This window comes from Algibacillus agarilyticus (assembly GCF_003286125.1).
Taxonomy (GTDB): domain Bacteria; phylum Pseudomonadota; class Gammaproteobacteria; order Enterobacterales; family Alteromonadaceae; genus Algibacillus; species Algibacillus agarilyticus.
Genome location: NZ_QMED01000028.1, coordinates 1 through 57,671, shown reverse-complemented (window position 1 = coordinate 57,671; position 57,671 = coordinate 1). Strand labels below are relative to the sequence as shown.

Genomic DNA, 57,671 nt, shown 5'->3' with positions numbered 1-57,671 from the left:
TCAATGGAAAGGGTTACAAACTTGAACACAACACAAAGACTCCAAAATTAAATGATAAATATCATTAATTTTTTCGCTGCTATACTCGTATACTCGACTCTAAGCTATTACGTCTAAATTATAGAAGCAATAAAACCCGATAACTTTAACAATATAATATTGATAACCTAATATTGATAACGCCTTTTAAACATAACCATATGGAGTCACACAATGAATGAACTGAATCAGCGATTACAGGAACAGTTTGGTTTTCCTGAGTTCAGGCTTGGTCAAGAGCCCGTTGTACGGCAATTATTGGCAGGGCAATCAACGCTTGCGATTTTTCCTACAGGCTCTGGTAAATCATTATGTTATCAATTTACTGCCTTGCAATTACCGCATTTAACGTTAGTCGTTTCACCTTTATTAGCATTAATGAAAGATCAAATTGATTTTTTACAGCAAAAAGGGATTGCCGCTGCTAGCATTGATTCAACCTTGTCTTCGGCGGAACACCAACAAGTGGTGGCAGATGTCAGGTCTGGTCAAACAAAAATTCTGATGGTGTCGGTTGAACGCTTTAAAAATGAAAGATTCAGACAATTAATTTCAAGTGTTCCGATCTCGATGTTAGTCGTTGATGAAGCGCATTGTATTTCTGAGTGGGGACACAACTTCAGACCCGATTACTTAAAACTGCCAAGCTACCAACGTGAACTTAAAATACCTTTAGTTTTACTGTTAACAGCAACCGCAACCCATGCCGTAAAATTGGATATGGCTAAACGATTTTCGATCGAAAGCACACATATTGTACAAACGGGTTTTTATCGCGCAAACCTTGATTTAAATGTCCAAGCAGTTGCAATGAATAATAAACCTCATGCGCTACAACAATTTATCTTACAGCAATCGGGTGATGGCATCGTTTATGTTACATTGCAGCAGCAAGCTGAACAGGTTGCTAACACATTAAAAAATCAAGGTATTAATGCGGTTGCATATCATGCGGGCTTAAAAGATGACTTACGGCAAGATATTCAGCAGCGCTTTATGGCAGGTCAAATCAGCGTTGTCGTTGCCACAATCGCATTTGGTATGGGCGTTGATAAATCAGATATACGTTTTGTTGTGCATTACGAATTACCTAAATCTATCGAGAATTACAGCCAAGAAATCGGCCGTGCTGGCCGAGACGGACAGCAAGCTCATTGTTTATTATTAGCTGACCTATCAGGCCTCAACACACTTGAAAATTTTGTTTATGGGGATACCCCCGAACAAGACAGTATTCAGATCGTTTTAAGTGATATTCAAAAAAATAGCAATCATAATTTATGGGAATGTCAGCTACATAGTTTATCGAATCAAAGCAACATCAAACAATTACCACTCAAAACATTGCTCGTACAACTTGAACTACTCGGTATATTAGACGCTAAATACAGCTATTTTGCTGAACTGAAAGTTAAATATATTATCGAACCTCAAACCATTTTATCGAATTTTGAAGCCGAGCGAGTCACTTTTTTGCAAGCGGTTTTTGCCCATATAGAAATGAAAAAAACGTGGGGTGTGTTAAACATGGAGAGCTTATTAAACACTTATCCATGTGATAGAAAGCGCGTTATAACCGCGCTTGACTACCTACATGAACAAGGAATGTTAGTTGTTCAAACCAGCGGTGTTACTGATGTTTATCAAATCAATCAACAATTTGATGTACAAGCGTTGAGTGCAAAGCTCGCGCACTACTTTTTAGATAAAGAACAAAAAGAAATCGAACGCATCGCTCAACTGGTTGCATTTTTTCAAACTAATAACTGCTTAAGTTATGCGCTGGCGTCTTACTTTGATGATCATAAAGCACCTCAGCAATGTGGTCATTGTGCTGTATGTCGAGGTTTACCCGTCACACTAACATTACCTGCTCAACCCACTATCGCAACCAAACAAATACAACAGGCCATGCAAGCTTTACAACAACACATGCAAACGAAACAAAACCTAAACATAAACACGACCACCTATTGTCGGTTTTTAGCCGGAATGAGCGAGCCATTGTTAGCAAAATCACGAGTTAAGAATGTGCAAGGTTATGCCCTATGTGAAAACGTGCGCTATGCCGACATAAAACAACAAGTCATGGCCATAAGCAGGGCTTATTAATTATGCATCACCCGTGTTGTTTGGCTTATCTACGGGTTTTAGCTCGATCTCCGGTTTAGGGTTAGTTAGCTCTCTAAATGAGCTAGGTAAAACGTCAATGCCAAGCTTTTGTCCCAGCTTAACAATCAGTGGGATCGTAATGGGAGCAAAAGGCAAAATAGCGACAACGCCGATCCCCATGCCTTTTAATAAATCAACAAACTGCTCATTAGCGTGTTTCATCTCTTCTTTACTGGCTTGCTTTCGGGTATAACGCTTATATATTTCAAGCATTTGCTTAGTTTCGTCACTCTCTTGCGCTAAGCCTTTTTTAACAATAATTAAGTCATGTTTGATCCGCTGCTTAAGGTGTTTCGTTTTAAGCTTCACCTTTAATACGGCATTGCTTGAAATTTTGACGGTTTTTTTTAACATGATCCACTAATATGAGTTGCTATTAAACACAAACAAGGTTGTATTTCTGCTCGGTGTTGCATACATTTAAAATGATTGTAACAGCTCAACGTAAAGATTCTATAATACAAATTTCGTTAATCAACATACTAAGATTCGCGGGTACAATTTCAGTTTTACAATTTGTATGAAAGATCGTATCTAAGTATATGACTTATATTTTCAAATCGTGTTCGCCATAACTTGAAAATAAGACGCAAGCACAATAAAAAACAATAACCTTTAAATAAGCTGACTAAATTAAATTAGCTTAAAAAAGTGATGAGTAAGTAGGAAATGATGCATTCGATATTATTGATCGATGATGAAAGCGACAATTTAAAGATATTAACGCAATTATTCAAAAGTGATTATCGTGTTTTTGTCGCTAAATCAGGCCAGGAAGGCTTAAATTTAATTAATACCGTTCATCCCGATGTTATTTTATTAGACATTATCATGCCTGACATTAACGGTTTTGAAGTGCTTAAAGCGATTAAAAGTCAGCCTGAAACACAACATATACCGGTTATTTTTATAACCGGCTTGCAAGATCCCGACGATGAAGAAAAAGGCCTTAAACTAGGCGCGAGTGATTACATTCAAAAACCCTTTCATACAGGCATTGTTAAAGCACGCGTCAACAATACGATCACCCTTGTTCATCAAAAAGCATTGCTTGAAGAACTCGCTCTTATTGACCCATTAACTGAACTTTCAAATCGACGTAAATGGGAAATGGAAAGTCAATTCATTTGGCAACGTGCGCTCACCAAATCACAGACCTTAGTCATTGGTGTTATCGACATTGATTGCTTTAAATTATACAACGACACCTATGGGCATGCCGCCGGAGATCGCGCTTTAACCTGTGTCGCTAAATATTTAAATACCGAGATTCAAACGTTAGATGGTTCTTTGTATCGTTACGGTGGTGAAGAATTTGTCTTTATTATACAAGCCAGCGATTTAGACACCGTGCAACATAAGCTAATACAATTACCCAATGGCTTAATAAGCAAAAAAATAGACCACCAGGCTTCAACCGTTCAACCTTATATAACCGTAAGTATTGGCGCTTGCATCATTGAACCCTCACCGATAATAGATATTGATAGCGTATTTGAGCAAGCCGATAAATTAATGTACCAAGCCAAATACAATGGCGGGAATAACACCTTAGTTGAAGAGCTAGATTAAATGATCATTTCTAATGTGTATTCAATCCTCATTATTGATGATGAAACGGCCAATTTAAAAGTACTGTCCTCCTTACTTAAAGATGACTACCGAGTCATTGCGGTTAAATCGGGTGCGATCGGTATTGAAAAAGCTCAAGCATTACAACCTGATTTAATTTTATTAGACGTAGTCATGCCAGCGCTAAATGGCTTTGAAGTTATTCAACGATTAAAACAGATATCAACAACCTCCCATATTCCTGTCGTATTTATTACGGGTTTAAACTCACCAGAAGATGAAGAAACCGGCTTAACATTAGGGGCGGTTGATTACATCTATAAACCTTTTTCACCTTCAGTGGTCAGAGCCAGGGTCGCAACACAAATTAAGATAATTCAGCAAAAAAGAGAACTCACCGGGTTATCTGACGAGCTAAAAATAGCGGCCGACATTAAAGCGCGCTTTTTAGCTAATATGAGCCATGAAATTCGCACACCGCTGACCACCATAATAGGTTATACCGACAGCCTATTAAAAGGTGAAGTGCCAGAAAATCAACGTTTAAACGCAATTGAAGCGGTTGCTAATTCAGGTCAGCATTTGTTAGGTGTGGTTAACGATATTTTAGATTTTTCAAAAATAGAAGCAAACCAATTAGAGATTGAGCACATCACCGTTAATTTATTTGAATTATTGCATCATGTATATCAAATGGGATTAGCATTGGCGCAAAATAAGCCTTTAAAAATAGCGTTTGTTTTAGCCACTAAACTCCCTTGCTTAATCAAAACCGATCCGACTCGTTTAAAACAAATACTCTTTAACTTGTTATCCAATGCAATTAAATTTACAGAAAGCGGAGAAGTCAGCTTAATTATTCGTCGCGAGGCCTCTCAACTTGTTTTTGCCGTTAAAGATACAGGCATTGGTATCGCGCCAGATAAAATAGGCTCATTGTTTGGTGCTTTTCATCAAGTTGAAACATCAACAACACGAAAATATGGAGGATCGGGCTTAGGCTTAAGCATTTCAAAAAATTTAAGTGAAAAACTCGGTGGCGATATAACCGTGCAAAGCGAGCTCAACCAAGGTAGCTGCTTTACATTATCGATTGCATTAGACATTGCCCCCAATAGTCGCTGGACAACCCAATATGATTTCAACCAAGTAACCGAAATTGATATTAATAAAGAGGAATATGAAAAAAATCCCATTCTAGGACGTGTACTACTAGCAGAAGATCATGATGAAAACCGACAACTCTTTTGTCTAATACTTGAGAGCCTTGGTTTGCAGGTGGATGCTGTCTGCAATGGCGAAGAAGCAGTCGAATCATGTTTATTAAATGATTACCAATTAGTATTAATGGATATTCAAATGCCAATTTTAGATGGCTTATCTGCTTTTGAACTATTAAAACAATCTGGATTTGAAACACCGGTTATCGCTTTAACCGCCAATGTAATGGCAGAAGATATAGAAAACTACAAAGCATTAGGCTTTGCTGATCATTGTGCTAAACCGATTAATCGTCGTGAATTAATAGACAAAATTCGTTATTATATGGAAACAACGCAATCGTCAAACCACGAACAGCAAGCACATATTAATTCAGATGCCTACACAGCCTTACAAGCTGAATTTAAAAACAAATTAATAGATCATGCTGATGTGTTGATCACGCTATTGTCGGTTAATAACCAAGCTGAAATCGCTAAATTAGCTCATCAAATACATGGCGCTGCGGCTTCATTTGGTTTCACCGAAATAGGTTATAAAGCAGCTGAAATCGAGCAACTATTCATGCAAAAAAACAGAAATGAATCCTTCGCCAATACCGTGCTAGATTTAGTTAAAATGCTTAAAGCGACCGTTTAAAATGATAAAAAAAAACGTTCTGCTTTTATGCTTACTCGCCTGCTCAATAACCCAAGCAGCGGCCTTTGGTAAAAAATATTATGTCCAGCTAGGTGCCTGCTACTTACAAAAATGTGTCGCTGATAAAGTAGCAAAGGCTCAAGCACAAGGCTGGCCTATCACCATACACAGAGCATCTAATACAACCAATTTGTATCAAGTGATCAGTGCATTAGCGCACGACGAAACTGATGTCGATATCTACTTAACCGAACTGCAAAAACATAAAAAACTCGCAGAAATAGCCGGGCTGGAAGGTGACTTATTAGGCTACCGCATTCAATTAGGCTATTACGAAAACGTTGCCGAAGCTTATCAAATAAAAGATCTAGCCGAACAGGTACTAACCGGTGAAAAAATCACGTTTTTAATGCACCGGAAAGTAAAGAAGAACGAAGCCAGTAAAATTTTAGTCGGCCCTTACTCTTCTGAAAAATCGGCTCGGGCACAGCGAAAAAAAATACGCGCCACCGATGATTTCCCACATGCATTTTTAATTATAAAAGAGTAAATACCCTCAACTATTACAATTAAATCACAACAAGATTTACCTCAACTTCAGCCCTAAAAAGCGGTATAAAATGAGAGAGGGTTAATCCAAAAACGGCACAGCAGACTATTTGACATAATTAATTCCTAAATGGTCGTTAAAATTGCGCAATATACAAGGTAAAGCTCTACTCTCAACATCCAGAGTGCGTTAGAATTCTCGGCATTTAACGCTCAACGTATAAATGAGTGTTTGCATAGCGCAAGTATAAATTAAATTGCTAAGTTTCCGGGTTAAACACCCTGCAACAAAATTTAAGCTTTAAACGCATATTTGTAACGATCACTTAATAGAAGAATATCCTATTTATGGAAAAGTACGACGTAAAAACCTTTCAAGGTTTAATATTGGCATTGCAAGATTATTGGGCTCAACAGGGCTGCACGATTGTTCAACCTTTGGATATGGAAGTCGGCGCAGGCACATTCCATCCGATGACTTTTTTGCGCTCAATTGGACCCGAGCCACATAATTGTGCTTATGTACAACCTTGTCGTCGTCCTACCGATGGTCGTTATGGTGAAAACCCAAATCGCTTACAACACTACTATCAATTTCAAGTGATATTAAAACCATCACCCAAGAATATCCAAGAACTGTATTTAGGCTCTTTAGAATTGCTTGGTTTTGATACCGAAACACATGATATTCGTTTTGTAGAAGATAACTGGGAATCACCGACTTTAGGTGCCTGGGGTTTAGGTTGGGAAATTTGGCTTAATGGTATGGAAGTAACCCAATTTACCTATTTCCAACAAGTGGGTGGTTTAGAATGCCGCCCGGTATCTGGCGAAATCACATATGGCTTAGAGCGCTTAGCCATGTATGTACAAGGCGTTGATAGCATTTATGATTTAGTTTGGGCTGATGGTCCGCTGGGTAAAGTGACTTACGGTGATGTTTTTCATCAAAATGAAGTTGAGCAATCAACTTATAATTTTGAATTTGCCGATGTAGACGCATTATTTAGACAATTTGATCAATGTGAAAAAGACAGCCAACTATTAATCGAAAAAGGCTTACCCCTTCCAGCTTACGAGCAAGTTATGAAAGCATCACATGCTTTTAATTTATTAGATGCTCGCCATGCAATCTCGGTTACCGAACGTCAGCGTTACATTTTACGTGTACGTACGTTAGCAAAAGCCTGCGCAGAAGCATATTACGCAGCACGAGAAGCATTAGGATTTCCGATGTTAAAAACAGCAAAAAGCGAAGGTGACAAGTAATGGCTGAAAATCTATTAATCGAAATTGGTACTGAAGAATTACCACCAAAAGCATTACGTAAATTAGCCCAAGCTTTTGCAGATAATATTGAAGCGGGTATCAAGCAAGCAGAGCTCTCATTTTCAAGCGTACGCTGGTTAGCATCGCCTCGTCGTTTAGCCGTTGTGGTTAACGAGTTAAGTGAACAACAAGCCGATAAAATTGTTGAAAAACGCGGCCCAGCTGTACAAGCCGCATTTGATGCCGATGGCAATCCAACTAAAGCAGCACTTGGCTGGGCTCGTGGTAACGGTATAAGCATTGAACAAGCAGAACGCTTAGAAACAAACAAAGGCGCTTGGTTACTGCATAAAGCCGAAGTTAAAGGCAAAACGGTCATTGATTTATTCCCTTCTATTGCAGAACAAGCTTTAGCTAAATTACCGATCCCGAAAGCCATGAGATGGGGCGCATCAGACACTCAGTTTATCCGTCCAGTCCACACAGCGACTATTTTATATGGCGCAAAATCAATTGATTGTGAATTATTAGGCGTTAAAACCGGTCTAGTGTTACAAGGCCATCGCTTTCATCATAAAGGCATGGTGCAAATTAACCATGCAGATGAATACGAAAACGTATTAAAAGAAGCCAAAGTTGTTGCCGATTTCAATCAACGTAAATCAGCGATAAAAGCCCAAGCAGAAGCCAAAGCCGCCGAGCTCAATGGCACCGCTGATATCGATGATGCTTTACTGGATGAAGTAACCGGGTTAGTCGAATGGCCAGTGGTATTGGTTGCATCATTTGAAAATGCGTTTTTAGCGGTTCCCGACGAAGCATTAATTTATACCATGAAAGGCGATCAAAAATACTTCCCTGTTTTAGACAAATCAGGTGCATTGATGAATAAATTCATCTTTGTTTCTAATATTGAAAGTAAAGATCCAGCTCAAGTTATTGCAGGTAACGAAAAAGTTATTCGCCCACGTTTAAAGGATGCTGAATTTTTCTTTGAAACGGATAAAAAGCACACGCTTGAAAGTCGCTTAGCCAGTTTAAAAACCGTATTATTCCAAAAACAATTGGGTACGGTATACGAAAAGTCGGAGCGCATCTCTGAACTAGCCGGCTTTATTGCCTCTAAAATTGGCGCTGACGAAACTAACGCCAAACGAGCAGGCTTATTAAGTAAAACCGATTTAATGACTGAAATGGTGATGGAGTTTACCGATGTGCAAGGCGTAATGGGTATGCATTACGCACGTATCGATGGTGAGCATGAAGAAGTCGCCGTTGCACAAAACGAACAGTATATGCCACGCTTTGCAGGTGACAACTTACCGCAAGGTCTGGTTTCATGTGCGGTCGCTTTAGCAGATAAATTTGATACATTAGCCGGTATTTTTGGTATTGGCATGTTGCCAAAAGGCGATAAAGACCCTTTTGCATTACGTAGAGCCGCAATTGGCTCATTGCGCATTATTGTAGAACGTGAGTTAAACTTAGATTTAGCTGAAATTACGGCTAAAGCGGTTAGCTTATTTGGCGATAAATTGTCTAACGCGTCGGTGGAAACAGATGTAGTTGAGTTTATTTTTGGCCGCTTCCGCACTTGGTATCAAGATCAAGGTTTTGCACCTGAGTTGATCCAAGCCGTATTAGAACAGCGCCCAACAGAACCATTAGATTTCGACCAGCGTGTAAAAGCCGTTGCAGAATTTAAACAGTTAGAGGCTTCAACATCATTAGCGGCTGCAAATAAACGTGTTGGCAATATATTAGCTAAATATGACGGTGAATTAACAAACAATGTCGATTCAGCCCTATTAACAGAAGATGCCGAAAAAGCATTAGCGGCTGCCGTAGCCGATTTAACAACACGCTTAGAACCGGTTTTTGCTGAACGCCAATATACACAAGCGTTAAAGGAATTAGCCACATTACGTGAAACAGTGGATAATTTCTTTGATAACGTTATGGTTATGGCGGATGATGAAGCGATTAAACAAAATCGTTTAGTTTTATTAAGTCAGTTACGTGGATTGTTTTTACGCATCGCGGATATTTCTGTTTTACAGAATTAATCAAGCGAGTTAATTAACAAATTGAGAGTTAACATGAAAATTAAATCGTTAATCTCTTTTGCTTTAGTGGCGGCACTCGGTTTGACCGGTTGTGCTAGCCAACCAAACGTTGCAAAAGAAGAAGACCGTTCAGAATATTTGTATCTACGCGGCAGTTTTACTTGGTTTGATGCCGAAGAAAGCTATAAAGTACAGCGAGAAACGGGACAGATTTATAAAACAGTCGTCGAATTAGTCGCTGATGGTCAAGCTTATGAATTTAAGTTTGCCGACGAAAGTTGGTCAAAGGGTAAAAACTGCGGTTACCAAGATAAGGCTCAAGATGAAGTGGTTACCATCGGTAATAAAGTCACCGCTAATTGCTCGGCTAAGTTTGAGTTTTTTCGCTTTACACCGGCCAACTCTGGAAAATATAATTTTTTTGTTGATTTCAGCACCAGCGATAAAGCCCCTCAAATTTGGATCACAGAATACCAACCTGATTTGATTGACCATATTGTTGATCCATTACAAAAAGCGATGCCAGATTTGTAAGCGTACACTATATTATTCCAATCGTCGTTAATAACGGGGCACGTTAGCGAGTTGAAAACGCTGTAACCGCGTTTAAAAATTAACACTGATTGTTATTAAACCCGTAAAAAAAGCATGTTGAATCACTTCAACATGCTTTTTTATTTATCGCGTATTTTATTTTGTTTTAGTTTAAACAAAAACAGCGCATTAGAAAAACAAGGCGCTCGGTTGAAAAAGCTTTTCAACTTCAGTGATGTATTTTTTATTGACTAAAAACATAACCACATGATCATCTGTTTCTATGATGGTGTCACTATGAGCAATAAGCACTTCATCTTTACGCACGATCGCACCAATGGTGGTACCCGGTGGTAACTTAATTTCGCTGATCATTCTGCCAACAACTTTTGAAGTATCTTCATCACCATGAGCAATTGCTTCTATCGCCTCTGCAGCCCCTTTACGTAATGAATAGACATTAACAATGTCACCTTTACGCACATGCGTTAACAACGCAGATATGGTGGCCTGTTGTGGCGATATCGCTATATCGATTTCACCACCTTGAACCAAATCAACATAAGCCCCATGTTGGATAAGTACCATGGTTTTTTGTGCGCCTAAGCGTTTTGCTAGCATCGCAGACATAATGTTAGCTTCATCATCATTCGTTACGGCAATAAAAACATCAACCTGTTCAATATGCTCTTCGTTAAGCAATTCAGGATCAGACGCATCCCCGGCAAAAACAATGGTTCGTTCTAATGTTTCAGATAAATAAGTCGCTCGCTCTTCATTGCGCTCAATAAGTTTAACTCGGTGTGTATGTTCAAGCTGACGCGCCAAACCTGCCCCTATATTACCACCACCGGCAATCATCACCCGTTTATAAGTTGCTTCTAATTTTTGTAATTCGCTCATTACCGCACGAATATGCTTCGTCGCCGCTACAAAAAAGACTTCATCGTCGGCTTCAATGATTGTGGTTCCCATCGGGCGAATAGGACGGCCTTGCCGATAAATAGCCGCCACACGTGTATCAACATGTGGCATATGTTGGCGTAGCGCCGACAGCGCGTGGCCAACCAATAATCCGCCATAATAAGCTTTTACCGCGACCAATGAGACTTTACCACTAGCAAAAGCCATGACTTGTAAAGCCCCAGGGTAATCGATTAATCGTCGAATATATTTGGTTACTAATTGCTCTGGCGCAATAATATGATCAACCGGAATATCGTGATTTTTAAATAACTGCTTACGAAAGTTGATATATTCTTGCGAACGGATCCGAGCTATTTTTGTGGGGGTATGAAATAAACTATAGGCAATCTGACACGCCACCATATTGGTTTCATCGCTATTAGTCACCGCAATGACCATATCGGCATCTTCAGCCCCAGCACGAGCAAGCACCGCAGGATGAGACGCATGCCCAACAACAACTTGCAAATCGAACTTATCTTGGAGCTCGCGCAAACGTGAAGTACGCTCGTCAACAATGGTTATTTCGTTTTTTTCACCCACTAAATTTTCAGCGAGTGTACGACCCACTCGCCCGGCACCTAAAATGATTATTTTCATTAAATCAGTGTAACCTGCTTATTGTTTTTGTAATTTAGCATAATAAAAACCATCCATATTTTGCACACCCGGCAAGATTTGCCAGCCCGGATCTTGATCCGTTTCTGTGTTAAAAATAGGGATCAATTTTGCATCCGGTTGCTGTTGTAAAAAAGCGGTTATTTGCTCTTTATTTTCGGCAGGCAAAACAGAACACGTAGCATAAACGAGTGTGCCTCCCGGTTTTAACATGGCCCACATTTGCTGCAATATTTTATTTTGTAGTGCGGCGAGCGTGGCAATATCCGTTTCACGGCGCAAATACATAATATCAGGATGACGCCTAATAACGCCGGTTGCAGAGCAAGGAGCATCTAATAGAATCCGATCGAATAAAGCACCATCCCACCATGTGGATTCGGCAGCATCGCCTGTTACAACCGTCGCATTGAGTTGTAAACGTGTTAAATTTTCAGTCACTCGCTTTAAGCGCTCATCACTCACATCTAACGCAACCACTTCTTTAACATCGGGGGTATGGCTGAGTATATGAGCGGTTTTGCCGCCCGGTGCAGCACAAGCATCTAAAATGCGTTCACCTGGTTGTGCATCGAGTAATAAAGCAGCCTGCTGGGCGGCTTTATCTTGTACCGCACAACTACCTATTGAAAAATCAGGTAATTTACTAACGGCAACAGCTTGCTCAAGCAATAACGTGTTTTCATATTTTTTATCTTGTTGATAAGGTATTTCAAGTGCATCTAAAGCTTGGCAAAATGAACTGGCATCATTTACTTTTGTGTTGACTCGCAACCAAAAAGGAGGATGTTGTAAGTTAGCTTTTACTATCTTTTTAAAACCTTTAGGGTAAGCTTTTTTAAGCATACTCAATAACCATTGAGGATGATTACTACTCACTTGCAAGCCCGCTGCTTTTGCTTTTTCAAGTAAGCTTTCTTTTTGCCGCTCAAAATTGCGCAACACACCATTGACCAACCCCGTTAGTTTTTCAAAACCTAACTGGCGACAAGCCTCTACCGTTTCGGCAATTGCAGCATGAGCCGCCACCCGATCAGTCGTTAACTGATACATGCCTAAACAAATCAAGTAGCGTGTTATATTGAGTTCTTTACTCAATTTTTGTTCTGTTAATTGATTTAAACAGAAAGAAAAAGTGGGTAATTGCCTAAGGGTTGAATAAACAAAATCTTGAATTTGTCCTTTATCACCCGGCGCCAAGGCATGGGTTTGTTTAACCATGCCGTCGCTTAATGAAACACCTTTATCTAATACTTGGCAAATGAGAGTTGCCGCAATAGCTCGATTATTTAACAAGAGGTTGTGCCTTTAATTGAGTGCCAACAGCAAACCAATCTTTGCGCGCATTAAGTGCGTCAGCCGCTGAAATTGGTTTTTTACCGGGTAATTGTATTTGCAATAAACGTAAAGCCTGTTCCGCCGTTTGCACCACGATACCTTGTTTATTGGCTTCGATGATCGTTCCAGGGGCTGCAGCGTTATCAGAGGGAATGACTTCAATTTGCCAAACTTTAATCGTTTGTAACTGTTCTTTATCATCTACTAATGTAAAAAAGCTAACAGGCCATGGGTTAAAAGCGCGAACACACCGATCAATAAAACGAGCGGGTTGTTGCCAATCAATTTGAGCTTCAGGTTTAGAAAGCTTTTTGGCATAAGTCGCCTGTGCATCGTCTTGCTTTTCAGCTTTCACCTGGCCAGCCGCTATTTTTGTTAAACATTCTAATAACGCGACGGGGCCGGTGTCGGCTAGTTTTTCATATAAGCTAGCCGAGGTATCAGTTGATTCGATTGGGGTCGTAACAATATGCATCATATCACCCGTATCTAAACCGATATCCATTTGCATGATCGTAACACCGGTTTCACTGTCTCCTGCCCATAAGGCTCGTTGAATCGGTGCAGCACCACGCCATTTAGGTAAAATAGAACCATGCACATTAATACAACCTAAACGCGGTGTATTTAAAATAGATTCAGGCAATAACAAACCATATGCCACCACTACCATAATATCAGCATTTAATGCCGCTAAAATTTGCTGTTCTTCTTCCGCTTTAAAATTTTCAGGCTGATATACAGGTATCTCATGTGTTAAAGCGAGTTGCTTTACTTGACTCGCCTGTAATTTTTTACCACGACCAGCCGGTCTGTCCGGTTGACTGTAAACACCGATCACATTATGTTCTGAGTTTATCAGTGCTGCCAAGTGTCGAGCTGCAAAATCAGGCGTACCTGCAAAAATGATATTGAGTGCCAAATTAAACCTCTATAAACCTTGCTTTGCCAGTAATTTGGCTTCTTTCTCTAATTTGCTACGAATACGCTGACGCTTTAAAGGTGATAAATAATCAACAAAAAGCTTACCGTTTAAATGATCTAGCTCGTGTTGCACACAAATAGAGAGCAAACCGCTGGCATCCATTGTAAACTCGTTACCGTCGATATCGAGCGCTTTTACGGTAACTTCATCAGCACGGTCAACCTTGGCATATACACCCGGAAATGATAAGCAGCCTTCTTCGTGTGTGCGAACACCACGTAGCTCAACGATTTCTGGATTAATGAAGGTTAATGGTTCGTTTTGTTCTTCACTGCAATCGGCAACAAAAATGCGCTCGATAATGTCAACTTGTGTTGATGCTAAACCAACACCACTCGCTTGATACATGGTTTCATGCATATCGGCGACTTTTGTTTTAATTTCTGGGGTGACATTAGCGACAGGTTTCGCTACAGTTCTAAGTCTTTCATCTGGGAATTTTAATACTTCTAGAATAGCCATAAGTGATAAACGTAATTCAATACTTTATTAGTGGATAAGGATGTGCTGTAATTCTAGTCATTTAGAGCCAATTATTACAGTGATAAAATAATAATAAGTCTCGTAATCTCGAGTTCGGAAGTAAAAAATGCTAAAAATAGCTCAAACAGTCTTACTATCGCTCTTTTTGAGCGCGGTTGCATTCGCTGATACCTTAACAATAAGAGACGATGCACCAAGTCAATATGTTGTAAAAAAGGGAGATACCTTATGGGATATCTCGGCAATGTATTTAAATAGCCCGTGGATGTGGCCAGAATTATGGGGAAAAAACCCACAAATCGACAACCCTCACTTAATTTATCCTGGCGATGTATTACGTTTAGTTTATGGTGCGGATGGTCAACCTCGTTTAGTGGTCGCCAGCTCACAAAATGTAGTGAAGGTATCGCCGACTAAACGCACAACAATCAAGCGTTATCAGCCCGTTGAAACGCTACCATTAAGTGAAATTACACCTTATTTGCGTTATGAACGTATTTTAATGGGTGATGAATTTAATAATGCACCGATGTTATTAGGTGGCACAAGCCACACTAAACGTAAAATAGCCGGCAACATGGTGTATGCAAAAGGCCGCTTAAACATCGATGAAATGTATGGTGTGTATAAAAAATCGCGTGAAATCATTGATACTGAAGGCGATGTTTATTATGAATTAAGCTTAGCTGGCACCGCACGTTTAATTGATTATGGCGGCGAAGGCGGCACACATAAAGTCCGTTTATTAACGAACTTAATGGAAATGAATCAAGGTGACCGTTTAATTCCCTTATTAAGTGACCAATCGTTACCGGCGAGTTATACATTAACGATACCTGAAGACAACATATCAACGACGATCTTAGCCACAAGCTCAAAATCATCTGAATTTGGCAAACTCGAAGTGGTGATCATTAATAATGGCTCTAACGACGGTTTGCGCACGGGTAATGTTCTCGGTATTTACAGTGCCAGTCCGAATATTATGATGGAAAAGGGCTTACCGGTTTATGAAGAAGACGCAAGCCAATTCACGCGACTGATGAACAAATGGCAAGATAAAAAATCTCATGTCATGCCTGTTGAAGTCATTGGCCAAATGGTTGTATTTAAAGTATACGAAGAAGTGAGTTATGCTTTAATCACTAAAAACAATCAAGTCGTACGTTTACAAGATACGGTAGGCATGCCTAAGTCAATGTAGCCTTAATCTGGCGTGTTTGTGTTGTAGCGACTAACCTGAATTTATATATATAAATTCTTTATGCTCAACACAAACAACTCAGCAAGGATGCTACATGACACCAACTGATGGCCTGCGTAACTGGATCATACTCGACTCAGTTAAATATTTAAAAAGTAAACACTTATTACAATTGCTCACTCGCTACACCGCTGAGCAATTGTGTAAAATGCCGATAGACGAATTACAAGCCATTGGCTTTTCAGCCGCTCAAGCCAAACAAGTCATCAACCCTGATGAAGCTCGTATTACCGCGTTAACCGCTTGGCAAACGCAACCACACCAACACATTCTTTATTATACTCATGCGGATTACCCAGACAATTTAACGCAAATTGCATCGCCTCCATTACTCTTGTTTGCTTATGGTGACCTCAGTCTTTTACAAAAAACACAAATAGCCATTGTTGGCTCTCGTAACGCCTCGCACTATGGGTTAGACAATGCATTTCAATTTGCCGCCGCATTAGCCCAGCAAAATATTGTTATTACCAGTGGCTTTGCTACCGGTGTTGATGGGCATGCGCATAAGGGGGCATTATCAGTTGGCGGCGGCACGATTGCGGTTTTAGGAACCGGCGTTGATATTATTTACCCTAAACGACATACCGAGCTGGCACATGAGCTTTATCAAAAAGGGTTAATCATTTCAGAGTTTCCGCCTGGCACACCTGCCCGAGCTCAGCATTTTCCCAGACGAAACCGAATAATAAGCGGTTTGAGCCGAGGTGTTCTCGTGGTTGAAGCCGCGCTACAAAGCGGGTCATTAATCACGGCTCGCTATGCACTTGAGCATAATAAAGAAGTGTTTGCGATCCCAAATCATATTCATGACCCTCGTAGCCGAGGCTGCCACAAGCTTTTACGCGAAGGCGCTAAGCTTACTGAAACCGTGGCCGATATATTAGAAGAACTCGTTCAGTATGAAGATATACAGCAACAATTTGACTTATTAACGTCTGAAAACAGCCATAATGCTGAAAAAAGTTCAAATAAAAACTTCACAAGTGACGATTTGTTGGTTAACTTAGATTATAAGACAACATCTGTTGATGTGCTGGCTTCGCGGAGTCAATTGCCGGTTGATGTTGTTTTAGCGCGACTGTTAGACCTTGAACTTCAAGGCCTTGTTGCTGCTGTCTCCGGCGGCTATGTGAGAACGAGGAGAGATTGATATGTTTGATATACTTCTGTATTTATTTGAAAACTACATTCACAGTGAGGCGGAAGTCTTTGTGAACCATGATGAGCTAACAGATGAGCTTCTCAAGGCGGGATTTGAAACAGACGATATCTACAAAGCGCTAGGTTGGCTCGAAAAATTAGCTGATCTGCAAAACGCTGATACGATCCCGTATTTAACAAAACATAGTTCGGCTTCAATTCGAATTTATACCGAAGATGAAGTGATGCGCTTGGATGCCGACTGTCGAGGTTTTATTTTGTTTTTAGAGCAAATTAATGTACTCGATTTAGAAACTCGTGAAATGGTCGTTGATCGCGTTATGGCACTCGACATACACGATTTCATGTTAGATGACTTAAAATGGGTTATCTTAATGGTATTGTTTAATGTGCCGGGGCATGAATCAGCATACAGTCAAATGGAAGAATTAATATTTGACGAACCTGATGGGCCTTTACATTGATCATAATAAATATTCGGCTAATACCTTCGTTTTAACGTTTTGGTTAGTCGAATTTGATTTTTATCATGCCAATTTCAGTATCAAACTCATACAACCAACCGCTTTTTAAGTTATCCTTATAAAATAACCTGAACCTTTAACAGATGAGTTTTCAATAAGGTTTACCATGTCTGACGATTCACCTTTATTTAGTGCTAAACAGCACGCCTTGCAAAAAGAATTTCAAACCTGCCCTGAATGTGATCATGAATTATTGATTAAAAATGGTAAATCGGGCCCTTTTATTGGCTGCACACAATACCCAACTTGTCATTTTACCCGCCCTTTACACCCTGAAACTGAGCGCTTTGAGTCTAAACCTATTCCTAATAGCCAGTGCCCAAAATGCAGTAAAATTTTAGCGGTCAAGAGTGGTCGTTATGGGCTATTTATTGGCTGTAGTGATTACCCTGTTTGTGATCACATTGAACATGAAAAACAACAGCAAGATGAACATGAAATCAGCTGCCCTAAATGCAATAAAGGGCAAATTCAATCTCGAACCAGCCGCTATGGTAAAACCTTTTATGCCTGCAATAATTACCCTGCCTGCAAATACTTAGTCAATTTTAAACCTATTGCTCAACCCTGCCCTGATTGTGATTGGCCGTTGTTATTAGAGAAAAAGCAACGCGGTAAAATTCAATTAATTTGCCCACAAAAAAGCTGTGGCTATAAACAAAAGCCAGCAGAATAATCGCTAAGCCAAAGATTAAAGACTCTGATTTAAATCAAATATTCATAAACGTCATAACATGCAATTTGCGTTGGTATGAGTATACTAGAAGCAAATTATGGTTATGTTTAATGTGATATGAATAAAGAATTTATTGTACCAAGCACAAAAAATAATTCGGTACATGCACAAGCCCAATACACTTATGAAAATGGCGGCGTGATTGCCTACCCAACGGAAGCCGTTTTTGGTTTAGGTTGTGACCCAGATAACGAAGCCGCGGTAATGAAGTTATTGGCAATTAAACAACGCCCAATCGAAAAAGGGTTAATTTTACTCGCGGCCAATTATTCGCAATTACGGCCATACATAGATGATTCGCAGATACCGCCAGATATACGGCTTGCCATTTTGTCACGCTGGCCAGACGCCATCACTCAAATTATACCGGCTAATAAAAACACACCGTCATATTTAACCGGTCAATTTACGAGCATTGCCGTTAGAGTAACAAGCCAACCTGATGTGGTTAAGCTATGCAACGCACTAAATAAACCAATCGTTTCGACGAGTGCAAATTTAACCGGCGATGAACCCGCTACCTCAGTTGAAACATTAGATCCTCGCTTAATAGACAAAATTGATTATGTATTGGCAGGACAAACACTTGGCTACAGCCAACCATCACAAATAATTAACGCTCTTACTGGAGAAGTTGTGCGCGCATGATAGATATAAATCACGTTATTGACGTATTAAAGCAATTACAAGATGATATATGCCAAGGGTTAGCATTGGCCGACGGCCAAGGTTCTTTTATCGAAGATAGCTGGCAACGAGCAGAAGGTGGTGGCGGGCGAACTCGAGTATTAACCCAAGGCGCCGTCATAGAACAAGGCGGTGTTAATTTTTCATCAGTTTCAGGTAACAAACTCCCACCTTCTGCCACAGCACACCGCCCAGAATTAGCCGGTAGAACCTGGCAAGCCTGTGGTGTATCTTTGGTAATTCATCCTCATAGCCCGCATATTCCCACCTCACATGCTAACGTACGTTTTTTTATCGCAGAAAAAGAAGGTGAAGATCCCGTTTGGTGGTTTGGCGGTGGATTTGATTTAACCCCTTTTTATCCAAATGAAGAAGATTGTATTCATTGGCATCAAACGGCTTATAACTTATGTAAACCATTTGGCGATACGGTTTATCCTGATTATAAAAAATGGTGTGATGAGTATTTTTATCTTAAACATCGCAATGAAACACGCGGCGTTGGCGGTTTATTTTTTGATGATTTAAATCAGTGGGATTTTTCGACTTGTTTAGATTATATCAAAGCCGTTGGGCAAGGCTTTTTAGACGCCTACATTCCGATTATAAACAAACGCAAAGCATTGCCAATAACCGAGGCACAACGTCAATTTCAGCTCTATAGACGCGGCCGTTATGTCGAGTTTAATTTAGTTTTTGATCGCGGTACTTTGTTTGGCTTGCAATCTGGCGGGCGAACAGAATCCATTTTAATGTCGATGCCGCCACTTGCGCGATGGGAATATAATTACCAACCCGCAGATAGCTCAGCCGAAGCAAAGCTAAATCACTACCTCAAGCCAATTAATTGGCTTGAAAAGTTAAAAACCTAAAATGACTTTTTACCGGCGACTTGAATAGTCTGATTAGCACTAAAATGATAGCGTTTTAGCTTAGGGTTAAAGCGCTTACTCAACATTTTAAACTGGCTCTCATCCCACTCTGGCTTTTGTAAAAAGGCACCTAATGTATCAACATTAGTTTGGTTTAATATACTAAAACGCGTTTTTACAATAACGCCAGCATCATCAATAAAATCACGACGGCTGGCATAATCGGCTAACAGAATGAGAGACCAACCGGCTTCCATAAAGTGTCCGCCTAAACTAAAATCGATTTGCTTATCTTTAACGTAATCAACCGTGCGTGGCGACCAATCAATACTCCCGATTAATGCATGCTCACCCGCAATTAAATTATAATGGTTTAAACCTTCAACAACGCCATAAGCCATCGAATCATTACCAGCCCAAAATAAATCAATACGGTTATGACGCCCTAACGCTTGCACGGTTTGACTATAAGCCATTTGCTGTTGCCAATTAGCATGTACGGTTTGCAAAAGGTTAATATTTTTATTGTATTTTAAAGCGCGTTTAAGTCCGGCCTCGCGCTCACGCGCCACGGCACTATAACTATGACCCGTTAATGCCAACATATTTAACTGGCAACGATTATCTGCACATTGCGCGCGCTTAGTCGCAGAGCTTATTAATTGCTTAGCCAATACGAAACCACCATGCACATCATCAGGCGACATATGACCAAGCCAATGTTTATATTGGGCGCGAGGCTCACCCATTTCAGCCCATTTTTCAGCGGTTAAGTTAGAGTTAATTGAAATAAATGGCAGGCGGCGCTGTTCAAACACTTTCAATAATTTGTCTTCGCCTTTTAACCAAAAAGATGCAATCGCAAAATCAGGCGGAGTCGCTCGTCTATCTAAGTATTTTGCGGTTTCATCGGCAATAGCAAAACGATTGCGCGCGTCGGCAGGCATATAATGCACATCAAGCTTAATGTTTAAGCCTTTACTAACCGCTTGAGCAAAAGCGACTTGCGAATCCCAAAATTCAGCGCCTTTATCCGCATTCACAAAAAACACAATATTCGCGATAGGTTTTTCTGGTGCAACAGCACTCCACGCAAAGTTAGCCCATCCGCATAGAGCCATCAGAATAAATTTAATCAAAAATGAGGAGGCTTTCATGCAGGGTCCCAGAAGAAGCTAATATTTATTTTATTACAATAAAGTAACATATTTTTAATGTCGCTGCATTTTACAAAATAACAGGCAAAACGTAGAAAAACCAAAACACGGTTTAGAGATTAATGATAGACGACATAAAAACCTATAAAAAAGAGCCATGACAAAACCAGTAAACACCAAGGCAACCAATTTAATGTCGGGCAAGCCGGTTCTTGCAAGGTAAGATGAGCCGTCGACGGCTCCTGACTTTGGCTGCCGTTCGTTTTATTTGTCTCATTGCGCCGGACTTGCTTAAGCTTTTTATCGAGTTCGCGAGCTTTCACTTTTTGCTGTTTTTTGTATTCGGCGATCCCTTTTTCAATGCCTTGAGCAATTAACTTTGTTTGCTCTTTCGATTGACCCGGCTTTTGAGTTGCCTTAGCCATAGCCATCGCTTGCGCTTGAACCTCGGGTGATATGTCTTGTTTGTCTTTTTTATGATTCATAAATAACCTTATAACAGCTGCGCTTTAATTTTTAGCAAATATATTCAACTGATTGATTTGCCAATGACTTATTAGTTAAATGTTATAAAAAAGCCAATTAATGAATAAAAACGATCTAAATCGATTTTATGTAAAACTTTACATCTACTGCTAATCTTAATCAAACAGACACTAAACCTACATCAATTTGTAACCTTCTAGCAAACACTAAATTAAGGTTATTGATTTTAAAAGTAAACTTATAAAAGGGCAGCACTTGTTTAATATTGATTATATGACACAAAGAGAGTTCACCGGCATTTTAATCGGCTTTGTATTAGCACTCACGCTAATCACTATCGGATTATTAGGTTCAGCTTTACATAATATTCAAATAATTGAAATGCCTAGTCTTTTAAGTACATTACTTATTTCAGCGGGTATTGCTTGCTTTGCAAAAGGTTTATTTATACTACTAGAGCCTTTAAAAACCACTAAAGCTTCATTTTAATTAAAACGATTTTTTATGCCAATTCATATAAATAAGTGATCTCTCAGAATGCATCCAGCGGTTTTTGAACAAGGCGTCGGTGTACAGGAATGGTTGTTCCCTTTCAAATATCGATAACGCAGGTCAAAAGGCGCTGGGGCATTCCTTTCAGGCGAGTTTTAAATGCGCTTACTCTGTGTTGCTCGAACTCAAAAGAGCACCACTATTCTTTCATGTAAGCGCATTTAAACGCTCGCTGAGTGGGCACTTATTATTACGGATTGGTATTATGCCATCAATCCGCTTGTTTTATACCCAAGTGACTTGGGTATATTAAACCAGATTTAAAAAATAGAGTCGTTTGCATTCTGTAGTTGTTTTATACTGATTTCAGCTTTCAGGCATCAGTTGCACAACAGGATTTAAAATGACAGATAAGTCAACATCACTTCTCTTTTCACCCCGCTTTTTACCTTATTTTATAACGCAGGCACTTGGGGCGTTTAACGATAATTTATATAAAAATACCTTATTGCTATTAGTCGCGTTTATGTCAGCCGCTAATCTGCCAATGAGCTCAGATTTAATCATTAATTTGGCTGCGGGTTTATTCATTTTGCCCTTTTTTCTATTTTCAGCTCACGCCGGATTACTCGCCGATAAATTAGAAAAGTCAGCTTTTATCCAAAAAGTAAAATTATGTGAAGTGATTTTAATGGCACTCGCTGGGGTCGCGATCCTGTTACAACAAGTCAGTCTCATGTTGTTATTACTGTTTTTAATGGGGTGCCAATCAGCTTACTTTGGACCGGTTAAATATGCGTTACTCCCTCAACATTTAAAGCCAGGTGAGCTATTACAAGGTAATGCCTTAGTTGAACTCGGTACTTTTTTAGCGATTTTATTAGGGACGTTGCTCGCCGGTATTTTAATTGGAGCTGATCATGGCACAATGTTAGCCGCTGGGTTAGTTTTTGCCTTTGCTATTTTGGGTTACCTTAGTGCTCGAAAAATACCTTATGCCGCGCCTATTGCGCCTGAACTATCAGTGCCTTTTAAACCCCTAGCACAAGCGGTTGCCATTATAAAATTAAGTAGACTACAAGCTCCTATTTTTAGTGTCATTTTAGCGATTAGTTGGTTTTGGTTTATGGGCGCAACTTACTTGACTCAATTTCCCAATTTAACTAAAACCGTGTTACAAGCACAACCTGAAGTGGTATCCATTTTATTAGCGTTGTTTTCAATCGGTATTGGTTTAGGTTCATTGCTTTGTAGCAAACTATCTAAGCAAATCATTAATCTAAATTTAGTCCCCGTTGGCGTGATTGGTCTCTCTTTATTTAGCGTGCATTTGAATTGGGCAATCCCCGATTTAAGCCATTTAGGCGGACAATTACAAAGCGCTAGTCAATATTTATCAGCTGGACGTAACTTCTGGCTTATGCTCGATATTCTAGCCATTGGCTTATTTGGCGGCCTGTATATTGTGCCACTATATGCATACATTCAAAAAAATGCCCAACCCGCGCTACGCGCCAGAATGTTTGCCGCTAATAATATTATGAACGCTTTATTCATGGTCGGCAGCGCGATTATTGCCATCATTGTGTTAGCTATTTTGAATGTGAATATTCCGCATTTCTTTATGGGATTAGGGATTGCAAACGCGCTTATCGGTTTTGTTTTACTTCGCCCTTTAACTTCCCGCTCAAAACCGCAAAATAAGATCAAATAACATGAAAATAATGCATACGTCGGATTGGCATTTAGGCCAATCATTTTACGGAAAAAGTCGAGCCCCCGAACACAAACTTTTTTTTAATTGGTTAATCGAACAAGTCAAAACCCATAACGTTGATGCGATTATTGTCGCGGGTGATATTTTTGATACGGGCACACCACCCAGTTATGCAAGAGAGTTATACAACCAGTTTGTCGTTGACCTACAGCGCACACGTTGTCAGCTGGTTATATTAGCGGGAAATCATGATTCAGTGGCCACACTGAATGAATCGAAGCAATTATTTTCGTATCTCAATACGCATTTACTCGCGGGTGTCGACACAAATGATATTGATGCTCAATTAGTCGAATTAGGCCAAGTCGATAACAAATTACAATCGATGGTAAAAGTAGGCGCACTCGTTTGCGCCATTCCTTATATTCGACCTCGAGATATCGTCAGCAGCCAAGCAGGGCAAAGCGGTCGAGATAAACAACAAAGTTTACAGCAAGCGATCGCTGAGCATTACCAAGCCTTATATCAAAAAGCACAAGCGCGTGTTGCCAAACTTGGCTATCCAGTACCGATCATCATGACAGGGCATTTAACCACGCTGGGCGCGAGCACCTCAGATTCGGTTCGAGATATTTATATTGGCACATTAGATGCTTTTCCGGCTAATGCCTTCCCACCGGCAGATTATATTGCGCTAGGCCATATTCATCGTAGCCAATGCGTAGCCAAATCGGAACACATTCGTTATTCAGGTTCGCCAATCGCATTATCTTTTGATGAATTAAACCGAGCTAAAACCGTTAATTTAGTTGAATTTACGCAAGCCGAATTGAGTCACGTCACCCCTCTAGAAGTACCTGAATTTCAAAGTATGCAAACGATCAAAGGTAATTTAGCCACAATAGCAGAGCGACTAGCCGAGTTTGAAGAAGCAGAACCCAATGAACCCGTCACGTGGCTTGATATTGAGGTAAGTGAACAAGACTATTTAAGTGATTTACAAACGCGGATTGAGAGTTTGAGTGCAAACCGCCCTGTCGAGGTACTGGTGATCCGACGTAAAAAAAATGTCAATCAAAGCAATTTACAACAGCAAGAAAAAGAAACACTCGCAGAACTGACTGCACACGACGTGTTTGAACGTCGCTTAGCATTAGAAAAAATAAACGATGCCGTTGATGAAAAACAAACTGATCAACTTAAACGCCTGCGTTTATTATTTGATCAATCCGTACAAGATGTCACACATGAGCAGGAGCCAAACGCATGAAAATTTTAAGTTTACGTTTTAAAAATATCAATGCGCTTAAAGGTGAATGGAAAATAAACTTTAATCAAGAACCTTTTATCAGTAATGGTTTGTTTGCGATCACCGGCCCCACAGGCGCAGGCAAAACCACACTGCTTGACGCGATTTGCTTAGCCCTGTATCACAAAACGCCACGTTTAGATGTCTCGGCGAGTCAAAATGAATGTATGACTCGTCACACAGCAGAATGTATGGCCGAAGTCGAATTTGAAGTAAAAGACAAAACGTATAGAGCATTTTGGAGCCAACGGCGTTCTCGTGGGCAAATAGACGGTAAGCTGCAAGCACCACAAGTTGAATTAGCTCAATGCTGGGATGACGCTATTTTAACGAGCAAAATAAAAGAAAAAGAAAATTTAGTCTCGGATATTACCGGTTTAAGCTTTGACCGTTTCACCAAGTCAATGTTGCTATCACAAGGCCAATTTGCGGCTTTTTTAAATGCCTCAGCCAACGAGCGCGCAGGGTTACTTGAACAACTCACGGGCACCGAAATTTATGGCTTGATATCACAGCATGTATTTAATCAAGACAAACAAGCTAAAGAAAAAATTGCACTTTTACAAGCCAAACAATCCGGTATGGCGTTACTCACCGATGAGCAACGAGCTGAACTGCAAACCCAACAACAAAACATTCAACAACAAGAAAAAAAGACAAGCCAAACGTTAAATCAAACTGAAGCACAGCATCAATGGCTGGTAAGCTTGACTCAATTACAACAAAAAAAATCTAATGTGGAGCACGATTTCCAACAAGCTGAACACGCATTAATGGCCGCACAGCCACAGCTAGATAAACTAAAAACCAGTGCCCCAGCAGAGTTATTACGCCCGCTATTCGAACAAAAGAAACAACTCAGCACTCAATTAATTGAAGATACAAAGCAACAAACCCAGTACCAAGCCGAATTAAAAAAAACGACTCTCGCCGTCGAGCAAAGTCAAACCATCACAAACCAAGATCAAACCCAATTTAACAACCTTAAACAGCAGCAAATTGAACACGAAAAACTCGTCGAAGAACACGTGATCCCGCTTGATGAGAAGTTAAACCAAAGCCAAAAAGAGCAAACAAGATTAACCAACCATAAAAATGAACTACTACAGCAACTAAACAAAACAAATATACAAGCCCAACATAGCCAAACAGAATTAAGTTCACTGCAAGCAGAACAAAAACAAATTAGCTTATATTTAACAGAGCACTCAAACCATGCTGAACTCAATGAAAAACTGCCAGTATGGCAAGATCAACATATGCAATTCCAGCAACTGCACAACCAAAGCGTTCAGCTAAACACCACGATCACGACCAGTCAGCAAACAATAGCGCAACTGAAGCAACAAATAGAACAACAGCAAATAGATGTAGAGCAAAGCAAAAACAGCGTAAACCAACAGCAGTTAGCAATAACGGCAGCAGAGCAAAAATTGTTGGATATAAGCCAGTTACCCTTAGACAAAATTGACGATCACCAACAAAACGTAAGTGATCAAATAAAGCAGCTTGAATACCAAGAACAAGCCAGCGCGCCGTTGCCAACACTTTGTCAGTTATATTTAAAAACCCAACAACAATTGACAGAGTTACAACAGCAGCAAGAAGATAATACCAAGTTATTAGCGCAAAAAAATATTGAATTGATCAATAAACGGGCTGAATATAAACAACAAAAACAGCATTGTGATGATCTAACTAACCTAGTCAAACGCGAACAACAAATTCAATCACTGGAAGCCGAGCGTGCGAAATTACAACCTGAAGAGCAATGTCCACTTTGTGGCTCAACCGAACACCCCGCGATTGATGAATATGCGGCAATCAACGTCAGCGAAAATCAACAGCGCTTGCAGCATTTAGAACAAACCGTTGAATCATTAAAAGATTCAGGCTTAGCCTTAAAAGAACAAGTTAATGCACTCGAAAAAAGCCAATTACAATTAGCAGATCAACAACAGAAGCAGCAACAAGAACAAACCGACCGACAACAAGACTGGCAACAACAATGTGAAGCTTTAAACACTCTATTATTAATCACCGAGCCCGATAGCTTGGCAAAATATCAGCAAGCGAATCTACAACAAAAGCAACAATTGCATCAACAACAAGCAGCATTACAGCAAGCGTTAAAACAACAAGCCCAAGCTAAACAAGAATATAATCAAGCGCAAACTATCTTAAATAATTTGCAACACGCATTAGCGTTAAGCCAGCAAACAAGTGATAACGCAGCGCAACAAGTTGATAAAGATAAACAACAATACAAACAATTGCATGAGCAATTATGGCAACCGTTGTTAGCCACCTTAACCGCCATGCTTCACTTTATTACCGAACCTGAGTTACTTAAAAGCGTGCAAACAAACATTGCTCAACTCAACAATCAGGCACTCCCAGAAAATCTATTACCTCAAGATTTTCCGGCTTACATCAAAGCGCTACAGCAAAACAAAAATACATGGCAAATCCAACAACAACGCACTCAAGAAATTGAAAACCAACAAGCGATTATCAACAACCAACTCACCAACTTTTCACAACGTGCCCAAGAAAGTCAGCAAGCACTTACAACGGTAGAGTCAGAACTACAACAAAACGCATTAATAAACCGTGATACACAAGCGAAACGACTCGAATTATATGGCGATAAACAAGTGCCTCAGCAGCGCCAGTGGTTGCGAGAAAAACTGAGTTCTGCCGAAGAAAGGTTAAGTCGACATCTGCACACTACGCAGACTTTATTAGCTGAACAGAGCAGACTAGAAGGCCAATTAAGCTCTCTCGACGTAAGCCTGAGTAACACAAATAAGACGTTACAGCCGATTCAAACAGAATTTACTGCGGGGTTACAACAACACGGCTTTAAACAAGAAGCCGATTTTATTCAAGCTTTACTACCGCATACCGAACAAAAGCGATTAAACGAGTTACAACAAACGCTCACTCAGCAGCATACAACAACACTTGCCCTCGTCGAACAAGCACAACAAGACTTGATGAATCATCAAACTAATCGCCCAGGTTCATTGCAGAATAATATGTTGCTAGATAATGCGTTGGCAGATACCGAGCAAAGCAATCAATTAATTCAACAATGGCAAAAAGAGATAACCGCTAATCGAGAGCAATTAAAACACTTAAATATAGAGCTTGGTCAACTCACGCATCAACTGCAACAAGATCAACAAAATCAAGCCTCGCTAGGTGAGTTACAAACCCAAATTTTACAAGCTCAACAGGCCAAAGATGATTGGAGTCATTTAAACAGTTTAATTGGCTCGGCAGAAGGCGATAAATTCAGGCGCTTTGCGCAGGGGTTAACATTAGATCATTTAGTTCACTTAGCAAATGAGCAACTCATACGCTTGCATGGTCGCTATATGCTCAAGCGTAAAGCCGATGCATCATTAGAATTGTGGGTGGTTGATACCTGGCAAGCTGATACTGAACGAGATACCAAAACACTGTCGGGCGGCGAAAGCTTTTTAGTGAGTTTAGCGCTGGCATTAGCCCTGTCAGACTTAGTCAGTCATAAAACCAGTATCAATTCTTTATTCTTAGATGAAGGCTTTGGCACCTTAGATGCCGATACGCTCAATACCGCCCTCGATGCACTCGACAATTTAAATGCCAGCGGCAAAATGATTGGCGTGATCAGTCATGTCGAAGCGTTAAAAGAGCGTATTCCAATTCAAATCCAAATCAGTAAATCACAAGGTTTAGGCATTAGTAAGCTAGCCGATCAATATAGGGTATAAAAATAAGCAACGAAGAAAAGTTAAGCGGAGTATTCGCTCCGCTTAATAAAAAAGAGACAGCTTAACCAATTAGTTTTAACTCTACTGTTCTTCTATTTTTGGCTTGTAAGGACCGTTTAATAAGCCACGTTTTTTAGAATCAAGCACCAGCCATTCGCAATTCGAGCGACATCAGGCGTACGATCATCAATATACTCACGGTAAACTTTAATCCCGCTACCTAACAAACCTTATTTCACATTTTGTGACCAGTAAAACAAAGCTTTGCTTTTCAATCGCATATCTATATTTGGCAAACACGGAAAAATCAGAAAAAATATGAAAATGAAGCGGTCATTTCGGTCGCAATTTGCTTTTCAACGTTTAGTCTAATTTCCCAATTACGATCGAAGTGAATGGCATTCTCCCATTTATAACGAGTTAATTGAATATCTGTATCATGTAAATAAAAACGATGAGAATAGATTAGCGAGCTCCGCCAATAGGAAGAGAGCTTGGCGATTGCACCTAATTCTATTTCAGTAGAAAATGATTTATACTGTAACGATGCGCTTTGTAATTTTGCGTTTTGCATTGCGTACAAAGCAAGCTTATTGCTTAGCTCGATGCTTTTCCCTACTCCACCCGTCAATGAAAAAATATTACATGGCTGACAAGATAATTCTTGCTGTTCAATGCCTGCTCTAATTTGCCAAGCATAACCACCATCGCCCGCTAAACCCGTTTTAGACGTGTTTAACGATTTTATATTTACCCCATCAAGGGTTTTAATCCAAATATCATTTTCTTTTATGGCAATTGATGCATCTAGCATGGCTAAGCTAGATAAAGGTAACCGACCAATTGGGTTAGATAATAAATCGTAATATGCGGTTCTAAATCTAAATTCACCGTAAGTCCCTATTTTAGTATTCTGTACTAGATTAATTTGTAATGTAGAGGGAGCCTGCCCTAAGTGAGGAGGCTTGTCATTCACTTTTTTCGTCCAATCAATAGGGGTGATTGGCCGTTTAAATAATGCAATAAGTACTGATTTTTTCGTTTCTTTAATATCGACATCTTTAACTTTTAAAAAATCAAGGTAATCCAAATATACATTTAACACCATGGCTTGCTCTCGCATTGTAAAATCAGCAAGTGCCGCGTCATGATCATTATGACGGTGTTCGATGAATTGATTTAAAGCCTTTTTTTGTTTTAAACTTAATTGTTCATACTTACGATGCAATATTTTTTGATGTGATGGTATTTGATCAATACGATCAACAGCTGGTTTTCCCATGATATCGACTTTGGCCAAACGTTGAAATACGGTTGTTGGAAAAGCAAAAGGAGAGTCATAATTAAGTAACGGCTCTTCAACAACAAGCTGAAGCAAACGTGCCATTTGATATGCACAGTTTTCTTTAGCAAAGTAATAGGTAAATTTTTTCTTGATTAACTCGTAACTATGAGCAACTAATTGTTCTAATTGATCAGGCATTAAATTCAATTTATATTGCCAAAGATCTCTCAATTCAGTTTTAGCATAACTATGATCTTGCTTATAAAATAATTCATCTGTAAACCCAGCTTCATAACCACCAAATATACCTTTTGTGATATATACCAGCATATTCTCATCTGGCGGAGTGATCGCACCAAAATTAAGAGTCGGTGAAACTAAATTTCTTCCTTGGTGAGCATAATGTTCTAAATCAAACCGAAGTAATAAATGTCCATATATCGATGCAGGGTTACTCAAGTATCCACTCGCTAAAATAACGCTGATTGATTTTATTTCATTGTCTCGTGTCCAAGCGAGGTAGTCTTTACAATCCAATATATTATGTGTAAACCGTCTTGGGTATTGTTTTTTTAGCCATAAATACCGAGCAGGAAAAGAACAAATAGTCGTATTAGGCGTTTTTTCAGATTCAGATAAAAAAGCCTTAACCGTCATTTTTAATTCGGCAAACGGATCGCTATGACCTGATTTAGATAGAAAGAAAGAAGGTGAAATAACTTCACTTTTTAAACGATTACCCGACTTCTTGTAGTGTAATAATTTATGCCAATAGGTATCGGCTGATAATTGCTCATAATTGAGTTCACTTGCTAAGGCACACTTACAAAACAAGAATAAGAGTAAGAATAAAAAGTGTAGAACTCGCATGAGATAGAGGACTTAAAAAGAATGGAATATAAAATGTTGTAGCTCAGATAAGCTACAACAAATAAACAAAATTTATTTTGCTGCACATTGCGTATTTAACGCAGTAAATAAAGCTTCTGCTTTTTCTACTCTAGCTTGGCTAGAAGCAACAGTTGAAGCCATTTCAGAACGAACAGCCGATGCATCAGCCGTATTACAGCTCATTAAAGTTAATGTAGCAGCTAAATAATCACCTTGACCTTTAGCAAGATCAGCTTCAATACTTTCGTAGCTATGATTAATAAATTCGGCAGCTATTTTATCTTTACCACCCTCACATGTCTGCTCAGACAAACCAGCACTTGTTACCGCGGTTGTACCTAAATCCCAAATAACATTAGAAATTGCAGCAGCCGCAGGCGTTTCTTGGAAAATCATTGCACCAATACCACAATCTGTCCATGGGTTAAGTTTTGCGTTAACCATGCCCGATGTAGCCAATAAAGAAAGCGCTATTGCTGAGTATTTTACTAATTTCATTATTAATTCCTTAATCCATTTTATTGTATGCGTTTAATCGCTTGATGAATTTATTGGCAAAATGCATAGATGTCAACAAAAGCACCCTCACAAAATAGCACTGAGATTAATTTTATGTGTTAAATAACCTTTAAAACTATCCAAGTTTGCTAAATAACGGTATTATTCGCCTTTTTTCTTAATAACCTTTCGGCTTATAAAATAAGCAGCCGAAATACCGCGATAGAGGTGTCAAATGGCGCAAGTTGCAATTGTAATGGGTTCACAATCAGATTGGCCGACAATGCAAAAAGCGGCTCTTATTTTAAGAGAGCTGGGTATCGAATTTCATGCGCAAGTTGTATCCGCGCACAGAACACCTAAATTACTGACTGAATTCTCTGAATCAGCGGCTGAAAAGGGTTATAAAGTCATTATTGGCGGTGCTGGTGGCGCAGCTCATTTACCGGGCATGATCGCCGCACACACGCATTTACCTGTTTTAGGTGTACCTGTTCGCTCTAGCCAATTAAGCGGCTTAGATTCGTTGCTTTCTATTGTACAAATGCCAAAAGGTGTTGCTGTTGGTACACTGGCAATTGGTGAAGCCGGTGCTGCCAATGCGGGCTTACTTGCGGCACAAATTATTGGTACAACAGACGAGTCTGTTGCTAAAAAGATAATTGAATTTAGAGCAAAACAAACACAAACCGTATTAGAAAATTCAGTATTGGAGTTACCAGAAGTATGATGGTTGTCGTGCTTGGCTCTGGCCAATTAGCACAAATGACATACTTAGCGGGCGTGCCGCTAGGCATTCAGGTTGTTGCTGTTGATCCAGTTAATAATACAGTGGTTCACCCCGTTGAAAAAAACATTCTCTCTTTATCGGTTTCCGATGCGTTTAACCAAGCCGCAGCGATTACCGCTGAGTTTGAGCATCTGCCTGCCGCATTGTTAACCCAAGCCCATGCAACCGGTAAGCTGCATCCATCAGCTGAAGCCATTCAAACAGGCGGCGATCGTTTAAAAGAAAAGCATTTATTAGATGTATTAGGCATTAATAATTGCGCTTATGTGCCTATTTTTACGGTTGATGAATTAGATAGCGCGTTTGCCTCTATCGGGCCCGAATTAATTATCAAAACCAGTAAAGATGGCTACGATGGTTATGGGCAATTTAGAGTTAATGACGCTGAAAGTTTAGCCAGTGTAAAAACAGAATTAGCGCAGCATGATTTTAAGCGTAACCCATTAATCGCTGAGCAAAAATCAAAATTTGATCGCGAAGTTTCATTAGTAGGTGCTCGTAATGGTCAAGGTGAGATAGTTTGTTATCCGTTAGCTGAAAATTTACATTTTCAGGGCCAATTACGAGTCTCGTTAGCACCCGCTCCTCGCGTCAGTGATTCAGTGCAACAACAAGCTGAAATAGCCTTTAAGGCGCTAGCTGAAAAGCTAGATTATCGTGGTATTTTAGCCATTGAGTTTTTTCAAGTGGGTGACACGCTTTTAGTTAATGAAATCGCACCTCGCGTACATAATTCGGGTCACTGGACACAACAAGGCACTGACTTTAGTCAATTTGAAAATCACTTGCGCGCCGTAGTCGATTTACCGTTAGGTCGTTCACACACATCAAGTGTCACCACGATGATTAATCTTATTGGCTGTGAAAAAACGATTGCGTTGCAAGTCGCTGATCTTGGTGGACATTTACATTGGTACGGCAAAGACGTTAGAGCCAAACGTAAAGTTGGCCACGTCAATTTTACCGCCAATAGCGTCGAGGATAGCATTCAGCAACTTAAAGCGGTTGAAGCTCTTGGTCATGCAAACATGTTCCCACTCATTGATAAAGTGATTGCCGATTTAAGCGCTTAACTATTTTTATCGTTTGATCTCTTAAGGCACATTTAATGTGCCTTTTTTGTATCTGTAATGAAGTAAATAAAATAAAGTGAAGTATCATTGTCATGGAATCAATAATCTCAAACGGTTGCATCACTTAACCTGATTTGAGGTTATATAACAAAAAAGCCTATTTTTGACAGCTAAAGATTATTTATCTAGAATCACCTTCAACGCGCTAACTAAATCTAAATCGACCACCCTAACTTAACCACTCCAACGAGTCAGGATAAATAATGCACCAGCACGAAAAGATGAATTATGTTGAATTTGCTGCGTGCGATTTAGACGCCACCAAAACGTTTTTTCAACACGCATTTAATTGGCAGTTTACCGATTACGGCCCCGAATATGTCGCATTTAATCATCAAGGTTTAGAGGGTGGTTTTTATCTAGCGCCTTTAGCGGCAAAAGCAGATCAAGGTTCTGCATTAATTGTTTTTTACAGTGAAGATTTACGCAAAACACAACTAAAAATTGAAAAATCAGGTGGTATCATCAACAAAGCCATCTTCGCCTTTCCGGGCGGGCAACGCTTTCACTTTATTGAACCAAGTGGTAACGAATTTGCGGTATGGTCTGATAAATAGCGTCTCGTCTACATGCTAAAAAAAATCAAATCAGCACTCTTCAAAATGCTCATTGGTGTTGCGATCATTCTCTATGTTGCTTTGAATGCAGATGACAAACCCAATTTAGCGATTCCCGAAGCCGCTCAATCTGAGTATAACCAACTGGTTAAAGACTTAAATGCGAATAGGACCCAAGACGCCCTAAAGTTGATTCAAAAATTACTCGTGTTACAACCCAGCTTAACGGCATCAACCCGTGTTTGGTTGTATCGCAAGCAAGGATATTTACATAGTCAACACAGACATAACCACCTCGCTTTAGATTCATACCTCAATGCTCGAAAATTAGCTGAAGACAAAAATACAGACCAAGCGAATATCAAATTGCTTCGAGCAAACATTGAAAGAAATCAGTCCGAGCGAGATTTAAAACAAGGTTACCGAAATGCGCGGTTTACCGGTATAGCCAAAACAATGCAAGAAGAAGTATTAATCTTATATTTCTATTTAAATGATAACCGATGGAGTAAGTGGTCAAACCAAGATCGTTTAAAAAATCAGGCGAATATCGATCAAGTCACGGCTTGGTTTAAACATCAAAGCCAGCGATATGATATAGCTAATTTAAGCTTTAAAACTCGCTATTTCTTTGTTCATAGCCCAAAAGGGATCACTAAAGAATGGCTACGCCAGTCAAGCTTTTTTCCTTATGCAAAATCACTCATAAGTAAACAAGTCGGCTATGACAGCTTTGAGGACATGATCAACGCATTAAAAGAGACAGAAAACCAAAATGTTGCCGTGGTACTTCACAGTAATGGCAAAGCTCGCTCATTTGCCATGTCGTGCCGTAAAACCAAGCGTAAAGCTAACTGTCAAAATGAATATGTGATGTTAACTGAGAAAATGGAAAAATCGGCTTACTCATGGGCGACTCAGCAAGTACAGGCGCACGAAATACTGCATCTATTTGGCGCTGCCGATCTATACAATATTCAAAAAGCCAAAAATTACGCTACAACCGATTTAATGAATTATTACAGCAATACATTAAAGAATGCGACACTCGATCCCATTACGGCGTGGTCTATCGGTTGGGCAGAAAGGCCTAAAACCCCGTTTTCAATTACAATAGAGGATTAACAATGGAAGTAACATCAATTGAACAAAACATTATATTTATGCTAATTAACTTAGGCTACGCAGTAATAAGCTTATTTATTAGCGTTGTTGCTTTAGTTATTATTGATAAGTTTATCTTCAAAAATGTCGATTTTATTGAGGAAATTAAAAAAGGAAATATTGCCGTCGCTATTTTCCAGTCTGTTATTTTACTGTTTATCGGTGTTGTGGTGTCATCAGCCATGACTTAAAAAAAACCAAGTGCTAACGCATTATCACCTACGTTAGCACTTGCACCAATCACAAAAATAATGACTTATCCTTAAGTCATTCTTCACAACGCCAATGGGCGGCTTTGCTGAATTTAGTTAGCTTAAGCTAATCTTATTGTTTACTTAATCAGTGCACAATTGCTTAACAAAATTGCGCCTTAATTAAGTGTCATGCCTTATTCGTTATTAACGTTTTTATACGCTGTTATAAGTAGTAATAGGTTGAAATAAATGACTGCGAAACCGAATTTTTTATTATTGAGTTCAAAACTCTCTATTCGGTTTTGTGCAATACCAACCTTGTGTATAACTTACTGATTCAACTGACTATAAAGGCAAGAGATGATGCTCCCTTACTGAAATCAGTTGAATATGAATTTCAATATTTGTACTCTCAAGCAAACTTGAATACTAACACTGCCAAAAATAGCGAAGCGACAGCGTTAGCAAACAACCGAGACTTGCTTAGCCGTTAAAATATCAACAACAAATAATTCACCATCAAATACCGGCTCAATGCGCGCAAACTCATGAGAGTTTAAAGTACAAAAATGCGTAGAATAACGTTGATTATGTAACTTATGTAATAAGTCTAACTGGCTTGCCATGTTATCAAGCTCAATTACGGTAATGTCGTCATGATCGGCAACTAATTTTGCCCCATCATTTAAAAAGTAAATACCACCAAGGGAGTCCATGCAAAATGCTGCTTGATGACGATCAATGAGTTTTTCAAGGGCCAGCGACAAATCCGGTGCTGCCCCACAACTAAAATTTTGAAGCCAATGCTCAAACAAGGCTAAAGCTTGAAAATCGGCCATATCATCATTGCTGATATAGGTTAAATCGATCTGCAGATCGCCACGACGAAAATAATACTTCTCAATGTCGCCTTTGACATGAGTAGGCGCTGAAATTAGCTCTTCCAATACCGTTCTATTTTCATCAAGCAAAGTAACCTGCAATGATTGCCAATTAAGTGCACTGTTGCACTTCTCAAATGCTTTTTCTATGTCGCCTTTTAAATAATCAAAGCCATCATCTAAACCATGATAGATAGCTTCAACTATTGTATATAACGATTGCGTTAGTGATAGTTGCATCATTATGCCTTCTATTAATTAAGATGTTTTTTTCGGTTGAATGAGGTTTGAACGTAAAGATAAATCAACACTATCGGTATTTTCGCCATCAGTAAAATTACGACATCCGTGCATACGACATTGCGCTACTTTTGAATCCATAACAGGAGCAACCGTTTTATTCATAGTTGTCGACTTTATCGCAACATCTGAACTGCCGCTGTAGGCTTTTAATAACGTTACACCCACGATAACAGATAAGATAAGTGTAGAAACTAATTTGATACGGCTAATAGTTGTATTCATGATAAGACCTCGTTTAAACATATTGTTGTTTATAGATTATTGTTTTGACGAGGCTAACGATGGACTAATTTTTTTAACTTTGCATCGGATCAAGCATGATCTAATCTGATGTAAATCTGATCTTTTGTTTGTATACTGTCATTTCACCGGCAAAGGTGTACTTAAGATTTAGCTCCCCTTTACTACCATAACCCACTGTTAAAAAAGGTATTTTCATATAGTGACTTCCGGTCATAACCTTGGATTTCCAATGACTTATTTCATAAAATCCTTTTAAGCGAATAATTTCATTTTGATAGACATCCCAATGTAGAGAAGAAGGTGTATCAAACATATTAATCCAAACTAGCTGCTCAAATGAGTTCAAATTCATCCGGTGTAAATCTCGAGATTGGCTATGCAGATAATATAAATACGGCTCGCTAACCGAACAATCTACTTTCACTTGTTCGGCTAGCAATGCGATAGGGTTTTGACCATCATCTGTTATTTGATATAAGTTACTCACATTATTTTCTGAACGAGTAACATAAAATTCGCTTGCTTTACAACCTGCAGCTACGCTCGATATATTTTGCCCCACAAGCAAAGGGAATGATTTAGCCAAATTAATATCAAAGCGAAACAAAGTTCCGTTACTAATATAATAAATATAAATATTATCAGGGTCAGGAGCCAAGTAAGATACGTTTAAATTTTGCTTAAACTCAGAAAGTTGGGTTATGGAGCCATCCATATTCTCTTTAAAGATTTGATTTAACCCCGTTCTATCACTAATAAAATAACACTGCAATTCATTACACTGCATTAACTCATCAGTAAAGGGAGATGCAACCTTATCAAAATAATTTCCCCCAAAATCTGGTGTTGAAATAATATCGGATACAGTAATTTGCCCTTGGCTAAAATAGAAAAAGCCGTTTTTTACCTGTCCGTCGTAAATAGGATGAGAAGAGTCGATACTTAGACTCCCTTTTTCCTTATTCAGTATATCAAAATAGTTAATCTGCTTATCTAAACCCGAATACACAATTTTATTCTGTTGCCAAGTAATTAAATTAACCATATCTAAAACGCGATCAACAAAATCAGTTGTCCCTAATTCTAAATTAATTGACATAACAGTTGAGGAGCCATCACTATTCAAGCGAGAAAAAGCCAAAAATTTATCATCACCAGAAAGAGCTAAGTTATAATCACCATAATTACTCTGATTAGGTAATGATATTTGTTGGAAATATCCGGAACGTAGATCCGTTTTATATAACGCAGCAGGAGAGCTACTAGAGTTGCTATACGCATAAAAAAGGGATGACTCATCAGTTGTTACAGCAAAAGGAGAAACCCAATCACTATTCCCACAATCAGCCACCTCTTTTTCTTTAGACAAGATAAAATTAGTTAAAGTTGAGTAGAATATTTTACACTGGGCTTTTTCATTATTGGATACGTCTACTCTTAAATAATAAAGCTTATCTTCTGCTTCATTTATATAGGGGTAATAATAATCATGTACGTCAGTTGCACTTAACACTTCAATTGGCTTCGCGCCAATTCGGTTATCTTGTAAATAAATAGAGAAGAATTCATTACCGTCTTTACGATGAGAAAATGCCATGTAATTTTCAGACACCGTTGGTGATACTTCCTGCCCTTTCATAAATGTGATGGCTTGCGGTTTGCTATTTTCCGCTTCTTCATCAATGGCATTAGGCAAACTAACTACACCAAAAACAAACATAAACAGCACCAACAGCACGATCGCGATCATTCTATTGCGTTTTTTTACATCAGAAAAATGAACAGGGATCTCGGTATCACCAACTTCAGCGACCGTTAGGCAAAATCGGTAACCTTTATTTTTTTCATTTTCGATGGCATCAGCACCGAATTGTTTGCGCAAATTCGTGATTTGTAAGTAAAGGCTCGAATTTTCGACCACTTGTTTTTGCCAAACTAAATCTAGCAATTCGGTTGAGGTATACCAACGTGTGGGATCCGCGATAAAAACATTCAGTAAGGCCGCCTGTTTAGGCTTGAGCGTAATTGAAAGCTCGCCATCAGCCACTAAAAGTTTTTTATCCTGATCGTATAAATACTTTCCAATGCGATACAACAAGGTGAGACTCCCGAATTTTATTATTCTAATTTTTATTATTTTGTTCAAACAAAAATAACGTTTCGTTATTTTTTGCCGATTCTACCCCATTTATTGCGTCTATGTAGGTGCATAAATCACAATTAATTCAATTATTTAACTTATTTTAAAGCAGTGATTAAACACTTACATAAAACAAGTCAATAACGAATAAAGTTATGGGTTATTTCTCACATCCAATTTTGAACAAGAGCATTATAATTGAATTAAGCAGCAAACTGGACAGAGGACGTAGCATGCTTAATGTTATTACCCATTTTATTAAGGCTTATGAAGAGCTTCACACGCTGGTTAAACTTTATCCAGCGCTAAATAACTTTTATTTTGGTGCTAACCGATATTTAAAATATAACGCGCTTATTAATACTCGCGTGTATTTAAATAAAGGCGGCGAAGCGGCAGCACTGTGTGATGCAGCCGAGAAATTGGGCTTGTCACGCACTAGTTGGAACTTTGCCTTTGAAAACGGTTTTTTAGCTCAAAATCAAGACGTAGAAAAAACATCAATGATTCTGCAAGATATTATGCAAAACACAGAACAAGCCTGTATTTTGCTAGCCAACTTAGCCTTACTTATTTCTAATAACGAACAAAACCCGCGCACGCTTACCTTTTTAGTCAGTCAAATACGAACAGCAACCATAACCGATGAATTTTCTGAGCAAGATAAAAGCTTAATGCTTGAATTAGCTCAAGCTCAACAACTACGCTTAATGCAAAACGACATACCAAGCAACATTGCACCTATCACAGATTCTTTAACCACAACCATTTAACGGCCTAACACACCTTTTCAAAACACTAAACGCTTCAACATCATAAGTGCATAGAATAAACAGTAGTGATTTATATAGCACTTTGTTAGGCTGCTATTCTTTCGTGTTTCACTCATTGATTGTTATAAAAAAGCCATGAATAAAAAATCAACCATTTTAGGTTTATCGCAAATTGAACTTCATTGCCAAAACATTGAAACAAGCCTGCATTTTTATCAACACTGCTTAGGTTTAGATCTTACTTATGATGCCAGCCCCACTTTAGCTATTATGGCAACACAAAACATGCAACTCGTTTTAAGTTGTGAAGTTGACAATTTAACCGCTAAAAACAATTCATCACCCATCTTATACTTTGCAGTTGATGATATTTTCTCGCTATATCAACAATTATCTAATGAGGCCATTCAATTTGAACAGTCACCCAAATTAACCAATAAAGTACTCGATATTTCGGTATGGCAAGCTTTTTTACGAGATCCAGATGGCCATTTAATAGGCTTGCAATGCCATATTTAAAATTATTCAAACACAAAAATACCGGTCAATCACTTCTATCATTTAATTGCGTAAACACGCCTGCAGTCACGATATAGTCTTCTCGCTCAGGTTTTATGGTTCATTGTCAGCGCTTACTCTCGACTTTGGCTCCTGCGTCGTTCTAACACCTAAATCCATTTAGGCGGCCCCAATCACATAATAGAGCATATGCTCATGGGGTCTCGAAGCTTGCCTGCATGGATGCAGGTAAGGGGCGAGAGCAGGACGCGGTAGCTTTGACGGCTTTGCTTACATGGATGTAAGTACTTCGGTTTCGTCTGGAACGAGAAACCTGCCCCTAAAACCCGATCGCTTTGACTATAAAACAGAAGTAAAAACTCGATCGCTTCTTCACTCTGCATTTATACAATTAATTAACACCCCTTACAAATAATCATTTAGATTTAATGTCTTACAGGTTAATAGCTAATCGCTATATTCACAAAGCCGATCGACCAAATTACGCGCAATATGTTCGATAATCAAACTTCAATTTGTGAATACGTATTCAATTGTGATTATTTATAGTTAGTTCATTATTTATACACGCAAAGCAAAAAACAGCCTAGCGTTAACAAAAAAATAACATTCAAAGATGATAACTAACCATAATAAACTGGATAACACACATGAAATTAACAAAACCACTTTTAGCTGCAGCTATCGGCTTGTGCTTAGCGGGCCAAGCTCAAGCGGCTTCTCAACCCACTACTTTTTTACATCTGTTTGAATGGAACTGGCAAGATATCGCCACGGAATGTGAGCAATACTTAGGACCCAAAGGCTATGCTGCCGTACAAGTTTCACCACCAAATGAACATATTCAAGGTGGAGCATGGTGGACTCGCTACCAACCCGTTAGTTACCAATTAGAAAGCCGAGGCGGCACACGTGCCGAATTCATTGATATGGTTGACCGCTGTAAAAATGTCGGCGTTGATATTTATGTTGATGCGGTAATCAATCACATGGCAAGCGGTGACGGAAATGGTACTGCAGGCAGCCCATTTGGCTTCCGTAGCTTCCCTAATTATGGCCCACAAGATTTTCATAATTCATGCTCAATTAATCCAGAAGATTATGGTAGTAACCGCTGGCGTGTACAAAACTGCGAATTAGTTGGTTTACCTGATCTAAATACCAGCAGTAATTATGTACAACAAACACTTGCTAATTATTTAAATGATTTAACCAATATTGGGGTAGCGGGTTTCCGATTTGACGCATCTAAGCATATGTCTGTTGAAGATATTCAAGGCGTAATGGCAAAAGTGAATGGCTCACCTTTTGTCTTCCAAGAAGTTATCGATCAAGGTGGCGGGGTGATCGGGGCTAATGAGTATACCAGCGTTGGCTTAGTCACCGAATTTAAATACAGCACCAAGTTAGGCGATACCTTCCGCAATGGTCAATTATCGTGGTTAAGTAATTTTGGCGAAGCATGGGGCTTTTTACCGAGTAGCTCAGCGGTGGTTTTTGTTGATAATCATGATAATCAACGCGGCCATGGCGGCGGTGGTAGTGTTATCACTTATGAAGATGGTCGTTTATACGATTTAGCCAATGTGTTCATGTTAGCCTATCCGTATGGTTATCCAAAAGTCATGTCAAGCTATGACTATCATGGCGATACCGATGCGGGCGGACCAGGCGTTTCTGTGCATAATAATGGCACATTAGAATGTTTCGCTGATGCTTGGAAATGTGAGCATCGTTGGAGCTATATAGCAGGTGCAATGGATTTCCGTAATCATACTGCCGATAATTGGACTACCACAAACTGGAACGACAACGGCAATAACCAAATTACCTTTGGTCGTGGTAGCTCAGGTCACGTTGCAATCAATAAAGAAAATGGCACGATGAACTTCACCACACAAACATCAATGGCTGAAGGCGTATATTGTAATGTGTTAAAAGGTGAATTAAGCGCCGATCAACAATCATGTTCAGGCGAAACCATTACTGTTAATGCCGACAGCACGATTAATTTAAATGTGGCAGCATGGGATGCTTTTGCTATTCATCAAGATGCTAAAATAACGCCCGTTGATTGTCATGTTACCAATACGTGCCCTACCGAAGATTGGCAGCGCACCGTGATTTTTGTTCAAGCGCAAACGGCGAGCGGCCAAGATATGTTTATTCGAGGCGGTATTGACCATAATTATGCCAACAATACACTAGGCCGAAATTGCTCAGCGACCAATTTTGAATGTTCAATGCCGATTGATCATTTAAACTTAAATAACGCCACAACCACACCTTGGAAAACAGCAGATACTTATTTAGATTGGTATGGTAGCCAAGCTAACCAAAGCACCGCAGCAGAAGGCACACCATTAGACTGGACAACCAATACATGGCCAAATGGCTGGGGAACAGAGCGTACTGTGGCGAATGATGGCTACGGCACTGAACCTCTAAATATTTGGGGCCAACATTATTGGATGCTCGATGTCATGATGGATTGTAGTAAAGCGGTTGGTAACGATAAATGGTTTGAATTAAAAGCCTATGTTAAAAATGGCCAAGGTTGGGAAAGTGATATCAATCAAGCGGGTACGCCATACGCAACAAACAATCATTTTGCTCAATGTGGAAAAATCAATAAATTTGATTTCAACAGTGGCTCAGTCGTTATTAATAACTTCTAACTCCTAATATACCCAAATCACTTGGGTATAGAATCAAAATTCAATATATAAGCCTCTCAAATTCGAGAGGCTTTTTTTGTTTCTGGCATTCACATCTAAGTGCCAATAAGCACTCATTATTGTGAAATACCTTACGCAAGCTTACATCAACAAAAAGTTAACTTGTACAAGAGCATAAGTTTTGGTTTAATACACAAAAATTACGAATCGAAACTTAAGATGATAAAGCGAAACACAGAAGAAAGGCGTAGCAACATCGTTAACCTTATCGCTGAACAAGGTGAAGTCAGCGTTGATCAGCTGGCGTCGCGTTTTAAAATCTCAGAAGTAACGATCCGTAAAGATTTAGCCGAGTTAGAAAAAAAGCGCTATTTGATGCGGCGACATGGTGGCGCAATCGCTATTCCCAACGCCAGCACACCACAAAATGACATTATATCGTCGCGCAAACAAGCCATCGCCTTAGCCGCTGAAAACTATATAAAAGATCACAGCCGTATTATTATCGATAGTGGCAAAACAACATCAGCTTTAATTCCACGATTAGCGTCTAAAGAAGGTTTAGTCGTTATGACAAATTCCCTCGATGTAGCTAACCAATTGCGTTTACTGAATAACGCGCCAGCCCTATTAATGACTGGCGGGACTTGGGATCCCAGCTCACAGTCCTTTCAAGGCCAAGCCGCTGAAAATGTCTTACGCGCATATGATTTTGATCAGCTTTTCATTGGTGCCGATAGTATTGATATCGAACGAGGCACCACAACCTTTAACGAGCTTATCGGTTTAAGTCGCGTCATGGCAGAAGTGAGTCGCGAGGTCATTGTTGTTGCAGAATCAGACAAAATTGGCAGAAAAATCCCCAATGTCGAACTCACTTGGCAGCAAATAAATATCTTAATTACTGATGACGACTTACCCAATTCAGTAAAACAAAAATTAATAGCAAAAGGGGTCAATGTAATATGTGCACCTCACTTAAACTAATTAAAGGGCAATAATATGTGTGGCATTGTAGGTGCAGTAGCACAACGTGACGTAGCGGATATTTTAGTAGAAGGACTAAAAAGACTAGAATATCGCGGATATGATTCATCGGGTGTCGCCATTATTAATTCTGACAAGCAATTACAACGCTTACGTCGTGTAGGTAAAGTACAAGCTTTAGCCGATGCTATTGCCCAACAGCCATTGTCGGGCGGTACCGGTATCGCTCATACTCGCTGGGCCACTCATGGCGTACCAAGTGAAGCTAATGCGCATCCGCATATATCAAGTGATAACATTGCCATCGTGCATAATGGAATCATTGAAAACCATGAAAAATTACGCACACAATTACAAGCATTAGGTTATATCTTTACCTCCGAAACCGATACTGAAGTCATCGCCCATTTAGTGCATCATGAAATGAAATCGCATGCCAATTTGTTAACTGCGGTACAAGCTACAGTAAAACAACTCGAAGGAGCTTACGGTACCGTCATAACCGATAAAAATACACCTGAAAAAATGATTGTTGCCCGTTCAGGTAGTCCATTGGTTATTGGCTTTGGTTTAGGTGAAAACTTTATTGCATCAGATATGATGGCGCTCTTACCTGTCACTCGAAAATTTGCCTTTTTAGAAGAAGGTGACGTAGCGGAAATCACACGGCATGACGTTAATATTTTTGATACACACGGCACCCCTGTAGAGCGAGAAGCGAAAGAGTCAGAAGTTAGTCATGATGCCGGCGATAAAGGTGAATACCGTCATTACATGCTGAAAGAAACCTACGAACAACCTACTGCCATTCGTAACACCTTAGATGGCCGCTTTCTAAATAACAAATTAAGCATCGATAGCTTTGGTAAAAATGCTCAAGCAATATTTAAAGATATTGAGCATGTGCAAATCATAGCCTGTGGCACAAGTTATCATTCAGGTATGGTTGCACGTTATTGGTTAGAGGCACTATCAGGCGTTTCATGTAACATCGAAATCGCCAGTGAGTTTAGATACCGTAAATCATTTGTACCTAAAAACGCGTTAATTGTGACTATTTCTCAATCAGGTGAAACAGCCGATACTTTAGCCGCATTACGCTTGGCTAAAGAATTAGGCTACAGCGCAAGTTTAGCGATTTGTAATGTACCGGGATCATCATTAGTACGCGAATCAGATTTAGCCTTTATGACTAAAGCGGGTGCCGAAATTGGCGTTGCCTCAACTAAAGCCTTTACAACACAATTAGTTGGCTTATTAATGCTAACACTGGCGATTGGTGCACAACATGGCATGACTGCAGAGCAAGAAAGCTGCATCATAAAATCATTAATGACCTTGCCCAATAAACTCGAAGAAGTTTTAGCACTCGCCGGTTCTATTGAAGATTTAGCCGAAGATTTTGCAGACAAACACCATTCATTATTCTTAGGCCGTGGCGATCAATATCCAATCGCGATGGAAGGTGCATTAAAGCTTAAAGAAATCTCTTATATACATGCAGAGGCTTATGCAGCCGGCGAATTAAAACACGGTCCGTTGGCGTTAATAGACGCTGAAATGCCGGTTATTGTGGTGGCACCACGTAATGACTTAATTGAAAAATTAAAATCGAATATTGAAGAAGTCCGCGCCCGCGGTGGGTTAATGTATGTATTTGCCGATGTCGATGCAAAATTTGCGAGCGACGATACGATGAAAGTCATCAATGTACCGCATTGTGACGATATTATCGCCCCCATTGTCTATACATTACCATTACAACTTTTGTCATATTACGTCGCAATAATTAAAGGCACCGACGTTGATCAACCCCGCAATCTAGCAAAATCCGTTACGGTTGAATAACCAACAATAAATTACAACCTTGTGCACGTTAAATAATGATCAAAACTGAGTTCAATGTGCGCTACTAGAAATAAAGAACGAAACAAACAAGTTCGATTCTAAAAATAAAGCACGCAACTAAAACGGCCACAATAAGTGGCCGCTTTAGTATGTATATCTTTTTGATTAAGAATATATAATTTTTAACTTATATTGGTATTATGACTGAAAGTAATAAACTTAAGGGTATTCAACAATAAGCATATAAGTTGAATAAGTAGATGCCCAATAAGTTAGAGCAAATGCTTAAATGGAGTTAGCTGTGGATAATAAAACGGGAAATTTTTACTTTCTTTCTGAACACGACGACCTTTTTGTCGAGCTAGCGGGTGCAGCTGAAAAAGCGTTTGCTAGTGACCCTAATACCACGTTAATTAAATTAAGGCAGCTAGGTGAGGCGATTGCGCAACACATTGCTATATTAGTAAGAGTTAACTTTGAAGACAATACTTCGCAGCTTGAATTAATACACAGAATCAGTAGAGAGCTTCAATTAGATCAGGTTGTTAAAGACCTTTTTCATACGCTAAGGGTTGAAGGGAATAAAGCAACTCACAAATTTAAAACAAAACATAAAGAAGCTATTAATGGCTTAGTTGTCGCACGCAAGTTAGCAATCTGGTTTCATCAGTCATTTGGTAAGCAGGGTACATCATTTAAACCGGGTGCTTTTATTCCCCCTCATGACCCCAGTGAGCAATTACGCAGTCTACAAAGTGAAATAGATAACTTAAAAGTCGACCTGCAAAAAGCAAATCTCGATCTTAATTCCAGCCAACAACTCAACGAACTAATAAATAAAGAAAAAACAGAATTTGAATCGCTCGCTTTTGAGATGGACAAAGAATCCCAAGAGCTAGCTGAGCAAGCTAAAGAACATGAAAAAGCGCTTGCCGACCAAAAGCACAACTACGAAAAAAAGATAGCAGAGTTACAAACTAAGCTTTCAAACCTAGATGACGAGTCAAACACCTCATATAAGCAAAAGCTAAGCACAAGTTCAAAAGCGGCTACTCAAAATATTGTCTTGGATGAAGCCTTAACGCGTATTCTAATCGACCAACAGTTACAAAAATCTGGCTGGGATGTTGATACTGAAGTACTTACCTATAAAAATGGCACTCGCCCAGAAAAAGGAAAAAACATCGCTATTGCTGAGTGGCCAACTGAATATAAAGGTAAAAAAGGGCGTGCTGATTACGTACTTTTTGCAGGCCTTTCACCTATTGCTGTGGTTGAAGCTAAAAAAGAAAATACCAATGTTGCCGGTAAAATTTCACAAGCAGAGCGATACAGTAAAGGCTTGAATGTTCAGTCCCCTTTAATACCTGCTTGGGAGCTACAAGGGTTGACCATAGCATGGCCAGATGAAGAGGATGGTCATTACAAAGTACCCTTTGTATATTCCTGTAACGGTCGCCCGTATGTACCTCAACTTGCTGAACAATCAGGTACGTGGTTTCGTGATGTACGCGAGCCTGCGAATATAAAACGCGCTTTGCCAAAGTTTCATACTCCAGAGGGGTTACTCGATCTACTAAAGCGCAGCAAAGACGCCGCACAACAAAAACTAAAAGATGAGCCTTTTGGCTACCTAAAAGTACGTAATTACCAACAAAAAGCAATTGTTGCGGTTGAAAATACATTAGCTAAAAATGTGCGTCATGCATTACTTGCTATGGCAACGGGCACGGGCAAAACCCGTACTATCATTGGGTTAATGTATCGCTTTTTAAAAGCTGAACGATTTAAACGTATTTTGTTTTTAGTTGATCGCACAGCACTTGGCCAACAAGCCCTTGATGCCTTTAACGAAGCGCCGCTTGAACAAAATCATACCTTATCAAAAATCTATAATGTTGCCGAACTTGGTGATATGGCAGCCGAGGCTGAAACTCGCGTACAGGTAGCCACAGTACAAGCTATGGTTAAACGCATTTTTATGAGCGACAACCCGCCACCGCTTGATCAGTTTGATTGCATTATTATCGACGAAGCCCACCGAGGTTATACCCTAGATCAAGAAATGACTGAGGGTGAATTAGCCACTCGTGACGCTAGCCAATATTTATCGAGTTATCGCCGCGTATTAGATTATTTTGACGCGGTAAAAATAGCACTCACAGCAACACCAGCTAAACATACCAGCGAAATTTTTGGCAAACCTGTTTATACCTATTCATATCGTGAAGCCGTTGCAGACGACTGGCTTATTGATCACGAACCACCAATTCGTTACGAAACCCTACTAACACAAAACGGTATTACTTTTACCAAAGGTGAAAAAGTCAGCGCAATTAATACTCAAACAGGAGAAGTACAAAGCGCTGAACTTGACGATGAACTGAATTTTGACGTTGACGCCTTTAACCGTCGAGTGATTAATGAAAACTTCAACCGCGTTATTTGTCAGCAATTAGTGCAAGAACTTGACCCCTTTGGTGATGAAAAAACATTAATTTTCTGTGCCACCGACTTGCATGCCGACATGGTTAAACGCTTATTAGATGAAGCCTTTAAAGACCTTTACAACGGCGAATATAATCAAGCTGCAGTGGCCAAAATTACCGGACAGAGTGATAAAGTAGAGCAACTTATTCGTCAATACAAAAACGAACGCTATCCAAATATTGCCATTACCGTCGACTTACTCACCACAGGTATCGACGTACCCAAAATTTGTAATTTAGTGTTTATGCGCCGAGTAAAATCTCGTATTTTATACGAGCAAATGATTGGCCGTGCTACACGTCGTTGTGATGACATTGGCAAAACCGTATTTCGTATTTATGATCCTGTTGATATTTACGCAGCATTGGCTGATGTAAATACCATGAAGCCCTTAGTTAAAGATCCAAATATAACCTTAGAACAGTTAGTTGATGAAATTACCAACCCAGAACAGTTAGAGCGCGCCCTTAATGCTCCCGGAGAGTCTGCAGAGCAAAATCATGCTGACGTAGTGCTTAGCCAACTCAGCCAAAAAGTAATGCGAGTTTTACGCAAAGCCGAGAAAAAGGCTGAAAACAAGCCCGAACTCAAACAAAAACTAGGTGAGCTGCAAGAATTATGGGGTGTTGAGCCTAAAAGTTTACACAAACACCTAAACGAACTAGGCCCTAAACAAGCCGCAAGTTTTATTACGCAAAATAGTGGCTTACTGAAACAATTGGCAGAAGTAAATCAGCTGTTAGGTAGCGAACATCAGCCAATAATATCTGATCATCACGACGAAATTAAAGAACGTAGCCAAAGTTATGGTGTGCATCAAAAGCCAGAAGATTACCTAGATAGCTTTAACCTATTTATCAAAGAACAGCTTAACCAAAGTGCTGCACTTGCGGTTGTGGTCAATAAGCCCCGCGACCTAACCCGTGAGCAGTTAAAAGAGATCAAGCTATTGCTCGATGGTGCAGGTTATACAGAAGTAAAACTTCAAAGTGCTGTACGCAATCAAACTAATCAAGATATTGCCGCTAGCATTATTGGCCATATTCGCCGTGCCGCATTCGGCGAACCCTTAGTTCCATTTGAACAAAGGGTTGCACAAGCTATGCAACGTATTTATCAAAGTCACAATTGGCTACCTGCTCAGCGTAAATGGTTAGAACGTTTAGCTAAGCAACTAATACACGAAGTGATTATCGACCGTGATTTTGTGAATCACCGTTTTGGCGAGCAAGGTGGCGCTAAACAGTTAGATAAAGTGCTGGGTAATCAACTAGACCTAGTTTTAGTAGAACTCAGCGAAGCTATTTGGCCGCAAGTTGGGTAGTGGCTATATGGGCAAAAATATAAAAAATGGTGTTTTCTTTGATTTAGTCTTTAAAACAATCAACTTGCTTATTCGTGACTTGCTATTTATAATTGCCGCAACATACCCGCCAAGCCTATGGTTGTTTCAACTAAGCTCAAATCGTGCGGGTTTTTTATTTCTGCCATCTGCCTGTAATAATGTGAGATAAGGCGATGATGACATTCAACAAACCTGCAATAACGCCAGAACAACAACTTAGCTTATTAGAAGAACGTGGTTTGCTTATTATCGACCGACCACGCGCTCTAGCATTTCTACAATCGGTGAGTTTTTTTAGGCTTACGCCTTACATGCGCCCATTTCAGAAGAATACTCAGCATAACTTTATTGATGGCACTGGCTTTCGTCAGTTAGCCGATTTATATGACTTTGACCGCCGCTTACGTTTATTAGTGATAGATGCCATTGAACGGGCAGAAGTCGCTATCCGTGGCCACATAAGCAATCACATGGGTACAAACTATGGTAGCCATTGGTATCTTGAGCCTTTGTATTTTAAAAACAAAGCCCAGCATGATCGTTTGCTAGAGGAAATTAAACGTAAACAAGACAATGAACTGCGCGACTACCACAGAGAATGTAGCAGAATAGAAAAACTAAATACTGATTCAGCCCGTAAAGCGCAACTTAAACAAAAACGCCAACAAGAAAGCTATGCGCGCCATTACGCTTTAACTTATCAAACACCTGAACTCATGCCTAATTGGGCAATGGTTGAAGAAATCACCTTAGGCACTTTGTCACACCTATACAAAAATTTAAGTAAAGACAGTGATAAAAAAGCGATTGCCAGAGGGTTAGGGCTAGAGGCACCGATACTGGAATCTTGGCTGCATACACTCACCATAGTAAGAAATATTTGCGCGCATCATAGCCGTTTGTGGAATCGTGAATTAGGCATTAAACCCGCCACGCCTAAAAGCAAACGAATTGTTTGGCCAAATTATTTACAAAAAGGTAACGCTGCTTTGCATACCCGCGCAGCAGTGATTTTGCCAATACTGCAACACTTTATGAAACATTGCGCGCCACATGCCAGCTGGAAGCAACGTTTAATTGAACTTTTTAGCGAATTTCCTAATATTCACCTGCCCGCAATGGGCTTGCCTGAACACTGGCAACAAGACTCATTTTGGCAAAACTAGCCAATACTAAATTAACCTTGCACTCGTTAATAAATACCAAACAACAGAGAACCCTATGACCAACAACGATATAGTACAAAAACTTTGGAACCTATGTGACGTATTACGTGACGACGGCATTAATTACAGCGATTATGTTACCGAGTTGGTTTTACTGTTATTTATAAAAATGGTGCACGAAAATACCGAAACTGGCACCTTAAAAAAACACCCGTTACCCATTGGTTGCCGTTGGACTGACATTAACGAAAAATCAGGCATTAACCTACTGAATGACTACAAAGCCATTTTATTTGCCCTTTCAACCGGTAAACGCTTAGAAGCTGATGCCAATAACCCAGGCCAAACCAAAGAAGTACAAGTGCACGAAGACCCATTAATCAGCGCTATTTATGCCGATGCACAAACGCGTTTACGTGAACCACGCCATTTAGAACAAATGATTAAAACGCTAGACCAAATAGACTGGTTTAGCGCCGCCAAAGATGGCTTAGGTGATTTATACGAAGGTTTATTAGAAAAAAACGCCAGCGAAACAAAATCGGGCGCTGGTCAATACTTCACCCCGCGCGCATTAATTAACAGCATGGTGCGCTGTATTAAGCCGCAAATTGGTGAAGTAATACAAGACCCAGCAGCCGGTACCGCAGGATTTTTAGTTGCCGCCGACCAATATATGCGCGAACAAACCGATGATTATTTTGATTTAACTAGTCAAAAATTGGCATTTCAAAAAAACAAAGCCTTTGTGGGTATAGAGCTAGTACCTAATACTCGCCGTTTAGCCTTAATGAATTGTTTATTACATGGCATGGAAGGCGACGATGAAGGTGTGGTGCATTTAGGCAATGCCTTAGGTGATGCCGGAAAAGCATTACAACAGACCGATATTATTCTTGCCAATCCACCGTTTGGTACCAGTAAAGGTGGCGATGCTAGCAATACTCGTGACGATTTAACCTATAAAACCAGTAACAAACAACTGGCGTTTTTACAGCATATTTACCGTAACCTTAAACCCGGCGGTCGTGCTGCTGTAGTATTGCCAGATAATGTATTATTTGAAGCAGGCGTGGGCACAGACGTACGCCGCGATTTAATGAACAAGTGTAACCTGCACACCATTTTACGTTTACCGACGGGCATTTTTTACGCCCAAGGTGTTAAAACTAACGTGTTGTTTTTTACTAAAGGCAGCACCACCGACAAGCATCAGCAAGAAAATTGCACACAAAACGTTTGGGTTTACGACCTACGTACAAACATGCCCAGCTTTGGTAAACGCACCCCGTTTGGTGATAGCCACTTAGCGCCGTTTGAAGCAGTCTTCGATCCTGTAGGTTGTGACTTATCGCGACAACAAGATATTGCCACAATACTCGCAGCCCGCACCCAAGGCGAATACAGCTTTGGCGCTGAACAAATCGCGGTAGACAAACAAGCCGCAGTGGAAAACGAAAACGTCGACGACAAGCTTTTACATAGTCGCTGGCGCTGCTTTAGCCGCGATTGGATTGCCAACACTAAAGGCGACTCGCTGGATATTAGTTGGTTAAAAGACAAAGATAGCGTCGATGCCGCAGACTTGCCCGAGCCAAGTGTATTGGCACGCGAAGCGAAAGACGAACTCACCGCCGCGTTAAGTGAGCTGGATGAATTGCTGGCGGCGTTGGAAGGACTGAATTGATGGGTGAGGTTAATTTGCCGGAGGTCTGGTGTTTACCAAGTTTTGATAATGTCGTTTTGAATGTTAATGGTGCACGTAGGCCTGTTTCTTTGAAAGTTCGAGAAGGTATAAAAGGGGAATACCCATATTATGGTGCTACAGGTCAGATTGACACTCTTAATGATTTTACTCATGAAGGTGAGCATATATTAATAGGTGAGGATGGTGCGAACCTTCTTTCGAAGTCTAAAGATCTAGCATTTATAGTGGATGGTCAGTTTTGGGTCAATAATCACGCACATGCTGTTAAATGCATAGCAGAGATGCCAGCAAAATTTGTAGCTAGTTATATTAATTCTTTAGACTTATCTCCTTGGGTTTCTGGCTCCGCTCAGCCAAAACTAACAAAAGGTAATTTAGCTAGAATTCCGATGCCACTTCCCCCCCTAGCAGAACAAAAAGTCATCGCCGATAAGCTCGATACCCTGTTGGCACAGGTGGAAACCACCAAAGCCCGCCTCGACCGCATTCCACAAATTCTAAAAACCTTCCGCCAATCCGTCCTCGCCGCTGCGGTCATTGGCAAGTTGACGGAAGAGTGGCGGGGCGCGAAAAAAGTATCTTTTAATCCAGCTCGGTTAAAAGCAATTACAGCTATATCTGGAGGTAAAACCCCCAGCAAAAGCAATTCCAATTATTGGGAAGGTGGTGATATACCCTGGGTGTCACCAAAAGATATGAAGACGGACTTAATTGCCAGTTCTCAAGATAAAATTACAAAGGAAGCAATCGACACTGGCGGTATGAAATTAGTCCCATCAAACTCTATCTTAGTTGTAACTCGAAGCGGGATACTTGCGCATTCATTTCCGGTTGCAAGAACACTAGCTCCAGTAACGATCAATCAAGATATCAAAGCACTTGTTCCAAACTTGGGGTTTATCAGTCCTGAGTTTTTGTTTTACCTGTTAAAAGGGTTAGAGCGAAGAATATTAGAAGAATGCTCTAAAGCTGGAACGACCGTATCTAGTGTTGAAACAAGCCTCTTAATGAATTTAGAATTCGAGCTGCCAAGCCTCGAAGAGCAAACCGAAATCGTTCGACGTGTCGAAGAACTGTTTGCCTTTGCCGATAGCATCGAACAAAAAGCCAATGCCGCCCTTGAGCGGGTGAGCAACCTCACTCAATCCATCTTAGCCAAAGCCTTTCGTGGTGAACTGACTGCCGACTGGCGCGCCGCCAACCCTGATTTAATCACTGGTGAAAACAGCGCCGAAGCTTTGCTAAAAAAAATCAAAGCCGAGCGTGAAGCTCTTGCGAGTAAAAAGAAACCCAAGAAGAAAGCAGCGGTAAGGAAAAAAGCCTAATGCGTTTGCTATCACTGTCGCTAAACGGGCAATATAAAGGTTTAAAAGACCAAACGTTTAGCTTTGAAAATGCGGATGATCATATCATTGCATTTATTGGTTTAAATGGCTCGGGCAAGTCTCAGTTATTAGAGTTGATAGCTGAATGTTTTGCTTATTTAGAACGGTTACAGCGACGTGACTTTAAAAATAAGGGGCATTTAGGTTTTGATTTCACACTGAGCTACAGTATGGCTGGCTATGTAAACCAAGCGCCTTTTAGCCGAGTGGAAGTGTTTGGTAATAAACTAAATGTCGCAGATGGGTTTACCGATCCTAAATTCAAAATTGTAGTTAAAGATAATAAAGTTGAAAGCATCGCTCTTAAATCATCTGAAAGTGCAATGGCAATCGGTATTGAAAGCTTACCTTTGCCTCAAATTGTTGGTTATTCATCTGGACTAAATGAAAACTTACAACGACCATTTTTGAAAAATGCGAATCAATTATTTAAAGCATTACGAGCTAGGGCTAAGTATCACAAGGAAAAACGAAAAATAGAAATGGCTTATGAGTTGCGTAATAACGACTCTGAATTGGCCTTTAATATATACTTAAGTAACAAAAAAGAGCTGATTGATAAATTCAGGCGCAATCACTCTTATTTATTTGATTTCGATGCGGCTCAATATACTGATGATGACTTAGCGTTACCCGAAACGACAACTCATCCGTCAAATTTGGTTTATCTAGATTATGACAGTGCACAATTTGCAGTCGCTTTCATTGATTTTGAATATCGCTCGCTTATTTCGCAGCATTCTCAAAGTAAAAAAGATAGCTTAAACCTTACCTTTACTACACCTACCTCACTGGCATTAGAATTTGATTTTACTCAACCTAATGTTGCCGATGAGGTTGTAGATGATATTAAATCATTTATTCGGTTGGCCGAAACGGGTAATGGCACAACACAGTACTTAGGTAAAAAAACAACAGCAGAAGAATACGATTATTACGAACTGGATTTTTTAACAGGGCTAATTGAACTTGATCTAACTGAACTTGCAAAAGAAAGCCAGTTTTCGACGTTTGGCACGCTCAACCCATTTAAGTTATTTGAGCGTTTATATAAGGTGCAGCAATTAGGCATAAAGAATATTCGAGCGCATGATCGCAAGCTACTTGAAAAAGATGGCTTTTTAGGAACGGTTAAAAAACCACTAAAGGTTAAGCTTCCCCTAATGGCTAAAAGCCTTAAGTTAAAAAATAGCGGGCTTGACTCGGTGGCTTATGAAGAGTTGTCTGACGGTGAATCTCAATTACTGCAAATACTGGCGGTTATAAAACTATACACTCATGAGAACACATTATTTTTGCTTGATGAACCTGAAACTCATTTGAATCCGGCATGGCGTACATCTTTTCACTCTTATTTATCGAGTGCCTTAAGAGGAAAAAATGGGGAAACAAAATCTCAGGCGTTATTATCAACCCATTCACCTTTTATGGTTTCTTCGCTCAAGCGAAATAATGTGTATCAATTCCGCCGTAGCGATGATGGTTTAATTGATATGAAAGTAGCGCAAAATGAAACCTATGGTGCGTCATTTGATGTGTTGATTAAGGACTTATTTGATCTGCGCTCATTGATTTCACAAAGCGTGATTGATGAAATTCGTGAGCAGCTAAAACAAGGTGATGACCACGCCAGAGAATGGATTGAAGCAAACCTTGGCTTATCAGCTGAAAAAGCATATTTAATAAAGAAGTTAAGTCAATAATGTTGTTTTGTTTAGCACCCAACACACCTAAATTTGAAATATTCAAATTGCTCAACGAAGAGCTTTTACATTTTTTAGAGCAATCGGTTAATACCAATGCCTTTTGTCGGGCGTTATTAACCCAAAATGATATAGGGAAAGCTTGTTGGGGTAACGGGCCAACTCGTGCGAAGTACAGAGGTTTATTTAATTCCTTGCAAGCAGCTGGTAATGATACAAAGCTGCAATTATTTGAGGCCATGCGTGATAATCAGGACCTCCAACTGTTGTTTGCAGCGCCCCAAAGAAACTTGTTTGATTTTATGAGCGAGCCTTGTTTTACAGCACTTAAAACATTATGTACTCACCTATACTGCTCAACTAAAGGTCTGGATGCAGTTATTGCTGCGGGTTGTTCAGATATTAAGGCTCACTTCAATGCTTACCGAGCTCAAGCGGTTAATGGCAATATCTGCAAAGCGTGTGGTATGGAGAAACTAGCACCGTTCAGGGCCGAGGTACCAGATGGTGAACAGTGGCGAGCAGATTACGATCATCAGCTATGCAAATCAAAGTACCCCATCTTTGCTGTGCACCCTGATAATCTTATTCCACTGTGTGATGTATGTAATCAGGATGCTAAAAAGGCAAAAGATCTGTTCAAACATAAAAATGGTACTGAGCGCTTAGCGTTCTACCCATATACTGAAGGAGCGAAAGATTTAATTGATATTGTGATTGATAATTTACGTGACCCAGAACCAACCATAACAGTAAATTGGAACACGCAAGACGCAGCGTTACGGGACAAGCTTAAAACATGGGATGAAGTATACGAAATTCGAAGCCGTGTTGAAGGTCAATTTCGATCTCTTGAAGCAATTATTGGAGATGAACTACGGCCAAGAAATTCAGCCCATCTAGTAAGCAGAATAAGTGATGAAGCTCGCCCTCACAACATCGATACGTTAAAGCGAAAGGAGTGGGCATTTTGGCATCAAAAATTATTTCGTCAGATGCAAAAAATTGGAGAGCCTGATATTGAAGCATTTTGGGCAAGACAAGAATTTACGCAAAACCAAGCCGCAAGCGGTGCCGATTTTATTTTAAATGGCTGATAAATAGAGCTGTTTTTACTACTAGTTTTAGCTTAATTGTGGGTGCAATAGAATTTATTATAATGATATCCGTTGCGATATTTTTAACTTCCCTTTTTGGTAATAATAACCATAATTCCCTTGGTGGGTATTGACACCCGACCCAATTGAAGCAATAAAATTTCGTATGGAACAACAGGGTTTGATTAAATAAGATTTAGTGCCTTATTTTGGTTCTGCTTCAAAAGTAACCGAAGTGCTAAATGGCACACGAAGTTTAAGCCTTAATATGATTCGTAAGCTAAGCGCGGGCTTAGGAATATCAGCTGATGTGTTGATAAAAGAGCCTTGCGATAAAAATACTATCTCAAAAGATATTAATTGGGATGCCTTTCCTATAACTGAAATGCGATCTCGTGGATATTTTGAAGGATTTAAAGGCTCAATAAATGAATTGAAAGCGTATTCAATTGAGAAGCTTAATCAGTTTTTAACGTCTATACCTAATGGGCTTTCTTTAAAAACCGCATTATTAAGATCCGCTGCTCATTTACGCTCTAATGACAAAGAGACTAACAGCTATGCGTTATGGGCTTGGCAAGTTAGGGTTTTACAAAAAGCACAATTAGAGCAGCTCCCAGTAAAATATGTTAAAGGGACTGTTGATGCTAATTGGATGAAAAAATTAGCGCAATTGTCATGGTCTGATCAGGGGCCTGAATTAGCCAAAGAGTTTTTAAACCGCCATGGTATTCATTTAATTATTGAGGGTCATTTACCAAAAACGTATTTGGACGGTGCTGTATGTATTTGTGCAAGCGGGAACCCTGTTGTTGCACTTACACTACGCCACGATAAGCACGCCGTAATTTAACATATCAAAACAGCAAGCCAACCGTAGTTTAAAATTTAAACTGCATTTAATTTGGTTATAGTCTTCTCGCTCAGATTTTATGGTTCATTGTCAGCGCTTACTCTCGACTTTGCTTACATGGATGTAAGAACTTAGGTTTCGTCTGGAACTTAATGTCAACAACAATTGAATAGTGATCCACCCCAACAATCGAAAAGTGATCCACTAATCCTTTGGTTTATCCATTAAACCAGCTTGTTTCTTTTCCTTTATTCGATAGCTATCTCCTTTGATTTGAATAATGTGCGAATGGTGCAATACCCTATCTAACATTGCAGATGTCAGCGCTGTATCGTCTGCAAATACCTGCCCCCATTGTCCAAATGGCAAGTTGCTAGTTAAAATTACTGACCCTTTTTCATATCGTTTGGCGATCACCTC

The 57,671-nt window shown here is 39.7% G+C and carries 47 protein-coding genes; 34 read left to right on the top strand and 13 right to left on the bottom strand.

The features are described 5' to 3' along the window. Window positions 1-213: 213 nt before the first annotated feature. Entirely contained in the window at window positions 214-2,151 is a 1,938-nt protein-coding gene (locus tag DPX34_RS17450) for a RecQ family ATP-dependent DNA helicase (protein WP_111979734.1), read from the top strand. Here DPX34_RS17450 and DPX34_RS17445 read toward each other — a convergent pair whose 3' ends face one another. After that, window positions 2,152-2,565, bottom strand: coding sequence for a hypothetical protein (locus DPX34_RS17445; protein WP_198673743.1), 414 nt, complete (start codon window positions 2,563-2,565; stop codon window positions 2,152-2,154). Window positions 2,566-2,880: 315 nt separating this feature from the next. Here DPX34_RS17445 and DPX34_RS17440 point away from each other — a divergent pair, with 315 nt between their 5' ends. The 6 genes from DPX34_RS17440 (at window position 2,881) to DPX34_RS17415 (ending at window position 10,061) form a co-directional block, all read left to right on the top strand. Further along, a complete protein-coding gene (locus DPX34_RS17440; RefSeq protein ID WP_111979733.1) occupies window positions 2,881-3,783 on the top strand; it encodes a diguanylate cyclase in 903 nt (300 codons plus the stop codon). Further along, entirely contained in the window at window positions 3,784-5,643 is a 1,860-nt protein-coding gene (locus tag DPX34_RS17435; protein ID WP_111979732.1) for a hybrid sensor histidine kinase/response regulator, read from the top strand. Between the two features lies 1 nt (window position 5,644). Continuing rightward, window positions 5,645-6,193, top strand: a complete 549-nt coding sequence (locus DPX34_RS17430; protein ID WP_111979731.1) for an SPOR domain-containing protein — start codon at window positions 5,645-5,647, stop codon at window positions 6,191-6,193. A gap of 347 nt (window positions 6,194-6,540) precedes the next feature. Continuing rightward, window positions 6,541-7,461, top strand: coding sequence for a glycine--tRNA ligase subunit alpha (gene glyQ, locus DPX34_RS17425; RefSeq protein ID WP_111979730.1), 921 nt, complete (start codon window positions 6,541-6,543; stop codon window positions 7,459-7,461). Then, window positions 7,461-9,527, top strand: a complete 2,067-nt coding sequence (glyS, locus tag DPX34_RS17420; RefSeq protein WP_111979729.1) for a glycine--tRNA ligase subunit beta — start codon at window positions 7,461-7,463, stop codon at window positions 9,525-9,527. The genes glyQ and glyS overlap by 1 nt, the downstream gene beginning before the upstream one ends. Before the next feature lie 33 nt (window positions 9,528-9,560). Next, window positions 9,561-10,061, top strand: coding sequence for an early set domain-containing protein (locus DPX34_RS17415; RefSeq protein WP_111979728.1), 501 nt, complete (start codon window positions 9,561-9,563; stop codon window positions 10,059-10,061). A gap of 189 nt (window positions 10,062-10,250) precedes the next feature. On the opposite strand, the gene trkA is transcribed toward DPX34_RS17415, so the two are convergent. From trkA to def, 4 genes are read right to left on the bottom strand one after another with little or no spacing between them, the layout of a single operon-like run. Beyond that, window positions 10,251-11,627: a Trk system potassium transporter TrkA gene (trkA, locus tag DPX34_RS17410; RefSeq protein ID WP_111979727.1), complete on the bottom strand. Its 1,377-nt coding sequence runs from the start codon at window positions 11,625-11,627 to the stop codon at window positions 10,251-10,253. A gap of 18 nt (window positions 11,628-11,645) precedes the next feature. Then, the gene (rsmB, locus tag DPX34_RS17405) at window positions 11,646-12,941 is read right to left on the bottom strand and encodes a 16S rRNA (cytosine(967)-C(5))-methyltransferase RsmB (RefSeq protein ID WP_111979726.1); all 1,296 of its coding nucleotides are present in this window, start codon (window positions 12,939-12,941) and stop codon (window positions 11,646-11,648) included. Further along, window positions 12,931-13,905, bottom strand: a complete 975-nt coding sequence (gene fmt, locus DPX34_RS17400) for a methionyl-tRNA formyltransferase (protein WP_111979725.1) — start codon at window positions 13,903-13,905, stop codon at window positions 12,931-12,933. The genes rsmB and fmt overlap by 11 nt, the downstream gene beginning before the upstream one ends. 9 nt (window positions 13,906-13,914) lie before the next feature. After that, window positions 13,915-14,430, bottom strand: coding sequence for a peptide deformylase (def, locus tag DPX34_RS17395; RefSeq protein ID WP_111979724.1), 516 nt, complete (start codon window positions 14,428-14,430; stop codon window positions 13,915-13,917). Between the two features lie 127 nt (window positions 14,431-14,557). On the opposite strand from def, the gene DPX34_RS17390 reads away from it, so the two are divergent. From DPX34_RS17390 to hemF, 6 genes are all read left to right on the top strand, one after another. Beyond that, complete coding sequence (locus DPX34_RS17390; protein WP_111979723.1) at window positions 14,558-15,655, top strand: LysM peptidoglycan-binding domain-containing protein; 1,098 nt, start codon at window positions 14,558-14,560, stop codon at window positions 15,653-15,655. Between the two features lie 94 nt (window positions 15,656-15,749). Continuing rightward, window positions 15,750-16,868 carry a DNA-processing protein DprA gene (dprA, locus tag DPX34_RS17385; protein WP_111979722.1) on the top strand — a complete coding sequence of 373 codons (1,119 nt, stop codon included), beginning with the start codon at window positions 15,750-15,752 and terminating at the stop codon, window positions 16,866-16,868. A 1-nt stretch (window position 16,869) separates the two neighbouring features. Next, window positions 16,870-17,343: a DUF494 family protein gene (locus DPX34_RS17380; protein WP_111979721.1), complete on the top strand. Its 474-nt coding sequence runs from the start codon at window positions 16,870-16,872 to the stop codon at window positions 17,341-17,343. A gap of 166 nt (window positions 17,344-17,509) precedes the next feature. After that, complete coding sequence (locus DPX34_RS17375; RefSeq protein ID WP_111979720.1) at window positions 17,510-18,079, top strand: DNA topoisomerase family protein; 570 nt, start codon at window positions 17,510-17,512, stop codon at window positions 18,077-18,079. A 117-nt stretch (window positions 18,080-18,196) separates the two neighbouring features. Beyond that, a complete protein-coding gene (gene tsaC / locus DPX34_RS17370; protein ID WP_111979719.1) occupies window positions 18,197-18,787 on the top strand; it encodes an L-threonylcarbamoyladenylate synthase type 1 TsaC in 591 nt (196 codons plus the stop codon). Then, window positions 18,784-19,698, top strand: coding sequence for an oxygen-dependent coproporphyrinogen oxidase (gene hemF, locus DPX34_RS17365; protein WP_111979718.1), 915 nt, complete (start codon window positions 18,784-18,786; stop codon window positions 19,696-19,698). The genes tsaC and hemF overlap by 4 nt, the downstream gene beginning before the upstream one ends. Here the strand turns inward: hemF and DPX34_RS17360 are convergent. Together DPX34_RS17360 and DPX34_RS17355 are read right to left on the bottom strand one after the other, a co-directional pair. Further along, window positions 19,695-20,855, bottom strand: coding sequence for an ABC transporter substrate-binding protein (locus tag DPX34_RS17360; RefSeq protein ID WP_111979717.1), 1,161 nt, complete (start codon window positions 20,853-20,855; stop codon window positions 19,695-19,697). The genes hemF and DPX34_RS17360 overlap by 4 nt on opposite strands. A 119-nt stretch (window positions 20,856-20,974) precedes the next feature. Next, window positions 20,975-21,340 (bottom strand): DUF2956 domain-containing protein, encoded by a 366-nt coding sequence (locus tag DPX34_RS17355; RefSeq protein ID WP_111979716.1) that lies wholly within the window; start codon window positions 21,338-21,340, stop codon window positions 20,975-20,977. Window positions 21,341-21,596: 256 nt separating this feature from the next. Between DPX34_RS17355 and DPX34_RS17350 the strand changes: the two genes are divergently transcribed. The 4 genes from DPX34_RS17350 (at window position 21,597) to DPX34_RS17330 (ending at window position 28,620) form a co-directional block, all read left to right on the top strand. After that, complete coding sequence (locus tag DPX34_RS17350; protein WP_111979715.1) at window positions 21,597-21,830, top strand: hypothetical protein; 234 nt, start codon at window positions 21,597-21,599, stop codon at window positions 21,828-21,830. A gap of 406 nt (window positions 21,831-22,236) precedes the next feature. Next, window positions 22,237-23,547 (top strand): MFS transporter, encoded by a 1,311-nt coding sequence (locus DPX34_RS17340; RefSeq protein ID WP_111979714.1) that lies wholly within the window; start codon window positions 22,237-22,239, stop codon window positions 23,545-23,547. A 1-nt stretch (window position 23,548) separates the two neighbouring features. Further along, a complete protein-coding gene (gene sbcD, locus DPX34_RS17335; RefSeq protein WP_111979713.1) occupies window positions 23,549-24,820 on the top strand; it encodes an exonuclease subunit SbcD in 1,272 nt (423 codons plus the stop codon). Beyond that, window positions 24,817-28,620, top strand: coding sequence for an AAA family ATPase (locus DPX34_RS17330; protein WP_111979712.1), 3,804 nt, complete (start codon window positions 24,817-24,819; stop codon window positions 28,618-28,620). Before sbcD ends, DPX34_RS17330 begins: the two co-directional genes overlap by 4 nt. Before the next feature lie 307 nt (window positions 28,621-28,927). Here DPX34_RS17330 and DPX34_RS17325 read toward each other — a convergent pair whose 3' ends face one another. Together DPX34_RS17325 and DPX34_RS17320 are read right to left on the bottom strand one after the other, a co-directional pair. Next, window positions 28,928-30,775, bottom strand: a complete 1,848-nt coding sequence (locus DPX34_RS17325; RefSeq protein ID WP_111979711.1) for an Lnb N-terminal periplasmic domain-containing protein — start codon at window positions 30,773-30,775, stop codon at window positions 28,928-28,930. A gap of 72 nt (window positions 30,776-30,847) precedes the next feature. Beyond that, complete coding sequence (locus tag DPX34_RS17320; RefSeq protein ID WP_111979710.1) at window positions 30,848-31,294, bottom strand: DUF3015 family protein; 447 nt, start codon at window positions 31,292-31,294, stop codon at window positions 30,848-30,850. 235 nt (window positions 31,295-31,529) lie between these two features. Between DPX34_RS17320 and purE the strand changes: the two genes are divergently transcribed. The 5 genes from purE (at window position 31,530) to DPX34_RS17295 (ending at window position 35,129) form a co-directional block, all read left to right on the top strand. Then, window positions 31,530-32,024, top strand: coding sequence for a 5-(carboxyamino)imidazole ribonucleotide mutase (gene purE / locus DPX34_RS17315; protein WP_111979709.1), 495 nt, complete (start codon window positions 31,530-31,532; stop codon window positions 32,022-32,024). Further along, entirely contained in the window at window positions 32,021-33,157 is a 1,137-nt protein-coding gene (locus tag DPX34_RS17310; protein WP_111979708.1) for a 5-(carboxyamino)imidazole ribonucleotide synthase, read from the top strand. Before purE ends, DPX34_RS17310 begins: the two co-directional genes overlap by 4 nt. 263 nt (window positions 33,158-33,420) lie before the next feature. Continuing rightward, window positions 33,421-33,774 (top strand): VOC family protein, encoded by a 354-nt coding sequence (locus DPX34_RS17305; protein WP_111979707.1) that lies wholly within the window; start codon window positions 33,421-33,423, stop codon window positions 33,772-33,774. A gap of 12 nt (window positions 33,775-33,786) precedes the next feature. Then, a complete protein-coding gene (locus DPX34_RS17300) occupies window positions 33,787-34,899 on the top strand; it encodes a hypothetical protein (protein ID WP_111979706.1) in 1,113 nt (370 codons plus the stop codon). Window positions 34,900-34,901: 2 nt separating this feature from the next. Further along, a complete protein-coding gene (locus tag DPX34_RS17295) occupies window positions 34,902-35,129 on the top strand; it encodes a DUF350 domain-containing protein (protein ID WP_111979705.1) in 228 nt (75 codons plus the stop codon). Window positions 35,130-35,593: 464 nt separating this feature from the next. Here the strand turns inward: DPX34_RS17295 and DPX34_RS17290 are convergent, their stop codons facing one another. From DPX34_RS17290 to DPX34_RS17280, 3 genes are all read right to left on the bottom strand, one after another. Then, window positions 35,594-36,256, bottom strand: coding sequence for a hypothetical protein (locus tag DPX34_RS17290; protein WP_157964777.1), 663 nt, complete (start codon window positions 36,254-36,256; stop codon window positions 35,594-35,596). Window positions 36,257-36,271: 15 nt separating this feature from the next. Continuing rightward, window positions 36,272-36,538, bottom strand: a complete 267-nt coding sequence (locus DPX34_RS17285; RefSeq protein ID WP_111979703.1) for a hypothetical protein — start codon at window positions 36,536-36,538, stop codon at window positions 36,272-36,274. A 100-nt stretch (window positions 36,539-36,638) separates the two neighbouring features. After that, on the bottom strand, window positions 36,639-38,657 hold the full coding sequence (locus DPX34_RS17280; protein ID WP_157964776.1) for a winged helix-turn-helix domain-containing protein: 2,019 nt from the start codon (window positions 38,655-38,657) through the stop codon (window positions 36,639-36,641). 275 nt (window positions 38,658-38,932) lie between these two features. Between DPX34_RS17280 and DPX34_RS17275 the strand changes: the two genes are divergently transcribed. The 12 genes from DPX34_RS17275 to DPX34_RS17215 all read left to right on the top strand — a co-directional run bounded on the left by DPX34_RS17275 (window position 38,933) and on the right by DPX34_RS17215 (window position 57,251). Beyond that, window positions 38,933-39,472 carry a hypothetical protein gene (locus DPX34_RS17275; RefSeq protein WP_111979701.1) on the top strand — a complete coding sequence of 180 codons (540 nt, stop codon included), beginning with the start codon at window positions 38,933-38,935 and terminating at the stop codon, window positions 39,470-39,472. Between the two features lie 135 nt (window positions 39,473-39,607). Beyond that, window positions 39,608-39,991 carry a VOC family protein gene (locus DPX34_RS17270; protein ID WP_111979700.1) on the top strand — a complete coding sequence of 128 codons (384 nt, stop codon included), beginning with the start codon at window positions 39,608-39,610 and terminating at the stop codon, window positions 39,989-39,991. Between the two features lie 650 nt (window positions 39,992-40,641). Continuing rightward, the gene (locus DPX34_RS17265) at window positions 40,642-42,669 is read left to right on the top strand and encodes an alpha-amylase (RefSeq protein ID WP_111979699.1); all 2,028 of its coding nucleotides are present in this window, start codon (window positions 40,642-40,644) and stop codon (window positions 42,667-42,669) included. 219 nt (window positions 42,670-42,888) lie between these two features. Further along, window positions 42,889-43,656 carry a DeoR/GlpR family DNA-binding transcription regulator gene (locus DPX34_RS17260; RefSeq protein ID WP_111979698.1) on the top strand — a complete coding sequence of 256 codons (768 nt, stop codon included), beginning with the start codon at window positions 42,889-42,891 and terminating at the stop codon, window positions 43,654-43,656. A 15-nt stretch (window positions 43,657-43,671) separates the two neighbouring features. Continuing rightward, window positions 43,672-45,504 (top strand): glutamine--fructose-6-phosphate transaminase (isomerizing), encoded by a 1,833-nt coding sequence (gene glmS / locus DPX34_RS17255; RefSeq protein WP_111979697.1) that lies wholly within the window; start codon window positions 43,672-43,674, stop codon window positions 45,502-45,504. Between the two features lie 289 nt (window positions 45,505-45,793). After that, the gene (gene hsdR / locus DPX34_RS17250) at window positions 45,794-49,318 is read left to right on the top strand and encodes a type I restriction-modification system endonuclease (RefSeq protein WP_111979696.1); all 3,525 of its coding nucleotides are present in this window, start codon (window positions 45,794-45,796) and stop codon (window positions 49,316-49,318) included. 194 nt (window positions 49,319-49,512) lie between these two features. After that, window positions 49,513-50,505 (top strand): Abi family protein, encoded by a 993-nt coding sequence (locus tag DPX34_RS17240; protein WP_111979694.1) that lies wholly within the window; start codon window positions 49,513-49,515, stop codon window positions 50,503-50,505. 55 nt (window positions 50,506-50,560) lie between these two features. Continuing rightward, complete coding sequence (locus DPX34_RS17235; RefSeq protein ID WP_111979693.1) at window positions 50,561-52,192, top strand: class I SAM-dependent DNA methyltransferase; 1,632 nt, start codon at window positions 50,561-50,563, stop codon at window positions 52,190-52,192. Continuing rightward, window positions 52,192-53,538 carry a restriction endonuclease subunit S gene (locus tag DPX34_RS17230; protein ID WP_111979692.1) on the top strand — a complete coding sequence of 449 codons (1,347 nt, stop codon included), beginning with the start codon at window positions 52,192-52,194 and terminating at the stop codon, window positions 53,536-53,538. Before DPX34_RS17235 ends, DPX34_RS17230 begins: the two co-directional genes overlap by 1 nt. Then, on the top strand, window positions 53,538-55,301 hold the full coding sequence (locus DPX34_RS17225) for an AAA family ATPase (protein WP_111979691.1): 1,764 nt from the start codon (window positions 53,538-53,540) through the stop codon (window positions 55,299-55,301). Before DPX34_RS17230 ends, DPX34_RS17225 begins: the two co-directional genes overlap by 1 nt. Next, on the top strand, window positions 55,301-56,398 hold the full coding sequence (locus DPX34_RS17220; protein ID WP_111979690.1) for a hypothetical protein: 1,098 nt from the start codon (window positions 55,301-55,303) through the stop codon (window positions 56,396-56,398). Before DPX34_RS17225 ends, DPX34_RS17220 begins: the two co-directional genes overlap by 1 nt. 268 nt (window positions 56,399-56,666) lie before the next feature. Further along, on the top strand, window positions 56,667-57,251 hold the full coding sequence (locus DPX34_RS17215) for a hypothetical protein (protein ID WP_232824782.1): 585 nt from the start codon (window positions 56,667-56,669) through the stop codon (window positions 57,249-57,251). A gap of 204 nt (window positions 57,252-57,455) precedes the next feature. Here the strand turns inward: DPX34_RS17215 and DPX34_RS17210 are convergent. Further along, window positions 57,456-57,671: ATP-binding protein (locus DPX34_RS17210; protein ID WP_198673742.1), on the bottom strand; the 216-nt coding region annotated here is incomplete at its 5' end.

Coding starts and splice junctions, on each gene's coding strand:
- DPX34_RS17450 (WP_111979734.1), top strand. CDS start 214: ATGAATGAACTGAATCAGCGATTACAGGAACAGTTTGGTTTTCCTGAG.
- DPX34_RS17445 (WP_198673743.1), bottom strand. CDS start 2,565: ATGTTAAAAAAAACCGTCAAAATTTCAAGCAATGCCGTATTAAAGGTG.
- DPX34_RS17440 (WP_111979733.1), top strand. CDS start 2,881: ATGATGCATTCGATATTATTGATCGATGATGAAAGCGACAATTTAAAG.
- DPX34_RS17435 (WP_111979732.1), top strand. CDS start 3,784: ATGATCATTTCTAATGTGTATTCAATCCTCATTATTGATGATGAAACG.
- DPX34_RS17430 (WP_111979731.1), top strand. CDS start 5,645: ATGATAAAAAAAAACGTTCTGCTTTTATGCTTACTCGCCTGCTCAATA.
- glyQ (WP_111979730.1), top strand. CDS start 6,541: ATGGAAAAGTACGACGTAAAAACCTTTCAAGGTTTAATATTGGCATTG.
- glyS (WP_111979729.1), top strand. CDS start 7,461: ATGGCTGAAAATCTATTAATCGAAATTGGTACTGAAGAATTACCACCA.
- DPX34_RS17415 (WP_111979728.1), top strand. CDS start 9,561: ATGAAAATTAAATCGTTAATCTCTTTTGCTTTAGTGGCGGCACTCGGT.
- trkA (WP_111979727.1), bottom strand. CDS start 11,627: ATGAAAATAATCATTTTAGGTGCCGGGCGAGTGGGTCGTACACTCGCT.
- def (WP_111979724.1), bottom strand. CDS start 14,430: ATGGCTATTCTAGAAGTATTAAAATTCCCAGATGAAAGACTTAGAACT.
- DPX34_RS17390 (WP_111979723.1), top strand. CDS start 14,558: ATGCTAAAAATAGCTCAAACAGTCTTACTATCGCTCTTTTTGAGCGCG.
- dprA (WP_111979722.1), top strand. CDS start 15,750: ATGACACCAACTGATGGCCTGCGTAACTGGATCATACTCGACTCAGTT.
- DPX34_RS17380 (WP_111979721.1), top strand. CDS start 16,870: ATGTTTGATATACTTCTGTATTTATTTGAAAACTACATTCACAGTGAG.
- DPX34_RS17375 (WP_111979720.1), top strand. CDS start 17,510: ATGTCTGACGATTCACCTTTATTTAGTGCTAAACAGCACGCCTTGCAA.
- tsaC (WP_111979719.1), top strand. CDS start 18,197: ATGAATAAAGAATTTATTGTACCAAGCACAAAAAATAATTCGGTACAT.
- hemF (WP_111979718.1), top strand. CDS start 18,784: ATGATAGATATAAATCACGTTATTGACGTATTAAAGCAATTACAAGAT.
- DPX34_RS17360 (WP_111979717.1), bottom strand. CDS start 20,855: ATGAAAGCCTCCTCATTTTTGATTAAATTTATTCTGATGGCTCTATGC.
- DPX34_RS17355 (WP_111979716.1), bottom strand. CDS start 21,340: ATGAATCATAAAAAAGACAAACAAGACATATCACCCGAGGTTCAAGCG.
- DPX34_RS17340 (WP_111979714.1), top strand. CDS start 22,237: ATGACAGATAAGTCAACATCACTTCTCTTTTCACCCCGCTTTTTACCT.
- sbcD (WP_111979713.1), top strand. CDS start 23,549: ATGAAAATAATGCATACGTCGGATTGGCATTTAGGCCAATCATTTTAC.
- DPX34_RS17330 (WP_111979712.1), top strand. CDS start 24,817: ATGAAAATTTTAAGTTTACGTTTTAAAAATATCAATGCGCTTAAAGGT.
- DPX34_RS17325 (WP_111979711.1), bottom strand. CDS start 30,775: ATGCGAGTTCTACACTTTTTATTCTTACTCTTATTCTTGTTTTGTAAG.
- DPX34_RS17320 (WP_111979710.1), bottom strand. CDS start 31,294: ATGAAATTAGTAAAATACTCAGCAATAGCGCTTTCTTTATTGGCTACA.
- purE (WP_111979709.1), top strand. CDS start 31,530: ATGGCGCAAGTTGCAATTGTAATGGGTTCACAATCAGATTGGCCGACA.
- DPX34_RS17310 (WP_111979708.1), top strand. CDS start 32,021: ATGATGGTTGTCGTGCTTGGCTCTGGCCAATTAGCACAAATGACATAC.
- DPX34_RS17305 (WP_111979707.1), top strand. CDS start 33,421: ATGCACCAGCACGAAAAGATGAATTATGTTGAATTTGCTGCGTGCGAT.
- DPX34_RS17300 (WP_111979706.1), top strand. CDS start 33,787: ATGCTAAAAAAAATCAAATCAGCACTCTTCAAAATGCTCATTGGTGTT.
- DPX34_RS17295 (WP_111979705.1), top strand. CDS start 34,902: ATGGAAGTAACATCAATTGAACAAAACATTATATTTATGCTAATTAAC.
- DPX34_RS17290 (WP_157964777.1), bottom strand. CDS start 36,256: ATGATGCAACTATCACTAACGCAATCGTTATATACAATAGTTGAAGCT.
- DPX34_RS17285 (WP_111979703.1), bottom strand. CDS start 36,538: ATGAATACAACTATTAGCCGTATCAAATTAGTTTCTACACTTATCTTA.
- DPX34_RS17275 (WP_111979701.1), top strand. CDS start 38,933: ATGCTTAATGTTATTACCCATTTTATTAAGGCTTATGAAGAGCTTCAC.
- DPX34_RS17270 (WP_111979700.1), top strand. CDS start 39,608: ATGAATAAAAAATCAACCATTTTAGGTTTATCGCAAATTGAACTTCAT.
- DPX34_RS17265 (WP_111979699.1), top strand. CDS start 40,642: ATGAAATTAACAAAACCACTTTTAGCTGCAGCTATCGGCTTGTGCTTA.
- DPX34_RS17260 (WP_111979698.1), top strand. CDS start 42,889: ATGATAAAGCGAAACACAGAAGAAAGGCGTAGCAACATCGTTAACCTT.
- glmS (WP_111979697.1), top strand. CDS start 43,672: ATGTGTGGCATTGTAGGTGCAGTAGCACAACGTGACGTAGCGGATATT.
- hsdR (WP_111979696.1), top strand. CDS start 45,794: ATGGAGTTAGCTGTGGATAATAAAACGGGAAATTTTTACTTTCTTTCT.
- DPX34_RS17240 (WP_111979694.1), top strand. CDS start 49,513: ATGATGACATTCAACAAACCTGCAATAACGCCAGAACAACAACTTAGC.
- DPX34_RS17235 (WP_111979693.1), top strand. CDS start 50,561: ATGACCAACAACGATATAGTACAAAAACTTTGGAACCTATGTGACGTA.
- DPX34_RS17230 (WP_111979692.1), top strand. CDS start 52,192: ATGGGTGAGGTTAATTTGCCGGAGGTCTGGTGTTTACCAAGTTTTGAT.
- DPX34_RS17225 (WP_111979691.1), top strand. CDS start 53,538: ATGCGTTTGCTATCACTGTCGCTAAACGGGCAATATAAAGGTTTAAAA.
- DPX34_RS17220 (WP_111979690.1), top strand. CDS start 55,301: ATGTTGTTTTGTTTAGCACCCAACACACCTAAATTTGAAATATTCAAA.
- DPX34_RS17215 (WP_232824782.1), top strand. CDS start 56,667: ATGATTCGTAAGCTAAGCGCGGGCTTAGGAATATCAGCTGATGTGTTG.